The organism is Streptomyces sp. UNOB3_S3 (assembly GCF_020740895.1).
Classification (GTDB): Bacteria; Actinomycetota; Actinomycetes; order Streptomycetales; family Streptomycetaceae; genus Streptomyces.
On the sequence record NZ_JAILXP010000002.1, the window covers coordinates 1 to 54863 of the forward strand.

The following is a 54863-nucleotide window of genomic DNA, read 5'->3' on the forward strand; positions in this document are numbered from 1 at the left end:
ACCCCGTACACCCCCCGCTTCGCGCACCTGCCGCCCCAAGCCCGCGACTTCGCCGCCGCCGAAGCACGCCACGGCCTCGGCGGCGTCCTGGGGCACCTGCACGGCGTCCGCTACGTCAACCACCCGCTGGCGGTGACGGCCGCCGACTTCAAGCCCGCCCAGCTCCAGGCTGCCGCCCAGCTCGGCCTCGCGGTGCCCGAGACCCTGATCACCAACGACACCGAGGCCGCGGCCAAGTTCGCCGCCGAGCACGGCCCGGTCATCTACAAGACCTTCCGCGGCCTGCCCCAGGATGAGGACGGGAACGCCGGTGCAATCTGGACCCAGCGCATCGACCCCGCCACCTTCGACGACTCCCTGGCGGTGACCGCGCACCTGTTCCAGGCCGAGATCCCTAAGACCAGCGACGCACGGGTCACCGTGGTCGGCCGCCGGGTCTTCGCCCAGCAGATCACGGCCCCCGACGGCGCGCTGGATTGGCGCCGAGGCGACTGGAAGACCCTGGAGCACACCCCCATCGCCGTTCCCACGGTTATTCAGGTTGCGCTGCACGCGTATCTGGGGGCTTTCGGTCTGGTCTTCGGCTGCTTCGACTTCGCTCTCACCGGGGCCGGCGACCGTGCGGAGGACTGGGTGTTCATCGAGTGCAACCCCAACGGGCAGTGGGCGTGGCTGCCCGACGCCGACGCCATCGCGGCGGCGTTCGCCGACATCCTCACCCCCGAAGGAGGCCGGGCATGACGACGATGCCCACCGACATCGACGCGGACGCCGCGCGGCTGCGCGGCGCGATGGCCAAGGTCCTGACCGAGGACGGCGTGCTCGCCGATCCGGCCTGGCGGCAGGCGGTAGAGACCGTGCCGCGGCACCGCTTCGTGCCCGGCTTCTACCTGCCTGCCGACACCCGCGACGAGCAGGGGCTGACCGTGTGGGAGCCGGTCACCGCGGAGACCGACTACGGTCGCTGGCTGGCCGCCGCGTACTGCGACACCACGCTGATCACCCAGTTCGACGGCGACGAACCCGACTGGAAGAACCCGCAGGCGCGGCGCGGCGGAGCCCCGACCTCCTCCTCCACGCTGCCGTCGCTGGCGGTGCGGATGTGGGCCGACGCCGACGTCCACGAAGGGCACGCGGTCCTGGAGGTAGGCACAGGCACTGGCTACTCCACCGCACTGGCCTGCGAACGGCTCGGCTCCTCCGGCGTCACCAGCATCGAGGTGGACGGCCGTCGGCTGGAGACGGCAGCGAGCGCGCTGCACGGCTGCGGGTACACGCCCGCCCTGGCGGTCGCAGACGGGTTGTACGGGTACTGGCCGCAGGCGCCCTTCGACCGGATCGTGGCCGCCTGCTCCTTCCGCGCCATCCCGCCCGCCCTCATCGCCCAGATGCGGCCCGGCGGGAAGATCCTGCTCACCCTCTCCGGCTGGCTCTACGGCTACGTCCGCGTCCTGCTCACCGTGCACGACGACGGCACCGCCGAAGGACCGCTGCTGCCCGGCACGGTCTCCTTCATGGCCGCGCGTACCCACGCGGCCCCGGCGTTCGGCAACCCGGCCCACTGGGCCGCGGGCCTGCCGGAGACGGGCCGTACGGCCCGGCATGCCCCGGAGCGGATCACAGCCGCGAGCGAGGAGACGTTCCACGTGCGGTTCCTCGCCCAGTGCGCCGTGCCGGACGCCCAGATGACCACCGTGGGCGAAGTCGTTCACCTGGTCGACGTGACGACCGGCTCAGCTGCCGCCCTCACCCCGCGCGACGGCCGGTGGGAGGTGCGCGAGGGCGGCCCGGTGCGGCTGTGGGAACGGATCGAGGCGGTGCTGGACGCCTACGACGAGGCGGGCCGACCGGGGCCGGAGACCTTCACGCTCCACGTGGGCGGCGGCAGGCAGCAGCTGCAGCACCCACAGCTGCCCGGCCTGCCGTTGCCAAGGCCCTGACAGTCGGTCAGGGACCGCAGTCTCCTGGTGCCCGGACGGGGAGCGTGACGGCCTCCGCCCGGGCACCAGATTGTGGAGTACGGGGCGCGGGCCATAGATCACCGCCCCCGGCAGCCAGAAGCAAGAAGTGACACCGCTGATGATCGGGATACGCAAAATCACCAAAGAGCCCGTCCGGCGTACGCGGATCCGGTGTGCTGGGGAGCAGCACACCGGTACTTCTTCTGGGGAGCAGTGATGACCGACATCCGTATGAGCCCTGACGTACGGGCCGCGCTGGGGCCGGACGGGGTCGCCAAGGCCGGGGCCGTCACCCTCAACAACGCGATCTGCCTCGGCTGCGAGAAGAAGATCCACCCCAGCGAGCCGGCCAATGTCGTCGTACGGATCGCGGGGCTCGGGCGGGCCACGGGCCGTGTCGCGCACGTACGGTACGCGCACGCCCACTGCCACGCCTCGGCCGTCGTGGAGATCCCCGACGCCCGCTCCCCCATGCCGCCGGCCGCGGCGGACGACGGCATGGCGATGCGGATGACCGCCGCCGTCGAACACGGCCGCTCCGTGCTGCCCACCCTCATCGCCGAACCCGAAGCGCCGGTCTACCTCAACACCGGAACCGGAGCGGGCTCCGAGCTCCTGGACGTCCTCGCCTCCCGGGTCCTTGCCCGCGGATTCTCGCCGGTCGGCCGGATGCGGCAGGCGCCCGCTCACGCGGACCGGTGGCTGGCCACCTACAGCACCCCTGCCGGGCCGGACCGCATCGCGCAGCTGACCGTCATGGAGCCCGACGGGACGCTCTTCTACACCGGCACCATCGCTCCCCCGCCGCAATGGACCGCCGGGGTCGAGCAGTACGGCTGGAGCGTGATCTATGTGGGGAAGATCGGACTCGCCGGGATCCCCGGCAGCGACCAGAAGGCCAAGAACCGCCTCATGCGGGAAGCCGCGGCCGCAGGGCGGTTCGTCGGTGCACGTATCGCCGTCCACCACCTCGGATCGTCAGCCTCGCGCCCTGCCGGTTGAGCCGCCGCCTGGTAAGTCAGCTCGGAGACCCACACGGGTTTCCCCGCCGGAATTCCCCCGTGTGGGTGACACCCTCGGGAACGCAGGTGCGGGAGGCTGCTTCTGACCGGTCTCACGGCAGGAGCAGCCTGAATGATCACCGTCCACATGAGCCCTGACGTCCAGGAAGTGCTGGGCCCGTTCGGGATGGAGCAGGCCCGTCAGGCAGCGCAGGGCGCGGACTGCGCTGCCTGCACGAAGCGGATCACCGGCAGGGCGAACGTGGTGGTGACGGGAACGAACGGCCCGCAGGTCCGGGTGTGGTTCACCCATCCCGGCTGCATGCGCTCGGCGGTGACGGAGCTCAAGACCGGCGCGCCGAAGAACCCCGCGGACGAGATGCGGGTGAGCACCCTGCCACCCAGCGGTTCCGGGCACGGGCTGGCGGTCCTGGCCGCGGAACTGGTGAGCCCGCAGTTCTTCGCCGACACACCCCAAGCCGAACTCACCGATGTGTTCGCGCCCCACCTCCAGCGCCGTGGCTTCGAGCTCGCCTGCGACATCGCCAGCCCGCCACCGCTGGTCAAGGAGTGGGGCGCCGTGCTCACCGCAGCGCCGGGCCTGCCGGCCGCGTCCAGCCTCCTGGCGGTCGTGGACCCGGAGGGCACTGTCTTCTTCACCGGGCCCGTCTTCACCCCCACCCGCTGGCGCCGCACAGCGCTGGAGGCCGGGGAATGCGCGCTCTACTACGGGCCCGCCGGCCTCGACCCCGCCTCCCGCGACTTCCCCGCCCAGCACCGGCTCCTGGAGACCGCCGCCCGGGACGGACAGCTGCTGGCCGCACGGATCCCCTGCACGGACGACGCGACCGTCCTGGAAGCCGCTGCCAGGCCGTGACGTCCTGCGGGCGGCTTCCAGACGAGTACGGGGGCGTCCGTGATCATCCGCAGCCGCTATGCGGCGAAGCCGACGCTGGTGCAGTACTCGTACTGACCCCACTGCGAGCCCAGGTCGACGATCGTGTCGTCCCAGGCCGCGTCGAGGCCCTGATGGTCACCGGCCGCCCACGCGCCGACGATCCTGTCCCAGCGACGCACGTTCATCGTCCGGTACTCCACCACCCGCCGCAGCGGCCGCGGCACCTGCGACTGGTCGAGCGGATGGATCTCCACCCGCGTCCCGCGACCCTCACGGTTCAGGCGCTTGAGGAGGTGCCGGGCGACGTTCTGCCGGCGCACCGCCCGGTAGGCCGCGTCGATGCGTTCCAGGTTGGCCTTCGACGGCTGGCGTTTGCCCTCCAGCCACGCCTTCAGCGTCCTGTCAGTGACCGTCAGCCCGGCCTCCTTCGCGGCCGCACGCGCGTGATCCGTACGGGTGAGGTAGTGCAAGCGTGCTATCAGGCCGCGCCTGGCAGTGACGGGGGTGGCGATGCCGCCCGCGAGCTCGTCGAGCTTGCGCGCCACCGCGTCGCTGCCCCTGATCCCCTGAGCACCGAACTTCCCGAAATCGAGGTTCTTCTCCGGCATTACTCCCGCTCCTCCCCCATGGTGTCGTCAGCGTCGGTTCCAGCGGTGTACGTGTCCTTCACCTTTACCTCGGTAACACCACGACCCTCCGGGAAGACACGGCGCCAGTCACCGATGACATGGAGCTCGTCGGTACCCATCGCCCGGACGACCGTCAGGCCCTCGTCATGGGCCTTGAGCGCCTTCAGCCACAGGTTGGAGAAGGCTTGCGAACGGATGATGTGCATCCAGTCCGGACGGTACAGCTCCCGGTTGTAGTTCGACTCCCCCATCGTCGAGACGAACTTGCTGTACATCGCCTTCACATACTCCAGCGTCACCTCGTCACCCTCGGCGATCGCGGTGTCCCGGGCGTCCTTCAACGCGATGCGGAACTTCTCCAAGAGGTTCTCCGTGGCACCGGAGGTGTAGGACTCATGGACCTCCGGAGGCGCACACAACCCGTACCTCGGGCCGGACAGGCGCAGCAGGAGGCGCAAGGTCGGCTCGGTCACCCACAGCGGTCCCGGCTCGTCCCGGTTCCCGATCGGGTTCGGCAGCACATCGTCGTGCTCCCACTCCGGCGGGGTGATCAGGTGGACGCCGGCGCGACGGCGGTCGTGGGGAAGGCCGGTGGAGTGCTCGAGCTGGCCAAGCGGCAGGTGGGTCTTGAGGGCGCTCAGGTAGGCGCCGTTGATGTCCAGCGCCGTCACCTCATGACGGCCGGGCGGCAACTCGGCCCGGGTCCACTTCGGGCGGGCCTCCCAGATCTGGTCCGCACCGCGGGAGGTCTGCTTCTTCAGGATGTCGGGAATCCACGGGTGGGCGATCACGTCATAGCGGGCACCCTTACGGGTCTCGTCCAGCAAGCGCATCGCGTCCGGGATCGCCCGCTTCAGCAACGCAGCCGTAGCTGCCTCGACGTCACCGTGGTGTTCGGCGAGCGCGGCCTGCACCGCCTCGCTGATCAAGTCCTTGGGCCCGGACGGCTCCTGGAACGCACGCCGGGCCGGGCCCTTGGCATGATCGGAGGAACGCGGCGTCGTACGCGATGTGCGCGCCGCCGGCTTCCCGGCGGAAGCGGCCTTGGGCTGTACGGGCGGCACGGCAGCGTTGGTGTGGCAGTCAGCCGGATCCAGGTGCTGGGCGAACCCCGCCACCCGGTGCGCGGCCGGACGCCCGCACAGCACACACGGCTCGGGCGTGGCGAGGGCCTCCACTTCATCGCCCTCACCGCCTTGTTCGGGCATCGCCGGGGAAGCCGGAGGAGCGTCGGTTGTGGCAGGGGTCTGGGCGACGGCCGTTTCGGTAGCAGACGGCGTCACCGGGGCGGTGTCGGTGGTGAACTTGGCGGCCAGCCCGTCCAGGAGGTACGCGTACTTGGCCCGGACGTCGCCGGCCGGGTCCCGGCCGCTCTCCCACCCGGCGACGGTGCTCGGGCTCACCCCGAGCGCCCTCGCCACCTGGGCCTTGGACAACCGGGCCCGCTCCCGCAAGTCCTGGCGGACCTGGGGGGCGGGGAGTTCGGCTTCCGGGCCGACGGCGGCGAGCAGCGAGTCGATCGCGTCGAAGTCGCTCATCGGGCCACCCCCTTCTCGGCGGCGTTGGCGCCGCGGCGCCGGGCGGCGGGCAGCGTCTCGCACGCTCGGGTCGGGCCTGCCAGCAGATCCAGCGCGGCGATCTCGTAGTGCCCGGCCAGGACATCGACGTCACGCAGGGTCCACGAAGTGGCCCCGGTCTGCCGGCGCGAGACCTGCGTCTGCGTCAGCCCGAGCACTGCGGCGAGCACCCGCTGCGAGTCCCCCGTCGCCTGCATCAACGCGGCCACCGACAGCCGGAGTGATTCCTCCAGACTCAATCCCATGGCCTCATCATACCTGAGGTGATGCAAATTACGCATTTAAATTGGCTAGTGGGACTCATGGATGCGCCTATGACCAAACTTAGAGTCGAGGGTACGGGCCCCGTTAAGGCATGCATCCCGCTCGGGCCCGGCGGGTCAGCGGTCTGAGGTCCGCCCGCCCGCCGGCCGACGGGCCGCACGCCGCGCATCCCGCTCCGCCTCGCGCGCCTCCTCCACCGCCCGGTCGGCCAGACACCCCGGACACACCAGATCCAGCACCCGGCGCCGCAGAGCCCGGCGCAGCCAGGCCCCAGGCGGCAGCGGAGCGCCGCGGGCATGACGGCGCACCTCACGCGCACTCGTTCCGAGGACCGTCGTGAGCAGCTGGACGTTGTTGTCGTGCCGGGCCAGGAGAAACACCACCTGCGCCTGGTGCCCGACGGGGAACCTCACGGCCGTCTCGGCCAGCTGCTCAGGGGTGAGATCGGCGCGGTGGCACTCGCAGCGCGGCACCTTGTTCTTCCGGACACCGCCCGGTGCATTCGTGTTCATGGCCCCAGAGCCTGCCAAGGCTGGCCTGTGGATAGAGGCCACCACCCACCGGCGGCTCGGCCGCATCACCGCTTCGAATGGCGCGTGCTTCGCGACCCTTGGGTGCCTTGCCCGCAAACGCCCCCGGATGGCCTGCGTTCGGGCTATACCGGAACAGAGCCGACCGCGCTGCCCCCTGCAGTGGAAGAAGCCCACCGCCTCATGACCGACACTGAGAACACCACCTCTGCAACCCGTACCGTCCGTGTGATTACGATCGTCGCCTTCGGTATCGGCGTCACTTTCACCAGCTTATGGGCCTTCATTTCCGTCTCCCAGCTCATGGGCCTCATCGCCGACCAGGACATCGACGCCCCGCTGCTTGTGGCCATCGCAGCCGTTGCCGGGCCCACCCTGTTCTCTGGGCCTTCATCGGTCTCGGCTACGGAATGAGCGCGTTCAGCTGGACTGCCGGAATCGCCAGCACCGACATCCTCGTCAGCCTCACCTACGCGTCCTTCACCGCCTCTTCCAACGGCAACGGCTTCACCTACTGGCTGTTCCTCACTGTGATCGTCGCCTGCAATCTCGGGACCTTCTGCGTGATTCCCTATGCCCTCGTCCGTGGCACCGTCGAGTGCCCTTGCCCCGTCGCGTACCCGCAGCTGTCGGCCCCCAGAGAATGCGCGCAGTGACCGAAAGCCCTCGCCACTCAGACCCCGGCACAATCGACGAGCGCTGGGGCCTGTTGCGAAAGTGTCGGATGCAACCATTCGTCGCTTGCGGAGGTTGGCCGTTGCCGGATGTCCACCCGAACGGTGATGGCGATGTCCATGTACAACCGGTTCACACGAGGAAGAATGACCGCCGACATCGGTAGACGTGCCGTTGCATCGTATGGACGGGAGCTCAACGATCAGCTGGGCAATCAGGTGACGTATGTCGTGGAACCGGGCAGGCCTTCGGTGTCGGGCCAGGTTCGGAGGCGGTTTACCCAGGTGTGGTGGTGACGAATACTGGCACAGCGCCGCTGACTTCAGCGAAGGTCACGGTCACTCTTCCCGCAGGCAGGGGACTGGGCTGGGGACTGGGCTGGGGAGTCCCGGGTATTCCGGACTATCAGTTGAACGTGCTGGACGTCGGCGAGTTCCGCGGGACGCTGTCGCCCATCGGCAATGCGCTCACGTTCGAGAACGTCGTCCTGAACCTTGCTCCCGGGGAGTCGCGGGTGATGTGGGTTGCCGTCTCTGCGAGGGCGGGTGAACCTGAAGGCTACACGGCCTTGACCTTCGATGTTGGCGGGATGCGCTCCTTCTCCGCCCCGATCCACATCAAGACTCCGCAGCTTTCCTCGGAATTCTGGCTCCTGCCCTGGGAGTCCGAGGTGCTGTTGAGTCGAGGCGGGGCCGTTGGGGAGGTTGGGGTGATCGCCGTGAACGTGACCGGTGAGCTGGTCGGGAAGCAGACGGTCGAGGTCACCCTGCCAACGGACACACGGCTGGTCTGGGGGCGGCCGGACCGCTCGGACCATCTGCCGGCTGTGATTACTGACAACTGCACCACTACCTATCCAGGCAGCCTCTCCGACGACAAACAGACTCTGACTTTTGACAACGTCGAACTGGTGCTTCCCGACCTTGGATCGCAGTCCGCACTGTGGGTTGCCGTCAGAGCGGCACGTGATGCCCCGCCGGTGGTCACGTCTCTGATGTTCTACGCCTGCGGCAAGGCTTGGGCGTCCGGCCCTGTACAGGTCGCTCCCGAGGCCGTCTGAGACCTGTTGCGTCCGTGCTGGTCACAGCCCACTCGTTGAGGACTGCGACCAGCACCGTCGCCTCGTAGCGGACGGCGAGCTTGTCGTATCTCGTGGCCACGGCCCGGTGGCGCTTGAGTGCGTGTTGGAGAACCTCGGCTCGGGACGGACGCCAGCCTCAGTAGCCATTGGTACAGCCGTTGGCGAAGCCGGAGAGCGTCCGTCGGTACTTCAACCGTGCCTGGGGGCGATCGCCGGGGTGGGGAGCCTCCTCGTGCGTCGACGTCCGTCGCTGAGCGGGCCACTGCGCCTGGCTTGATCTGTGCGAACGGATTGCCGAGAAGGTGCCAAAAGCTCCGTTTATGCCAATCACTCTCCTGAGGCCGCCGCACACAGGCGGACCGTTATTACAGCCCGTCTTCTGTGAGCCCCTGCGGTGTGGCGGGCCCATGTTCCGGTGACGAAGGAAGGGCAAGAAAGAGATGGCCTCTACACCCAGCCGGCCCTATGGAACTGTCGTGAGTGAGGCGGGAGTCAACGTACGGCAGTACCCCAGCACTGAGTCCTCCGTCGTCGATCGCCTGCCTTACGGCTTCAGGGTCGGCTTGCGATGCAAGGTGCGTGCCCAGATCATCGACGGCAATGAGATTTGGTACCTGCTGCGCGACCGGCCCGGGTGGGTGACGGCCCGGTACGTGGAAAACACCGGCACCGTGAGTTTCTGCGCGGACACCGCAGCGGGTGATGGGGGCTCCGTGGACACGGAGGAGTAGCGGCGCGGGGGGCTGTGGGGACCGCCGCATTCCAGCCTCGGCCGACCAAGATCAAGTGGTCAGGGCCGGCGGGTGTACCGATGATCCCCAGGGCCGGCGGCCTCGTCCTCGGCGAGGACGCCCGGCCTCGGCCGTTATCCGGCGAGGTGTTTCTTGTCCCAGCTGCGCGTGCGGGGCCGGCCGCCGCAGGCGAGTCGCCGGGTCATGACTGTGATCAGCGACCAGGTGAGGTGGGCTTCGGAGTGCTCCGGTAGACGCTCGTGATCCCTGACGTTCCGCCGGGCCCTCATCAGCCAGCCCAGGCTTCGTTCGACCTTCCAGCGGCGGGGGACGACGAAGCCCTTGGCGCCCTTGGGCCGGGCGACGGTGCGAAGCCGCAGGTCGAGGAAGTCCTCCGCCCAGCCGACGAGCTGGCCGGCATAGGCGGAGTCCGCCCAGATCTGGATGAGCTGGGGGTGCGTCAGGCGAAGACGCCAGAGCAATTCCCGCGCACCGTCACGATCACTCATGTTCGCGGGCGTCACCAGGATCATCACCGGCAGGCCGTGGGTGTCCACCGCGATATGTCTCTTCCGCCCGTTGATTTTCTTCCCCGCGTCATAGCCGCGGGTCGTCCTGCTGACCGTCTCGGCGGCCTTCACCGACTGGGAGTCGACGATCAACGTGACGGGGTAGGGGCAGCGGCCGATGCCCGTGCGGATCCGGCGGCGGAGCTGGTCACGGATGTAGGCGACCACCCCGGCGCGGGCCCACCGGCGGAAACGTAGTAGACCGTGGACCATGGCGGAAAGTCAGAGGGCAAAGCACGCCACTTCGCCCCGTTATCGACCAGGTACCGGATCGCATCCACGACGTCGCGCCGGGGCCACTTCTCCGGCCGGCCGCCGGTCTTCGTCCGGCAAGCCTCTACCGGCAAAAGGGGCTCGATCAACGCCCATTCGGCGACGGTGGTGTCGGAGGGGTAACGCCGGCGGCGTGCGGGAACAGGCATGCCGGCCACCTACGCCTTGGCGAGCTGGTCCAGGGTCGCCCTCACCCCGGTGAGCTGGGCGACGGCCAGGTTGGCCCACTCGTCGTCGGGGTGGCGGGCCAGGTGCGGCGCGAGCGTCCCCGTGATCACCCGGGTCAGCCGGCCGAGGATGAGGCGGAACTGCTTCTTCTCGTACTCGATCCAGTCCGACGGCTCGTCCGAGAACATGTAGCCGTCCGCGCGGCGCCAGATGATCGGGGTCAGGCGCTCGGCAGCTCCGATGTCACGCAGGTATTCAATGCCACGCGCGACCTTCGACGGCGTCAGCCGCGTTGCGGCGACCAGCTGGCGGGTGTGCAGTCCAGCCGGGCGGGCCTCCATCAACGCCGCCCGGACCAGGTCACCGTAGTGCTCGGCGACCGGCCGGGCCGTGCCGACCACTTCTCACTCACCCCTGAGGAGCTGGACCAGCTGATCGTCGAGGGTGAAGTTCCCCCGGTCCATCGCCGCCTCAAGCCAGTCCGCCGCCGAACGGACCTTCGTGATGCCGCGGCGAACGTGATCGCGCTCGTCGTCGCTGAACTCCTGCCCGCGCAGCCGCGGAACCAGCCGGCCGAGCGTGGCGACGAACTGGTGACACGAGCCGAGCAGGTCCAGGTACTCGACCGTATGCTATCTTCCGGACGGCTGGGACGCGCTCGCGGATCCGTTCGCGGGCAGCTTCGGAGTTGTCGAACTGGGCCCGGTTGACGACCGTCCTGGCGGTGTCGTCCCGCATCGCCTCCCGGGCGACCGACGGTCGCCGCAGCAGATCCCGCGTCACCTCGCGCGCGACCCTCTCGTCCCTCGTCAGCTCAGCGACCATCCGCAGCTTCTGGTCCGGGGCGACCTGCTCGGCCACCGCCGGACGCCGCAGCAGATCGGTGGCCACGAGCGCGGCCACCTCCTCGTCCCTGGTCAGGTCGGTGACGGCCGCGACCTTCTCCTCCACCGTCACCGGACGGTCCACCCGCTGCCCCACGAGCCGTTTCGCCGCATCCGGCGTCCACTGGCGCCAGGCGGTGCGCTGGTTGAACGGCGCATCCTCCATCGCCGCCCACCGCTCGGCGTCCTCCGCGATCGTGGCCAGGATCCGGTGCACGGTGAAGGAGACGTCTTCCCGGCGCTTGCCGGTCGGCCAGCGGTTGGCGGTGTAGCGCCAGTTCCACCGTGGGCCGGGCGACACCTACCTCGTCGGCGAACCATTGAAGCGACTCCTCAACGGTGAACAGGTCATCGGTGCCGTTGGGCATCGACCCGCCCACCGGCCTCACCGGCTCGATTTCCAACGCGATGTCACCCAGGTCGAACTGGGCCCGGGTGACCTGCTTGACCAGCTCCTTCGCCTTCGCGACGAGCTCCTCGAAACGCTCCAGCGTGACGTTCCCGATCCGCTCCGACACGGGTGATCACCACCTTGCCCCGGCCACCGGGCCCACCACCGGCCGTGGTGGGTAAATCGGATTACCCGGCACCGGTTCCCGGCCAGAGAGAACCCGCGCGCCATCACGAGCCAGAGGTGCAACACCCGCGCTCGAAGCACCCCACCGGCGCCCGCCAACCGCATGCAAAACCGACGAGACGCACGAGACCAGGGCAGCGTTCGCCTACGGCGTTTCCGTAACGCCATCGCGCGACGCCTGCCGCGCACGGCAAGCCCGCACCCGGCACCGCGACGAGCAGAACACCGCCGACCGCGGCATCCCCGACGGCAGCGGATCAGAGCACTCCCGGCAGTACCGAAATGGGTGGGCGACCACGAGCGAGTGAATCGCACAAGCCCCCTCCCGGCCCCCGCCCGGCAATCACGGCCCCATTGACCACAGACCGAACTTATGCGCTACGAAACGCCCCCGAGACCCCGTGACCGCACCCATCCGGGGGTCGTTTTTCCGATCACTCGTCCGATCCACACGTCAACGAGGAGGCGTAGTGCGTCACCGCCGCATCTGCCATACGAGCGATACGAGGGTGCCCTTGCTGTTCGAAACCCAGCCGTCCCAGGCCTTTGCCGCACCCCTCGCGGAGAGGCCGGCGTGAGCCACCGGATCCGCTAGCGGAGCGTGGTCGACGTGATGGTCCTGCTGCACCGCCCCGACGGCCGCGTGCTGCTGCTCCGCCGTGCCGGGGACGTGTATGCCAGTGGTCTCCTCGCTCCGCCCGGCGGGCACCTCGAGGACGGCGAGACCGTCGTCGAGGGGGCGCTGCGGGATGTCGGCGAAGAAGTCGGTGTCGGTATCACCCCGGCCGATCTGGAGTTCTGTCACCTCATTCACCACCGCTCCCCGGAGGGCGAGGCACGGCTGGGCGCGGTCTTCACCGCCCAGCCGTGGTCCGGGGAGCCGTACAACCGCGAGCCGGACAAATACTCCGGGCTGGTGTGGGCCACTCCGGCCCGCCCGCCGGCGGACTGCGTGCCCTACACCGCCGCCGTCCTGGACCGGTTCTGTGCAGGCGCCGTGTTCTTTGCCGACGGTCCCCTTGTCGTGGACGAGCGTGGTGATCCCGGCCCGGGCGAACGCCTCGGCCTCCTGCCGGTACTCCTCCCTGGGCCGGGTGCTCCGTCCTTGCTGAGGACGGTGCCGTGCGGGACGAGCCCGCCACCGCCCCGGAAGGTGACCTCTTGGCGGGCCAGCCCGTCCCCTGCGGCGTACGCCACTGGCGCGACCGGCGGGAGGAGGGCGCCGGCCAGCGCCCCGGCCAGGACGGCGATGACGGCGCGTATCAGTGATGCGGACGTAGCCGAAGGCAGCACGGCGTGCGTCCCCTTTCGTTGTCGGTGGGGCCGTTTCGTTGTCGGTCGGGCGGGGCCGTGTAGTCAGTCGGTCTCGGGAATTCCGAGCAGCCGGATGAGCACGGCCCGTTTCTCGGGCGCGTCCCCTCCCTCCGGGGACGCGTACCGGTAGAGCAGAGCGATGTACTCCTCGAAGAACGCGCGGAGCTGATCGGGGTCGACCCGGAGCGTGGCGCGTGCGAAGAGCGCCGCGTCGGCCCAGGGCCCCAGCGTGTCGCGCGCCTCCTCGAACCGCTGGGCGGAGGCGATCAGTTCGGCGATGTTCAGCCGGTGTATCTCGGTCAGTGCCTCACGCATTTCCGGCGTCTGCCGGCCGTACGGCGGGAACCGCCGGTCCCCCGGCACTGTCCGCCACCACCGCTCCCTCCCCTTCGCCGGCTCCGGGACCTCCTCGACGAAGCCGTGCTTGGCCAGCTGCCGCAAGCGGTAGCTGATCAGCCCCGTCCTCTCGCCCAATTCGCGTGCGAGCGCGGCCGAGTTGGCGGGTCCCCGGCGCAGGCATTGTTCGATCTTCTGCCGCATCGGGTGCGCGAGGGCGCGCAGCGCCTCGGCATCGGCGATCTCCTGGGCAGGCGGCTGTCCGGGCATACCGGAAGGCCACGAGTTGCAAAGAGAGTTTGCAAGGTGTATTTGCAACTCTGGAGCGCGAACCGCGCCACCACCCGCGCCCGTCATGCACCCGTCTGCCTCGCAGCGCTCGGCATCGCCTACCACGGGAGTACAAAATCATCACAGATAGAACAGATTGCCCAGATAGATCCATAGGACACCTGTCTGCAGACAGAGCAGCCGCGCCGTGATCGTGAGCGTCCCTCTCCCCCTCCCCGTCATGAGGGGGCGTCACGTTCGGAAAGAAGCAACGATGCATGATGCCGGGCAGTACGAACGCTACGCCGGTGGGTCCCCCGAGGCCGAGCGCATCCTCGTCGAGCGGCTCGTCCACGACCTCATGCGGGTGCAGATCAAGGTCAAGAAGCGCAGCGGAGCCGCAGATATTGCCCGGACCTTCCATGCGAAGGCGGCCCTCGGTGTCGAGAACGCCCGGCTGACGATCCACGACGACCTCCCCGGCGATCTGCGGGCCGGTTTCGTACAGCCCGGAGCGGAGTACCCCGTCACCGTCCGGTTGTCCAACGCGAGCGGGGCACGGCAACCCGACTACGCCCCTGACCTGCGAGGGGCGGCGCTGCGGATCCGGACCGGACCAGACGAGTCCCACGACCTCCTCATGACCAGCTTCCCGGTCTCCCACGCCCGCAACGCACACGAGTTCGTCGCGTTCGCGAAGGCCATGGCCGGGGCCGACTCGACGCCCCGCAAGGCATTCGCTCTGTTCGTCAAGCTGCCCCTAGCGGTAGGCAGGCCCACGGCCAGGCGTATGCGCCGCAACGTACGCGCCGGAACCCGGCACACGGTGCGCAGCCTCGCACACGAGACGTACTGGAGCCGTGGAGCCGTCCTCTGGGGCGACGCCGGGCCCGTGCGCTATCAGCTCCGCCCCGCCCCGGACGCACCTTCAGCAGCAACGCCTCCCCCTTCCCGTACCGACCCCGACCACCTGCAGCACGAGCTCGCCCAGCGCCTGCGCACGGCGGACATCGTCTTCGAGCTGTGCGTGCAACGCTATGTGGACGGTGAGCGCACGCCCATCGAGAACGGCGCGGCCGAGTGGAAGGAGTCCGCCGCGCCGGTGATCCCCGTGGCAACCCTGACCGTCCCGCGCCAGGACCTGGACGCCTCCCCGGCACGCGCCACCGCCACCCGGGTCGAACAGCTCGCCTTCAACCCGTGGAACACCACGGAGGACTTCCGCCCCTTGGGCAACCTCAACCGGGCCCGCAAAGCCGCCTACGAGGCCAGCAGCGCCCTGCGCCTGGGGTATCGCTTCGTCACCGAGGAACCCGGCCGCAACGCCGTGCTCGGCGTCCCGCTGCGCACGGGGTTCCGCGCCCTCAACCGGTTCGTGCCCTGGTACCGGTTGCCAACCCGGCTCGGCCTGCTCAACCTCGTCGCGCTCCGCCAGACCCTGCGCCGCGAGAACCTGATCGACACCGAAATCCACCAGGCTCCGCCGAAGACGCAGCCGGTGCCTCCGCCCGTCGAGGAACCGCTACGGGTGGAGCGCAGCTACGACGGTACGTACAACGACCTGTCCGCTCCGAAGATGGGCGCCGTCGGTGCCACGTTCGGACGCAACCTCACGCCGGTCTACCGCCCCGACCTGTTCGACAGCCCTAATCCCGTCACCGTCAGCAGACAGCTGCTCCACCGTGACTCCTTCATCCCCGCCCGGTCGCTGAACATCCTCGCCGCCGCGTGGATCCAGTTCCAAGTGCACGACTGGGTCAACCACCAACGCTACCCTGCCGGCACACGGAGCGTGGAAGTGCCGCTCCCACCCGGCATGACCTGGCGCAACTCCCCCGGCGGACCGGCCGAGAACGTCATGCGGTTCGCTGAGAACAAGGGTGTGCAGCCGACCGGCGGCCTCGCGCCGCCGGCTCTCTTCGGCAATGTCGCGTCCCACTGGTGGGACGGTTCGGAGGTCTACGGCGGTGACCAGCAGGCCGCGACGTCGCTGCGCGAGCCGGGCGGTGGCGCGGCACTGCGCCTGGACGACGGGCACCTGCCGCTCGGCCCCGATGGCATCCCGCTGACCGGATTCAGGGAGAGCTGGTGGCTAGGCCTCAGCGCCATGCACACCGTCTTCGCGCGCGAGCACAACACCGTGTGCGAAGCGCTGCGGCGGGAATACCCGCACATGGACCAGAACCAGGTGTATCACACGGCGCGCCTCATCGTCTCCGCCCTCATCGCCAAGATCCACACCGTGGAATGGACCCCCGCGATCCTGGCGACGGAGACGATCGAGATCTCCTTGCGGACCAACTGGCAGGGCCCCCCGAAGAACTGGCTCACCCAGCTGGGTCTCTGGATGTTCGAGGCGCACTCGCTCACCGGCATCCCCAAGACCCTGCCGGACCACCACGCCGCGCCGTACTCCCTCACCGAGGACTTCGTCACCGTCTACCGGATGCACCCGCTGATCCCGGACGACTTCGAGATCGTCGACCACAGGTTCGGGCACCGGATCGACACCTTGGACTTCAACGCCGTGCAGGGTGCCGCCGCGGAGCCCCTCATGCGCAAGACCGGGCTGGCGAACGCGCTGTACTCACTCGGAATCGCCCACCCCGGAGCCATCACCCTGCACAACTTCCCCCGCGCCCTGCAGGCCTTCGAACGGGACGGTGAGGTGATCGACCTGTCCGTGGTCGATCTGGTGCGCACCCGGCGCCGTGGCGTCCCTCGCTACAACGACTTCCGCAGCGGCCTGCACAAACCGCGCATCAAGCACTTCGAGGAGCTGTCCACCGAGCCGGAGACCCTCGCACGGCTGAAGGACGTCTACCGCACCGTCGACGACATCGACACCATGGTCGGTCTCTTCGCCGAGAACCCGCCCAAGGGATTCGGCTTCAGTGACACGGCCTTCCGCATCTTCATCGTGATGGCCAGCAGGCGGCTGCAGAGCGACCGCTTCCTGACCGTCGACTTCCGTCCCGAGGTGTACACGCCCCTCGGCATGGACTGGATCGAGCGCAACGGCATGGCGAGCGTGCTGTTGCGGCACTGCCCCGAGCTGGCGAGCTTCCTGCCCCACTCGGCCAACGCGTTCGCGCCGTGGCGCCCGGTCGAGCCCGCCCGGAACAACTCCCGGCCCGGCAGCGGCTGAGGAGGGCACGGACACCGGCCGCCGTCGGCGACTGCGGCCGGTGTCGGCTGCGGCTGCGGCTGCGGCTGCGGCTGCGGCTGCGGCTGCGGCTGCGGCTGCGGCTGCGGACGGCCTACCCCGTGGTGTGCCACCGCTGATCGTGCATTCGGTGGTCCTCGGTCAGCCCGTTGCGGAAGAAGCGCTCGTAGTAGTCGTTCTCGACGTGATGTGCCTGCAGCCAGACCCCTGGGGCGTGGATCGTGTCGCAGTGTGCGGGAAACCGCCCATGGGTCTCGTAGATGTAGGTGCAGATGTCTCGTGTGCACGCGATGACGTCGGCGGAGTAGTTGCTGGCCTGGTCCAGGTACTGGGACCCGAACTCGCCTCGGTAGATCCGTGCGAACAGCCCCTCGTCGGAGTAGATGCCCTTCGGCCCGAACTTGTCCGCCACTACGGCGTCGACCGCATCGGCCATCGAGGCGTAGTTCGGCGGGCACATCGCCTTGATCAGGTGCTCTCCGTCGTGGCGCAGGCCCACAGTGGTCGCTCGCAGGTCGGAGAAGCGGGGCAGGGGCACCTGCCATCGCAGGAGGTCCGCGGGTTTCCAGCGAGGGGTGGCCCAGTCGAAGCCGAGCATCGCACCGTAGGTCTTACGGAACTTGGGATCGCCCAGCATGATCGGCGGGGCGAGCGATGCGTGGATCCACGCGCCGAGGCCCATGGCGTCGGTGGTGAGCATGAGGTTCTGCAGCAGCAGGTCCGCCTCGATCTGTGTGCGCATCGCCCAGATGGCGCCGAGGGGGAGCTTGATGTCCTTGTTCAGGAATCCCGACCTCACCCATTTCTTCACGCCTGCGGGGCGGTAGAAGTTTCGGTCGTCGACGATGGTGGGCCGTGCTCCCTCGGGCTGGGTCAGCAGGTACATCATTCCGTTGATGTACTGCCGGGAGAGGTCGACCACCGGGAACAGGACGGTGGTGCCCGGCAGGTTCGACAGAAAACGGTTGGAGTCGAGGTAGGCCGGGAAATCGCGGTTCCCGTGCGGCACGTCGATGCGGTGGTCGAGCAGCCGCACCTTCGCCTCGGCCGCACGCGCGCACAGGGTCTCGGCGTCGAACACCGCCGGTGAGCCGTCGACAGGAGGAGGGAGTTTACGCAGGAAGTAGGTGCCGGTGTCGTTGATGAGGAAGAAGTGCGTGCCCTGGGCATTGTCGGGGCTGCCCGCGGTCCGGCCGGCCATGTTGAGGTTCGGCTTGGCCATGATCGGCTTGCCGTCGCGGGGGTCGGCGAACGGGCGGTCCGGCATGGTGAGGCCGGTGCATCCCGTCATGGCGATCAGGAGGGCCTCTTCGAGCTCTGTCAGGGGTGTGCGTGGCTGCGTGGAGGCCCAGCTCATCGAGCCGGCCTCGATCGAACTGCCGCGGCTGACCCGGTGGGTGCGGCGGTGCCAGACCGAGGTGAGCAGCGGCCGGGTCATGAGGGCGTCGAGGCCGGTGTGGCCGTATGTCTGCATGGGCCGGGTCCTCCCTGGTATGGAGCACGGATCGCGGGTCGCGGGTCGTTGACGGACGGGAGGCCGGGACGGTAACCGGGACAAAAGCCGGGACCGGACGGCCGGCTACGGGCTACGGGCTACGGACTACGGACTACGGACTACGGACTACGGAAGCGTGCTTCGACGGTCTCGACAAGACCGGTGATCACGCCGTCGGGCGAAGGACTGTAGTGCGGGACCGCCCATCGCGTGATCCTGGCGTCGATGAGGGTGGGCCGGCCGGAGGACAATGCCGCCCGGAATGCGTCCTCGAACTCCTCCAGCGTCTCCACCCGGTAGCCGTCGGCACCGCACGCACGCGCATAGGCGGCGAAGTCCGGGTTCTGGAACTCGACCAGCCCCGTCTCCCCGTACGTCGTGAGCTGGAAGAGCTTGATGAGCTTGAATTCCTGGTCGTCGAAGATGACCCAGATGACCGGGATCTCGTGCTCGACGGCGGTCATCAGCTCAAAACCGGACAGTGAGTAGCATCCGTCGCCGCAGCCGACGACGACCGTCCGTTCCGGGTGCGCCACCTTCAACCCGATGGCGCCGTTGACGTGTCCGGCCATCGGTCCGAACGAACCCGCCTTACGGAAGTTCTGTCCCTCTTCCAGCTCCACGTAATACCCAAGCCATCCCAGGTGAGCGCCCGCATCGGCGAGCAGAACACCGTTCGGCGGCAGCATCCGGCCGATCTTCTGCGCGAGCTGCCCGGGGTGGATCTGCCCGGTCAGGTGGGTGATGTGCCGGGCCTCGTAGTCCCGGCCGTCGACTTCGGCCGGCGGTACCTCGCCGACCTTCTTCTCCAGTGCTTCCACGAGGGCCGCCACCGCCAGGCGCGCGTCGGACAGGAGGGCGTAGTCGGGCTTGTATGCCTTGCGGAACTCGGGCTCGGAGATGTTCACATGGATGAGTAGTTTTTCCTGGAACAGGTCCTTGCGATAATTGAACGTGGCGTGCTGGTTAAGGGAATTCCCGACGCACAGCACGATCTCGGCCTCGCGGAACGCCTTCCAGGCGCTTGCGTGGCCACTGTCGGCGAAGACTCCCACCGCCAGCGGATGCCCCTCGGACACGATTCCCTTACCGTCCAGCGTGGTGATCAGCGGGATCTGGAACCGCTCGATCAAGCGCTTGATCTCCGGCCCGGCGCCGCTCCGCACGGCACCGAAGCCGACGAGCGTCACGACCTTCTTGCGCCTCACCAGAGCGTCCGCCAGAACCGCTGCGATCTCCTCCACCTGTACCGGGTCGGGCAGGACGGGTGCGACGTCGAGCCGGATGTCCCGGAAATTCGTAATCTCGACGCCCCGGTGCGTCAGGTCCTCGGGAACGTGGATGTGCACGGGGCCGGGCCTGCCCTCGAAGGCGATGTTGACCGCTTCTTCCAGCACGTCGCATGTGTCAGCGACATCGTTGAGCAGGAAGGACTTCTTCGTCGTGGCCGCGAACATGGCCCGGGAGTCGGGCGTACGGTTCAGACCCGAGGTCTCGTTGAGCGATCCCCACCCCTGCCATTGCCGCGACGCGTACCCCGAAACGGCCAGGACCGGGTAGGAGTCGGACATCGCCACGGCCAGACCGGAGAACAGGTTGAACGCACCCGGTCCCGCGGTGGCGAAACAGAAGCCCAGTCCGTTGGTGTACATCGCATAGCCACAGGCCATGAAGGACGCGGCCTGCTCGTGCCGTGTGATGACCGGCCGGATCCGCTTCGAGTGTTTGAGCGCCAGCATCAGACCGGCGGCGTTCTCACCTGCACCGCCGAAAGCAGCCTGCACACCGATGCCTTCCAGCCCCCTGACGATGGCCTCGTAAACCCTCATAGGCGCTCCTCGTCCATGTCCTGAAGACCTTGCCGGTCGCGCATCAAGCCTTACCGTGACCCACGGGAGCAATTTCTACCGTATGGGCGGCGGCATCCGCATGGATGCCGCAATTCACCCGCACGGCCCATAACGTATTGACCTTCCCTCGGAGAAAATACTCCGCCACCATCCAGGGAACCCATCATCCGCATTTTGTATTACCGCGGATATGTAACGGGCAAGGATATGCCAGCCGTGCGGGTGAGAGGTCCGTCGTCCACTCCGCTCCGCCGACAGGAGGGTCACGCCATGAGCGGGACGTCCGCTGCCCCCGGGAATTCCCCGGACCCTCTCCCCGACTGTGCCACCGATCCCATCACGTCGCTGGTGGCCGAGTTAGTGGACAAGCGGATGGGAGGCAGGATCGCCCAGGGGCAGGACCCGGTCCTGCGGCCGGTCTTCGTCAAGTTCCACGGTGTCGCCTGCGGCGTGCTCACCGTCGCCCCAGACCTCCCGCCTGATCTGAGCATCGGATTCCTCCGGGCCGCGAAGGAGCAGAAGGGCCTCGCGGCCTGGGTGCGCTTCTCCAGTGACGTGCTCCCGGACCGGCCGGACCTGCGCAGGCGCGGTGATCTGCAGTACCGGCTGGCCTCCGGCGAGGACGCCTTCGATCTGCTGCTGCAGTTCCGTACGGATCCGGACAGTATGCCGCTGGACCGTGCGCTGGGACGAATCTCTGAGCGCCCCGGTGAAGGTGGCGAGGCTGACCCTGCACCGGCAGGACGTCACGGCCTGCGGCCAGGAGGCCTACGGGGACAACTTCGCCTGCAACCCCTGGCACAGCCTGCCCGAGCACCAGCCGGTCGATAGCCTCGGAGAGGCCCGCAAGGTCGTCTACACCGCCTCCGCCTCCCGTCGCCGCGACGCGGACGGGGTTCCGGTGGTGGAGCCCGGCCCGGCGCGGCCGGCGTCCACCGAAGCGCCGAGCCGTGACACCCGGATCGTCCGGGCCGCGATCCACCCCGCGATCGGGGTGGCCCGGATTCGGCGACAGCGTCGAGGGGTTCTTCCTCGGCCCCGAGGTGGAGGACGCCCCTCCGCTGCCGACCGGCAACTACAAGGACGCGACCGGCGCCCTCAAGCGCCAGGCGGCCCACTTCCGCGTGTACGGCTACAACGCCGCCGGCGAAGTGGTCGCCGAGCTCACCTCGGACAGCGCCGACCTCAAGTGGACCGTGCACGTGGCCAACAAGAAGGCCGCCTAAGCGGCCTTGAGTATTTGAGCTGCGGTTGGCGATAGGGCGTGTCCGGTGGGTCCCGGAGCGGCTACCCCTGAGATGGGCTCAGGGCTGCGTCAGGGTGGGCTCGGGACTGTCCCGGATGAGTAGATGATCTTCGCTCGGGAGACTTCAGGAAGTTCATTCCTCACCTGATCGGAGTCCCTATGCGTCACTCTTCGGCCCTGGCCCTGGCTGCTGCCACCGTGTCACTGTCCCTGGCGGCGGGCGCGTCCGCACAGGCCACGCCGGTCACGCATACACCCGCGAAACTGAATGCGGCGCTGCGCGAGGCGGTGGTGGTCCACCCGGGTGACGGCATGGCCGGTGCCGTCGCCCAGGTGTACAAATCCGGGCATACCTGGCGGGGTGCGTCCGGTGACGTCGTGACCGGCAAGCGAGTCACGCCCGACGCGCACTTCCGGATCGGCAGCATCGCCAAGCCAATGGAAGCGGTCATCCTGCTCCAGCTCTCCGCCGAGGGTCGGGTGAACCTCGACGAAGCCGTGCAGCACTACCTGCCCGGCCTGCTGCCGGAGACCTTCGACGCCATCACCGTACGGCAGTTGCTCAACCACACCAGCGGCCTGCCCCAGGACTTCGACGGCGCGCCCGCACCATCCCAGGACGAGGTCGTCGAAGGCCGCTTCGGCTTCTACACCTTCGACCAGATCGTCCAGCAGACGCTGCGGCCCGAGGGCCGCAACTGGCCGGGCCCGCGGTTCGCACCTGGGACCAAGCAGGAGTACAACTCCCTCGGCTACCGCATCGCCGGCGAGCTCATCGAGAAACTCACCGGCCACTCCTTCCAGCACGAGGTGACCACCCGCATCCTGGTGCCCCTGAAGATGAAGGAGACCTCCGCCCCGGTCCGTACCACGCGGATACCGGGCCCGTACGTGCCCGGATACATGCCGACCAGCAAGGGTGAGCAGGTCGATGTCAATGAACAAGGCGGCCTCCCGTCCAGCATGATCTCCACGACCGCCGACCTCGACCGTTTCATGACCGCTCTTCTCAGCGGCCGCCTTCTGGGCCCAGCCCAGGCCGCCGAACTGTTCGCCCTCCCGCGCGACGCGAACGGCAAGCCGCTACCCTACGCGGACGGCTCCCACTGCAACACCGGCTCCGAGAAGGGCTCTGCCTGCTTCAGCACGGTCCTGATGTCCGTTCCGCTCCCGGACAGCTCGGTGATGTGGGGCAAGACGGGAGGCGACCTCGGCTACCGCAGCGCGGCCTTCGCCACACCTGACCTGAACCGCCGCGTCGTCTACGGCTACGGCACGGCTGCCCTCGACAGCGGCGGCACGCCCGGCATAGCCACCCGCCTCATCGCGGCAATCAGCACCAACTGACCGACGCGGAACTGTCTTGGAGCGGTATGGATACCGTCCGGTGCGTCACCAGCAGCACGCCCTACCGGACACGCCCTAACGCAGTTGCTCGCCGTGCCAGGGCCCGGTCGACGGCGGTGTGCAGTTCCTGGCTGGTGGTGTAGGCGCGGACGGGCATGTCCTGGTACTTCACCGAGCGCCATAACCGTTCGATGCAGTTCAACTCCGGTGTTCTAGGAGGGAGGTAGAACAGATGCACTCCGATGGCCGCGAGTTCTGTGCGCCGTCCTTTGAAGACCTTGCCGTGGTGGATGGAGGCGTTGTCCAGCACGACGGTGCACGGCCGGTGGCGCTGCCAGCCGGGCGGTGGTCCGGCAAGCTGTTCCGCGCCGCCGGGCAGGCGGGCGATGCGGGTGCAGACGAAGTCGAGCACCATCGCCGCGTCGATCCGGTGCTCGATGGCCGTCCACAGCAGGTCTCGTTCCGGGCCCGTGTCGTTCAGCGCGCCGAGCACGTTGACGCGGCGGTTGTTGGTGTCCTCGCGCTTGACGACGACCCGTACTCCAGTGGGGGCCCAGGTGTATGCGGTGGGCAGGGTCGGGGAGAAACCGGATTCGTCCAGGTAGTACAGGTTCTCCGCACCGGCTTGGGACCTCAGCCGCACAGCCGCAGGCCCTCCAGCCGCTCCCGCGCGGCGGCCTGGAGGGCCGGGTCAGACTTGTGCCGGACGCGTCGATCACCTGCCGGTGATCCCGCCACCGCCCACCCCGCCGAGGAGTCCGGTCCGGCAGCAGCGGCTCGATCCGCGCCCACTGCGCGTCAGTCAGCGACACGCCAGACCAACAATCGGATGATCCGAAGGAAACGGCCTAGGCGCGGCCGAGCTGGAGGCCGTCTGCAGAGACACGGGACGATCTCCGTGCAGGCCGACGGGGTCAGTGTGGGCGTCCAGCTCGACGAGCAGCGACGGGTTGACGATGCGGACGATGGCTTCGATGTCGTCGCGGTTCGCGGCCGGCCACAGTGTGGCGCGTGCAGAGCGGTACTTCGCCGCGAGGCGCTCCCGCTTGCCGACGGGAAGCTGCGCGGTGCGGTCGGGGTGGGAGTTGTGCGCGTTGTCCGCGATCTTCACGAGTGTGGCCTGGGGGTCGGCGGTGATACGGCGGATCTTCTCGTCGTATGCCATCCCGGCCCGGTTGGTCACCGTCTCGACGATCTCGACGACCCGGGCCGGCACCCCCGTCCTCCGCAGACGCTCGGCGGTCCAGTCCGTGTCTTCCAGGAGGTCGTGCAGCAGGCCCGCCATGACGAGCTCGTCGCCGAAGGGGCTGAGCCCGGCGGCCACTGCCCGGACGTGCTCGATGTACGGCACCCCGATCTTGTCGGTCTGCCCGGCATGCGCGCCATCGGCCAGAATCTCGATCTCACGGACAGAGGTCACCTTCGCTCCTTCACCAGTTCTTCCCCTCATCGTCTCCTGTCTCGCGGTGACGGCCAAGGAGTGTTCACGAGTACCGCTGGCCAGGCGGGACAGGAGCGGTTGAGGACCGCTTCCCAGTTGACCGAGGTCGTTTCCCGCCGATGGGGCGGCCACTCGATATGGAGTGGAGTCAGGGTGGCTGCGCACGGCAGAGTGGGACGGGTGAGTGAACTGTGGGCGCATTCCCTGACGTGGGCAGATGTGGATCCGGCTCGATACCGGTTCGAGATGGGCGACGATGCGGCGGAGGAGTTGGCGGGCCTTGTCGCGCCCTTGCTGCCGAGCGCTGACGTCGCTCGGGAGGATCGCTGGCGTTCGCTGGATCCATCACCGAGTTCCTGGTGGAGCGGTACGGTCGGTGGGCCTGTGGATGGAACTGGTCGGTCGGCGAGGGTGATGTCGACGGAGGCGTCGTCGAGGTGTGGTGCTGTTCGTCCCACTCCGTGACTACCCCGGATGCCACTGCCCCGCTGGTTGTTGAGGCCCTTCGGGAATGGCGTGGCTGGCTGGAGGACCTGGCGGAGCGGTTCGCGGCCTTGGTTCCACCGGAGAACACCCCGGCGTCTTCGACGGACCGCTGGTACTGGGAGCGGGCATGTACACGCCTGGTCACCGTGGTGGCCGACCGCACCCAGGCCGAGAGCAGCTGGTACGGGCACTGTATGCAGGTCCTCCAATGGTTCCTCGCCTCCAACGGCATCGACGAGGGCCAGGCCCAGCAAATCGTCAAGAATGCGGTTGGCGGCCGGTTCGACAGCTGGATCGCACCTGACGCTCCAGTGGTCGACGCGGTGAGCTCGCGGTTCGCCACAGGCATGGGCGATTTCAGATGACGCCTGGTCCCCGCCAGCCGAAGGACGCCCTTGCCGATTGGCTGCTCATCCGGACGGAGATCTCCTGGCCATCCTGGCACGGCACACGCCCCGCCTCTGGAACACCGGCCCGCGATGGCTTCCGGGAGTTCTTCATGGCAACGCGAGGCGGCCGCGACGCCGAGGGAACCACGCGGGTCCTGACCGCCCTCGACCTGGCCGTCGATGACGCGGAGCATGGCAGGCAGCTGACCTTCGCCCTCATGGCGAAGTGGCAGCGGCCGCGCTGAGTCACGACCTCGTCCGTTTCCGCACGATGCCGGCCTTCGCGAAGGGCGGACGGGAGCGCTACGGCCTCGCACCCGATACACGGGCGCGATTCGAGCGCTGTCTGTCCGAGAGCACTCAACCGGATCTGCCCCTCCCCGCACGCGCCGCCCGAACCTACCTCGACATCCTCTTCTTCCATCCGTTTCAGGACGGCAACGCCCGCGCGGCCTTGCTGGCGCTGGCCTTCGTCCTGGCACGCGAAGGCGTCCCCCTCGACCAGGTACACCCGCTGCATACCACCCGCTGGGCCGACGACACCGAAGGCGCGACCGATCTGGCAGTACTGCTCGCAATCCTGATCACCGCGACGGAGCGCCGTATGTCCCACGGGAGACAACCATGAACGAACGCGACATCCTGCTCAACGAGCTCGCACAGGATCTGCGCCCGATGCCAGAGGGCATCGGGTGGTTCGACGGCCTCGGCCCGGAGGAGCAGTCCGAGGTGCTGCTGTTCCTGCGCCACCACCGCGTCCAGGCGCGCACCGTCGCCGAGAATGCACCGGAGAACATCCGCCGGGCGGGGCTGCACCCGTTCGCCTGCCAGGGCTACTGCTTCGCCCTCACACGCTTCGGCACCCCTGCCGACGCCGCGCTCCTGACGAGAACCTCCGTCGACGCTGAGGCCGTGCGCGATGTTCTGGCCGGGCATCCCCTCCCGTCCTGAGGGACCGACGCGAGCCTGCTCCGTCCGCAGTCAGCCGGGGCCCGCCGCTGACCACCCCTGCCCTTGCTGCCAGCCTAGGGTGACGCCATGAGCAACACATTCAGCGGCGGAGACTACGACCTCAACCTCAACAACAACGCCACAGCCGTCTTCATCGACCTGCTGATACTGGCAGTCTCCGACCTCGTCCGGGCCCCTTGGGACTTCCGGTTCGCCGCCCTCCTTACGCTCCAGGACCAGAACATCATGGGCCGCGGAATGGTCGGATTCGATCTCGAGGACATCGACTGGGGCGCCACTCCCCGGGAACGCGCCCGGAACAAGGAGTTCGTGCTCCGCACCGTCGGACTCGCCCTGAGCCGGCACCGCTGGGAGGAACTGCGCTACGAACCCGCCCGCGCCCCGGGCTACCTGCGCGATTTCCATTCCATGGTGCAGGCTTTCGAGCCACCGGACCGCCCGGGCACTGCCACGGATTTCCCAGGACCGCACGAGGCGGCCATGGCCTCGTGCGTACAGCACCGCGTGCTCAATGCCCTGCCACACTGGGACGCCTGCATCTTCTGCACGCAATAGCGCGCCGTCCCGCATCCTGTTCCCACGCAGGCAACGCCCGGAGATCCCTGCGTAGCTCTCCAGCACGGCGAGGGCCGAGCCGCCGCAACCCGACGACGCAGGCCCGGCCGTCCCCGTCCTCCTGTGGCTAGCGGGCCGATGCGGTCGGCATCTGGCCGTGCAGCGCCTGCTTGATCCGCTCAAGCGTCATGGCGGTGATGGGCTTGATCCTGTCGGAGGGAACGTTTGCCCCCTGCTTCCAGGTGTACTTGATGCGAGCGACCACCGAGCCCTGCCGGACGTTCATACCGCGGCCCTGCCACCCTTGGCTCGGCGGGATCTCGAAGTCGTCGGCCTCGTCGCCCGGCGCGATCTTCCCTTCGTCCGCGGTCCCCTTGCCGGCAAACAACGCCGACGCCTGCTCGGGCGTGCGGAAGGACATCAGCCGCACCGACAACTCCTGGTCCCGCCCGTTGGTGTACGCGGCAATGCCGAGGGCGACCGCCTGCGAGCACCACTGCGGCGGCCACTCCTCGGACTGGCAGATGGCCGGATCCCCGGAGTCCCAGGCTTTCCGGTTACGGGACTGGTCCAGCTCGGCCGGGACGCTGAACTGATCCGGCAGCGCGGGCTCGAGCCGTTTGGCGTCCAGGATCATCTCGGCGAGCTCAGGTGCAGCGGTCCGCTTGGCGGGCCCTTCGGCCGGGAACGTCCCGGACCCTCCGTCCGAGCCGCAGCCGGTGGTCATCGTGACAGCCGCGAGCACCATGGTCAGGGAGGCGACCACAACCCGGGCGCGCACCCTTTGCCTGTACGTGTACATGATCACCACGATACGGGCACGGCGCCCAGCCTCGTCCGCTCCCCTTCGCCCCGCCGGTAACTCCCGCCGATGGTATACGGCGCCGTCTGGAGGATGAGCAGCGCGGGAGGCAGGGCGACCTCCGTCGCGATGACGGTGAGCGCGATCAGGTGCCAGAGGCGGATGTCCCGGTCGGTGAGGTTTCCCATGTGGCGGAGGACAATTTTGGGGATGGTGTGCTGGCGCCGGTGGGGGAGCTGGTCTTTGACCTGTGTGTAGGTGTGTATCCATTGGGCGAGGTAGAGGCCGCTGCGGAACTGGGTGGAGCGGTACTTCTGCCAGGCGCTGTTCCAGTAGATGTCGGTGGTGAGCAGTACGAGGAGGCACTGTGGCCAGGTGTTCGCTGTGCTCAGGCCGTGCTCGATGCGCAGGCCGTGGCCGAGGTCACCGGCGAGCAGGAGGCAGGTGCAGTCAGCAGGGCGTAGCGGATGGAGTTGGGGCTTTTGAGGTAGTAGAGGAGTTCCATGGTGGCCCCGGCCAGGACCAGTACGAGCGCGAGGCGGGTGCCGGGCCGGTAGGCGCGAGCGAGGAGTCGGGCCCGGCCGGGGCCGAAGCGGTGTTCGGATATGTAGAGGGTGAGCGAGCCGGCGGTGAATCGGTTCCAGCCTCCTTGGCCGAAGGCGAGGGTGAACCGCGCCGTGCACACCACGCCGAAGATGATGCGGAATGCCTGGAGGCGGGCGGGGTCGGTGGGGTGCTGGAAGCCGGAGGCGAGGGCGTCAAGAAACCACGACACGGCTGTTCCTGACCTCGAGGGGCTGCTCGCCGGTGGCGGACAGGACGCGGCCGTGCCCGTCGATCCGGTCGTAGGTGCCGGTGCGGATGAGGTAGATGGTGATGGTCTGGAGGCCGGCCGGACCGGGGAGGAAGCTGCCCGGGGTGAGGCGCGCGTAGACGTTGACCGGTTCGGTCCGGCCGTGCTTGGTGCCGGTGAGCGAGACGATGGTGAAGGTGCCGCAGCAGAACATGGCCCAGCCCAGCCGGCTGCCGGGCGGACGGGTGAAGCCGGGGTAGCCATCCACACCACCAGGGCGGCGGTGATGGCGAGCTGGAGCGCGGACAGCACTGTGGATGCGTGCATGACAGGAAGCCTCCGGGGACGGGAGGAGTGATGGGGTGCGCGCCGGCGACCGGGCGCGGGGTCAGCGCTCGGGCTTGGGGGGCCGCTGCATGAGCGCGGCGACGGCCTCGTCGAGGGTGACCTTTTCGCGCAGCAGCGCGGCGACGACTTCCGTGATCGGCATCTCGACCTGGCGGTCGCGGGCGAGGCCGAGGATGGCCTGCGCGCTCTTGACGCCTTCGGTGGTCTGCCGGGTGACAGCGGTTGCCTGGGCGACGGTCATGCCGGCGCCGAGGTGGGTGCCGAAGGTGCGGTTGCGGGAGAGCGGGGAGGAGCAGGTGGCCACCAGGTCGCCCAGGCCGGCGAGTCCGGCGAGGGTGGCCGGGTGGGCGCCCAGGGCGGTGGCCAGGCGGGTGGTCTCCGCCAGGCCGCGGGTGATGAGCATGGCCGCGGTGTTGTGGCCCAGGCCCATGCCGGTGGCGATACCGACGGCGAGCGCGATGACGTTCTTCACCGCGCCGCCCAGCTCGCAGCCGATGACATCCGTGCTGGTGTAGGGGCGGAAGTACGAGGTGTTGCAGGCGGTTTGGAGGCGGCGGGCGGCCTCCTGGTCGGGGCAGGCGATAGTGGCGGCCGCGGGCCGGCCGGTGACGATCTCCCGGGCGAGGTTCGGGCCCGAGAGCACCGCGATGCGGCTTGCCGGTACGCCTGTGGCTTCGGCGATGACCTCGCTGGCGCGCTTGCCGGTGTCCTGCTCGATGCCCTTCATCAGGGACACGATCACGGTGCGCGGGCCGATGTGCGGCGCCCAGGCGGCGAGGTTGTCGCGCAGGGTCTGGGCGGGGATGGAGAGCACGAGGTAGTCCGCGCCGTCCAGCGCGGTCGCCGGATCGGTCGTCGCCGTCAGGTTCGGCGGCAGGTCGATGTCCGGGAAGTAGGCGGGGTTGCGGTGGCGGGTGGTGATCGCGTCGGCGATCTCGCCCCGGCGGGCGTGCAGGACGACGTCGCTGCCGGCGTCGGCCGGGACCTTGGCGAACGCGGTACCCCAGGACCCGGCCGAGAACACCGCCGCACGGACGGCACGGTGCTGGCTCAACTCGAGGTCCCTTCGCTGGACGCGGGGCCGTCGACACGGCGGCCGGGTGCGGGCATCCTATCGACCGTGCCGGGGGCCGCGGGGTCATCCCCGACCAGGCCCGGCACCTGGCCGACGCCGTCGAAACCACCACCCACCTCTGCTGATCTGGCTCCGTCCATCGTGCCGACCGCCAGAATCCACACCTGTGACGTGCTGTCCCGGGGCCATCAGGCCCAGGGGAGGCGCAGAGCGGAGTCCTATCAATGGCCGGGCGTATAGGGGGCTACGCGCTCATCGGCGATACGCAGACCACAGCCCTTGTCTGCCGGACGGCGACCGGGATCTGTACCCGGCCATACGGCCGTAGCTGTGCCGACACCGCATGAGGCGCGAGCCCGGCTGTTCCCTCGCGCCCGCAGGCGTCAACCCGTGATGATGGGCCTGACCCAGCCGGGGATCCGAATGCGATCGTGTGCGCGAACGACACAATCCCTCACAAGGGTGAGCCGCCTCATGCGGGCGACCTCGAACACGCCATCATCCCTCGAAGCCCAGGCGAGCCTTGAGATGCGCGCAATCATCGAACATTCGTTCCCGACTTCGCCCTCCCATGCCCGTGACGGGCTTCTGGTCAGCAGCGTTGTTCCGGACGCCCACCCTCGACCGCTCCCCCATGGAGGTCTCGTGTTCCCGCACTTGACACCGCCACCCTGCTCAACGCGTTCGAATTCGCCCCCGTTGACAACCGGCCAGGGGCGCAGGCGCGGTTGACGGTTTCTTCGCCTGCGCATTCGACGCTGAACGGGTGGACTTCGAGGCGGCGAGCGTGGCCCTGAAAGAGCGCCGCGCCCGTGGTCGTGCCGTCGCGAGTGGCCCGGTGAACGGGTCGCATCACGTCGAGGTAGCCGCGCGGACGCCGGGGCGCGATCGTGCCGGAGGAGAGGGGAGAGCATGTCGTTTCTGCCGAACATCGTCGGCGCGCACCTGTTATTCGAACACAGAGGCCATGTTCTGTTGGGGTTGCGGCCGCCGGACGCGCTGTTCGCAGCGAATGTCTGGCACGTTCCAGCGGGGCATGTGGAGCGGGAGAGCGTTCGAGCCTGTGCGGTGCGGGAAGCCGGCGAGGAGCTCGGCGTCACCGTCATCGAGCCCGACCTCGAGCTTGTACACACCGTGCACCTGCTCGACACCGACGACGCCGAGGCCGTGCCGCGGTTGCAGCTGTTCTTCCGCGTTCACCGGTGGCACGGCGAGCCACGGCTGATGGAGCCGGACCGGTGTGTGGAGTGGCGGTGGTGGCCGCTGCACGCGCTTCCTGACCCGACGGTGGAGTACACGGTCGCGGCGCTGGAGGGCATCGCGAACGGCTGGCCGTACACGGACGTGGCTTGGCGCCCCCGGCGGCAATGCCCCGGCGCCGTCGGCGGCCCACCGGGCCTGGACGAGTGATGCCCTGGCGCTGATCGGCACTTGGCTCGACCACCCACAAGGACCCTTGCTGGAGGCTGCTGTGTCCCAATACCTTCCATCCCCCGCTTCGCCCGCCCGGACCGTGGCCCAGGAGGCCGAGGCCGCGCAGGCGCGACAGGCCATGGTGCGTCGTCCGGAAGAACAGGAGGTCATATCCGACTCGCTGCTGCGGAAGGCACTGCTGGAAGTGCGGCGGGAGGTGCTGCTGCCGCAGGCCTACGTGCGGCGGGATGCCGGGTATCCCGAGCCGGTGGTGCTGGAGTTGCTGGACGGTGCGCACCCGGACGACCGGCGGGAGTGGCTCGAGCTCATCTACAGCGGCGCCTCCGTGCTCGCTCAGCGCGACGGAGAAGCACTCGAGGGCCAGGTGCGCGGGCGGATGCGGGGCGGGCGCATCACGTCGGCGGCGTTCTGGCTGGCGCTGGCTCACCTGGTGCCGGGGCTGGTCCGGGACTTCTCCGCTGAGCGCCTGACCCTGATCGCGCCGAAGGAGGACTCCTGGGCCATCGTCGGCCCCGACGGGGACGTCGAGGAGGTGGGCCAAAGGCCGGTGTGGGACAAGGTGTGTGAGGTGTACGCGCGCTGGGAGCGCGCCGGGCGACCGGAGAGGTACCGGCTGGAGTTCGTCTCCGATGGCCGGCAGTACATCACCGCCGGCGCAGGCACGGCCGAGCTCGCCTGGGAGCTGCCCACGCTGGCTGGGTCCATCAACGAGATTGAGGGGGAGCGCGGTGAGTGACACGCACACCGACGGGTCGCAGAACCATCACGGGGCGAAAGTCCCCGGTCCCCGTCCGAGCCACGGCCCGTTGTTGCCGCTGCCTCCGCAGAGGGCTGCGGCGGCGCCGGATGGCGGGGAGGTCGGTGACGAGCTGAAGAACGCGTACTGGATGCAGTGGGAGGGGGAAGCCGCCCGGACCAGTGTGTGGCGGATTCTCGGCCGGCTGCCGGCGATCAGCCGCAGAATACTCGCCCTGGCCTACCGGGCCGACGCGCGGGCCACGGTCATGGTCGTGGTGTTCCAGGTCGCCTCATCGCTGATGAGCGCCTTCGGACTGCTGGCCTCGGTGAGCGCGCTCTCCGCCCTCTTCGCCCAGGGCGCGACCTCCGAGCGCATCCACCACGCCCTTCCCTCCCTCGCGCTGGTCGCCGGACTGATGGCGGCGCAGGGCCTGCTCGACTTCGGTGTCGCCCGCGGGCAAGCGGCTCTCACGCCGAAGGTCCGGCGCGCGGTGGAGCAGGAGCTCTTGCGGCTGAGCTGCCATGTGCGGCTGGAAGCGGTGGATGACGCCGCGTTCGCCGACGAGGCGAACAAGGCCAACGATCGCGGCCTGTACTACATGCGCCAGTCCGTACCGCAGATGGTCCAGCTCGCACACGCTGTCCTCGGCCTGGCCGGGGCCGCCGGCGTCCTGGCCATCCTGCACCCGCTGTTACTCCCTCTTCTGGTGCTCTCGGTGATTCCTCAGGGGTACGCGGCGGTGCGCTCTGCTCGGGCACAGTTCCTCTCCCACAGCCGGTACAGCACGCTCCAGCGCCGTATCCGGCTGTTCACCTGGCTCCTTCTCGACCGGGACTCCGCTCCGGAAGTGCGTGCGTCCACGGCGCAGCAGGCGTTGCTGGAGGAGCACGAGCGCTTCGCACGGCGGATCGAGACGGAGGATGCGCGGCTGGGGCGGCAGGAGGCGAACGTCGCGTTGTGGGGACGCGCGGTGGGCGGTCTGGCGGTCGGTGCCACATATGCGGCACTGGGGTGGATGACGGCGACGGGGTGGATGCCGCTGGCGGCGGGCGGCGGGGCGTTCCTGGCGATCCGCTCCAGCCGGGGCACGCTGGTGAGCGTCGTGCTGGCCATGCATCAGATCTACGAGCATGCTCTGTGGATCGACGACCTGGAGCGGCATCTGGAGCGCTGCCGCGCCCTGCAGCCGCACCGCACGGGCCGGTGCCTCGCGGACGGGGTGAAGACCATCACCGTCACCGACGTCCACTACACCTACCCCGAGGCCGACCGGGCCGCGCTGCGCGGTGTGTCGATGACGCTGACGGCCGGTTCCACGGTGGCGTTCGTCGGCGCGAACGGGTCGGGCAAGTCGACCATGGCCAAGCTCTTGGCGGGGCTGTACGCCCCCACGCAAGGCAGCATCTGCTGGGACGGGGTGGAGGTGCGGGAGGTCGACGCCGAGAGCATCCAGGCTCAGGTCGCCATGGTGCTCCAGGACCCGGTGGCCTGGCCGCTGTCGGCTTTGGCGAATGTCACGATCGGCGCGGGGACCATCACGGAGGCCGACCCGCAGCGGGCCCTCGCCGCCGTGACCGAATCGGGCGCGGACAAAGTCATCGCCGGCCTGCCCCAGCAGTGGGCCACCCCGCTGTCCAAGCGCTTCAAAAACGGGCAGGAACTCTCCGGTGGCAACTGGGCGAAAGTCGCTGTGGCCAGGGGCCTGTACCAGGATGCCGCCGTTCTTCTGCTGGACGAGCCGACGTCCAGCATGGATGCCCGTGCCGAGCATGCTGTCTACGAGGCCGTCCTCCACGGCGGCCACGGCGAGCGCCGCCGGGACCGCATCACCGTCCTGATCTCCCACCGCCTCAGCAGCGTGACCAGCTGCGACATGATCTACGTCTTCCGCGACGGGCGCATCATCGAATCCGGCACCCACCAGGACCTGATGAACCACACCACCGACGACGGCCAACCCGGCGAGTATCGCGAGATGTTCACTCTTCAGGCTTCGGCCTACCAGGCAGCGGCCTCGCCGGAAGAGGCGGATGGGTGACGGCCGTGCCGTCCACGGCCCCGGGCGGGTGGCGGGCCCACGCCAGCGTTGCCGCGGCTCCCTGGCGCGATCGCTATTACCGGATCTTCCTGGCCGCGCGGGTGCTCTCGGCTGCCGGGTCCGCCATCGCGCCGGTCGCCCTGGCGTTCGCCGCCCTGGACGTCGGCGGCACAGCGGCCGCGCTGGGCGAGGTCCTGGCGGCCGGGTGCCTGCCGCAGCTCCTGGTCGCGCTGATCGGCGGCGTCGCCACCGACCGATACCCGCGCGCCCCGGTCCTGCCGGCCGGGAACATCGCCCTCGCGGCCTTGCAAATCGTCGCCTCCGTGCTGCTTCTGACCGGTCACGCCGGGGTCCCCGCCCTTGCCGGGCTGTCGGCGGCGAGTGGGATGGTCACCGCGTTCCTCGACCCGGCCACGAAGAAGACTCTGCCCTCCCTGGTGGCGCCTGGGCTGCTCCAGCAGGCGAACGCGCTCGCGCAGACGGCGTTCAACGGCATCAAGGTCCTCGTCCCCGTCGTCGGCGGGCCGCTCATCGCGCTCACCGGGCCGGGCTACGCGGTGGCCTTCGACGCGGTGACGTTCCTCGTCGCCGCCGTCCTCCTGGCCCAGCTGCCCGAGACCTCAACGTCGGCCACGACCGAACCGGCCACGGCGTGGGCCGGGTTCCAGGACGGATGGCGGGCCTTCCGTGCGCACGGGTGGCTGATGCTGTGGTCGTTCCAGGGCTGCGTCACCGTGCCGCTGTGGCTGGTCGGCTACGTCCTCCTCGGCCCCGCCTATGCCAAGGCTCACCTCGGCGGGCCCGCCGGGTACGGGCTGATGGCCACCGGGTGGACCGCCGGGCTCGTCCTCGGCGCCCTCGCCTGCATGCTGTGGTCCCCGCGCCGGCTCTGCCCGGTCGCCGCGGCCGTCTCGGCGGCCATGGCCATGCCGATGGCCGCCATGGCAGCGGCCGCGCCTCTGCCCGTCCTGCTCACCGCGATCGTCACGGCCGGGGCCGCTCTGAACATCTCCGCCGTCTCGTTCAACACTCTGCTCCCTCGCATCGTCGAGCAGCACCGCCTCGGCCGCGTCCTGTCCCTGAACACGGCCGTCCAACTGGTCTTCCTGCCGCCCGCCTACCTCCTGGCCGGCCAGACCGCGGTTCGGTTCGGCCTGAACATCACTTTCACCGGCATCGCCGTGGTCCTGCTGCTGTGCGCCGCGCTACCCCCGTGCCGCGCGGACTTCCGCGCGCTCACCCTCGACCCCCACACGCCACCACCGAAGGAGATCCCCGTGCTCCATCCCTCGTTGCCGCCCGGCACCGCGACGACGCCTCCGGCCGCTGGGGAGGAAGCGTGAAGACCACAACCGTCGTGCGGGTGGGCAGCCGCAACAGCCCCATGGCTCGCTGGCAGACCGACTGGTGCGTGGAACTGCTGTCCAAGGCCCACCCCGGCATCTGCTTCGAGATCACCACGATGGCCTCACAGGGCGACCGCTACCACGGTCCCCTCTCCCGCATCGGCGGGAAAGGCTCGTTCGTCAAAGCCCTGGACCGCGCCTTGCTGGACGGGGAGGTGGACGTCACCGTCTCCTGTGTGAAGGACCTGCCCAGCCCGCACGACCGGCAGCCGGGTGTAAGCATCGGCGCGGCCCTCGAGCGCGGCGACGTCCGCGACGCCCTCGTCCTCCCCTCCGGCAGGCCGCCCATCGCTCTCACCGACCTGCCGCACGGAGCCCGGGTAGGGACCAGTGCCCCGCGCCGCATCGCCCAGCTCCGTCAGCGCCACCCGCGCCTGGAGCCCGTGCTCGTCCGCGGCAACGCCGACACCCGAATCGCCCGCCTGGACGACGGCAGCAACGGACTCGACGCGCTGCTCGTCGCCTACGCCGGCCTGCACTGCCTCGGCCAGACCCACCGCGCGACGCAGATCCTCGACCCGGCGCTGTGGCTGCCGGCCTCCGGCGCCGGCATGGTCGTCGCCGAATACCGCACCGACGACACCATGATCCGCGACCTCCTCGCACCGATCACGCACCCGGCCACCGCCACCGCGCTCGCCGCCGAACGTGCCACCCTGGCGGCACTGCGCGGCAACTGCATGACCGCGGCCTCCGTCCACGCCATCCTCACCGGCGACACGGTGACCGTCCACGCCGCGGTGTTCGCCCCGGACGGCCACACCGCCATCCAGACCCAGGCCACCGGGGCGGTGCACCAGGCCGACGCCGTGGGCCGCCGCGCCGCCGAGCAGCTCCTGCACGACGGCGCAGCCGCGCTCCTGCACGCTCTCCCGCGCATGCCCTGACCGCGCCACCCTGTCGGACAAACCACCCACCGGCTCGAAGGGACGTCGCTCATGGCTCTGCTCAACCAGGACTCCGACGAGAACCCCAGCCCAGGGCGGCCCAGGATGACGGATGCCCAGTACGTGGGCAGTCGCAACGCGCTGTGGAGTCGCGTATCGGCTCTGTTCACCGACAGTCGCGGCCGCGTGGTCCTTGAGGACGTCGACTACCGTGCCGCACGTCTGTTTCCAGGCGGAGCCATCGACGCCGGCGAATCGCCCTCCCTCGCTGTCGCGCGCGAGGCCCGCGAGGAGCTCGGCCTCGCCCGCAGCTTCTCCCGGGCCCTGGCCATCGACTGGGTGCCTCCCAGCGCCCCTGGCTACCCGCAGGGGTTTCCCGGCGAGGTGATCTACGTGTTCGACGGCGGGACCCTGACCGAGGACGACTTCACCCGGATACGTCTGCCGGAGCAGGAAGTCACCGGCGTCCGCTGCGTCGAACCCGCGCTCCTCCCCCACCACATGAACCCCGGCAACGCCCGGCGCACCCTGGCCGCCCTCCGCGCCGCCCGGGAGAAACTCGGCCTTCCGGCTCCAGCCCGGCAATCGCTCACCGAACTCCTGCCCTGGCGGCCCGCCCAAGGCTCCGCGGTCCGGTAACCGCACATGGCCGGAAGAGCGCCGCCGCGCCCGTGCTGCGCAACTGCCCGGACACGGTTCACGTCGATTCCCCGACGAGAAGCACGTCCGTGAGGAGAAGCTGCGGTGGACCTTGCCGAGATGCAGCAGCGAGCAGTGGAGATCCACGGTCTGTATGACGAGCTGAACCGCCGCGAGCGGCGCGTCTGGCGGCGAGACGAGTTCCTCGTCGGCTTCATGGGGGATGTCGGCGACCTCGCCAAACTGATCATGGCCGAGGAGGGGGCGCGGCAGGCCCCGGGAGGGCGCGCGGCGCTGGAACACGAGCTGGCCGATTGCCTGTGGTCGGTGCTGATTCTCGCCTACCTGTACGACGTCGACCTGGCCGGTGCCTCCCGGCGCACGATGACTGAGCTGGAGGAGTCGATTGCGGCACAACTGGCTGACCCCGGTGAGCCGACGTAATCCTCTGGCCCCGGCGCTGCTGAAGACGGCAGCCCGCCGCACGGATCACCTGGCAGGCGCCTTCGGTCAGCTCGCACGAGGCGGTCGGGCTTCGAGCTCAACGAGGGCACCAGCGAGAGGAGAAGTCTTGTGACGGATCAAGGACGGATCAGGATCGCGGCAAGCGGCCTGGTGGTACGGGACGAGCACGTGCTCCTGGTGCGGGGGGACTGGCCGCGCCCGGGGACCTGGTGGCTGCCCGGCGGCGGCCAGCAGGCCGGGGAGACCCTGGCGGCCTGTGCGGAGCGGGAGGTGTTCGAGGAGACGGGCGTGCGGGTGAAGGCTGAGGGCCTGGTGGTGGTGCGCGAGTACATCCAGGGCAACCACCCGGAGGGGCACCGGATGCTGTCCGGTGCGGGGCACCGGGTCGACGCGATGTTTCGGTGCCGCATTCTCCAGGAGCCGCAGGCTCGGCGGGCCCGCCCAGGACTCCGTACAGCTCGGCATCGAGTGGGTCGCGCTGGACAAGATCGCCGGGCTGCGCACGCTGCCTCCGTGTCTGCCGACCGTCATCACGGACGCCTTCGCCGCCGCCCCAGGCCGGGGCACGGTCTACCTGGGCGACGCCTATGCATGAACCATCACCACAGCCCGGCCGTGGGCCTGTGCGGGAGCCGATGGACCTCGGCGCCTACGCCCAGCGCACCCGCACGGAGCCGTGCTTCATCTGCGCACTCCTCTCCGGGGACCCGGGCTACGAGCACCACGTGATCGCAGAGGACGGTGAGCATGTCGCCTTCCTCGACCGGTGGCCGACCCTTCCCGGGAAGGTCCTCGTCGCACCCACACAGCACGTCGAGCATATCGTCCGGGACCTGGACGAGCCCGCGTACGTGCGGCTGATGCTGTTCGTCCGTCGCGTGGCCCTCGCCGTGGAAGAGATCTGCCGGCCGGAGCGGACGTACGTCTACTCGCTGGGCAGCCAGCAGGGCAACGCTCACCTTCACTGGCACATCGCGGGGCTCCCTCCGGGCGTCCCGTATGAGAAGCAGCAGTTCCATGCCCTGATGGCCGAAAACGGCGTGATCAAAGCGCCGTCGGAGGAAATGGTCGCCCTGTCTGTGCGGCTGCGCCAAGCCCTGGCGCCATTGGGCCGTGAACTACACGAAGGAGACGACGTTGACCACAGCGGAGACCACCGGCTGGCGCGGCGACCGGATCTGCAGTGTGCTGCGGGGTGAGAACCCCACGGTGTTGCGGCGCCTGGAGGCCGGCTTCGCGGTGATCGGGGACACGCAGTTCCTCCCCGGCTACTCGGTCCTCCTGGTCGACGACCCTGGCGTGCAGCGCCTTACCGACCTTCCGAGGCGGCGTCGGCGGAGGTTCCTGGAGGGCATGGACCGCCTCGGTGAAGCCGTGGAGCTTGCCTGCCGCAGCGCCGATGCGGCGTTCCGCCGGGTGAACCTGGAGATTCTCGGTAACGCGGACCCTTACCTGCACGCCCATATCTGGCCGCGGTACTACTGGGAGCCTGCCGAACTCGTCCGCCGGCCCGTATGGCTGTACCCACACAGGCACTGGACGGACCAGCAGCATGCTCTTGGTCCGCAGCACGAGGCCCTGCGGTCCGCCATCGGGACGGAGCTCGACCGCCTGGCGGGTACGACGAGCGAAGGGCGCCGGTGACCGATGTGACGAAGGTGGGCCTGTTCGACCTCGACGACAGCCTCGTGGACCGTGCCGGCACGTACGCGCGATGGGCGACGGAGTTCTCCAGGGAACGCGGGGTGCCCCTCGGCTGGCCGCTGGAGACAGACCCGATGTACTCCTCCCGCAGGGTCGCCTTCTTCGAACTGATGAAGGACACCTTCAACATGTCCGGGACCGTCGACGAGCTGCATGCCGAGTACCGGCGCCGCATGCGGATCTTCCGCCATGCCCTCGCGGCTCTCGACGCCGAGCCGAGCCCGCGGGCCGTCATGGTCGGTGATTCCCTCACGGCGGACGTGGGCGGGGCACTCGCGGCCGGGCTGTCGGCCGTGTGGGGCTCGCACAGCCGCCCGCCGCCAGCGGGTGGGCCGTGGCCGCACCGGACGGTCGTCACCATCTGCGATGCCCTCGAACTGCTGTTGAAGGAGAGCTGCCCGTGAACGGACTCGTCGGTGCAGCGGATACCCGGCTGATGGTGCTGCGCGGCAACTCCGGCTCGGGCAAGACCACCGCTGCGCGTGCCGTCCGCGAGTGCTACGGCAGCGGTCTGGCGATCGTGAGCCAGGACACCGTCCGCCGGGAGATTCTGTGCGAGGCAGACGGCCCGGTTCGGGCAACGCCCGGGCTGATCGACGTCATCGCCCGCCAGTGCCTGGACGAAAGCTTCCACGTGATCCTCGAAGGGATGACCAGGCCAGCACCGCTGCAACGACTGCCCCAGGTCTACCCAGAGAGGAGCGGCCCTCCATGGTGCCTAGGGCCTGTCCAGCGGATCATGCCGGGCCGGCCCGTCGGCGCTGAATCGCTGTAGCGACCCGCCGGACAAGGAGCTGGGTGGAGCAGATTGGGTCCGTCGATAAATACCTCGACATCGGTCGCGGTGATCGGGGACGCTTCGCGCGATGACCAGAATCGACGACACCCCATCCGCGTGGGACGAGCGCACCCAGCTCACCACGTTTCTCGACTACGCACGTGACACCGCCCTCGCCAAGTGCGATGGCGTCTCCGCGGAGAACGCGCGCAAGGCGCTCCTGCCGGGCTCACCGCTGATGACCATGAGCGGAGTGATCAACCACCTCCGCTGGGTCGAGTACTACTGGTTCCAAGTGGTCTTCCTCGGCGAGGAAGACCGGGGCCCCTGGACCGAGGAGGACCCCGACCGCGAGATGCGTATCGCCGTCGACTTCCCGCTCACGCAGTTGCTCGACGAATACGCCGAACAGAGCGCCCGATACCGCGAACTGGTCGCCGGGAGCGCCCTGGACAAGCAGGCCCAGCGGTCCGTCCGCAACGGCCTCCACGTCGACCTGCGCTGGATCCTCCTCCACCTCACCGAGGAGACGGCCCGCCACAACGGCCACCTGGACATCCTGCGCGAGATGCTCGACGGCACGACCGGCAACTAGATCCGGCGGAGATCATGGGCGGATCCAGAGTCGAGTGGAGGCGACGGTGACGGTGCCGTGGAAGATGTAGCCGCGCTTGCCGAACCTCGTGGCCACGGCCCGGGAGTTCTTCAACGCGTTGATCGTCCGCTCAACTTCCTTCCTTCGCTTGCAGATCGTCCTGTCGAAGCCTGCGGGTCGGCCGCCCTTACTGCCCCTTCGTTGGCGGTTGGCCCGCTGGTTCTTCGGTTCGGGGATGGTGTGCTTGATCTGGCGTCGTCGCAGGTAGCGGCGGTTGCGGCGGGAGGAGTACGCCTTGTCGCCGCCGAGATGGTCGGGCCGCGTGCGCGGGTGTCCGCCACCGAGGCGGCCGACACGGATGCGTTCCAAGACCGGGATGAGCTGCGGAGCGTCGCCCCACTGGCCCGGAGTGATCAGCAGGGCCAGGGGGCGACGTCCACCCTCACCGGCGAGGTGGATCTTGCAGGTCAGGCCGCCCCGGGAGCGTCCCAGTCCCTCGTCGAGGCGGTGCTGCAGGGGCGTGCGTCTTTCCCTGGCACTCGTGGCGGATTCTTACGAGCCCCAGCAGCGTGCTGATGGGCCTGGCAGGAGGTCGAATCGACGCTCACCATTGACCAGTAGATCCGGCCTTCAGCGTCGGCGTCGGCCAGGACGGCTGCGAAGATCTCCTCCCAGGTGCCGTCCACCGACCAACGTCTGTGCCGTTCGTACACCGTCTTCCATGGACCGAAACGCGCAGGTAGATCCCGCCATGGCACCCCAGTGCGCAGTCGGTACAGGATCCCGTTGATGACCCTGCGGTGGCCGGCCCAACGGCTGCCTCGCTGCCCGGACTTCGGCAGATGCGGATTCAGCCGGGCCCACTCCTCATGCGTTAAGTCTCCCCGCCCCATGCTCATGCCAACGACCCGAAGTCACGACGGTCACATGATCCGCTGGACAGCCCACCCGGTCGTTCCGGTACGTGCTCGGCTGGGGGACGAGGTGGTCCAAGCAGCCGTTAAAAACGGTGTGCGGCAAGTGGTCTCCCTGGCCGCGGGCCTGGAGTCCCGGGTCCTGCGGCTGGAGCTTCCCACGGATCTGGTCTACATGGAGGTCGACCTTCCCGCCCTGCTGGAAGCCAGGAGTCAGCGGCTGGCGCAGGCCGGGGCGGCGGCCCTCTGGCCCGGACGCTGTGGGTCGTGGAAGGGCTGCTGCCCTACCTCGATGCCGACGCCTGTCACACGCTGCTGCGCACCGTTCGAGGCATGTCGGCCCCCGGCAGCCGGCTGTGGTGCGACCACGTGCACCCCGATGTGTTCGCCGCAGCGCATTACGCGCCGGTCCTCAGGAGTCTGGACGAGCTCGGAGTGCTGTGGGCCAGTGGCTGGACGGATCCCGTGACGCGGCTCGCAGCCGACGGCTGGCAGGCCCGTGCCTGGACGGTCAAGGACCTGGCACGCCCCGAGCCCGGCAGTCCACCGGCCGCCTGGATGCCCCCGGTCCCCGCCAGGGCGAACACCTCCGACTCCGGATACCACTGGCTGATCTGGGCGTACACCGCTTGAGAGTGCCCTCGGCCCCCATACGAGGGAGACGCAATGCCCCTGTCTACCACCAACGCGGCAACCTTCGGAACGGAAGTATCCTCCGAGCACCGTGAGTTACTCGCCGGGCTGATCGCCACCCCCAAACGTCTCGCCACCAAATGGCTCTACGACACCTGCGGCAGCGCGCTCTACACGGCCATCGCCCAGCAGCCCGAGTACTACATCGATGAGGCCGAACGGGAGATCGTCGCCCAGCACGGCGGGGACATCGCGGCCCGGGCCCGTCCACGTACTCTGGTCGACCTCGGCGCGGGCTCCGCCGGAAAGACCCGGCTGCTGCTCGACGCCCTGAGCGCGGTTGGATCGCTGGACCGGTACGTTCCCGTCGACGTCAGCGACACCAGCTTTCGGGACATGACGCGGAATCTGCGTGCCGTCTATCCCGAGTTGGACATCCAGCCGCGCACCGCCGACTTCAGCTCACCGCTCGGCCTGGACCCGCAGACCGCTTCCGTCCTGTTCGCTTTTTTCGGGGCCACCTACGGAAACTTCCGTCCCGCCGAACGACAGCGGTTCCTGGCCGCACTCCGGAGCCAGATGCGCCGGGGCGACGGACTTCTCCTGGGCACTGACCTGGTGAAGGACGAGGCGACCCTGAAGGCCGCCTACGACGACCGCGCCGGAGTCACCGCCGCGTTCGTCAGGAACGGCCTGACGGTCCTCAACCGGGAACTCGGTGCGAACTTCCGCCTCCGCGACTTCGACCACGATGTCACCTGGAACCCGTACCTGAGTCGCATCGAGAACGCGCTGCGGGCCCGCCGCTCCCACACTGTCACACTCGCCTTGCTGGACCGTGCTGTCCCCTTCGCGACCGGAGAGCGTCTACATGTAGGTATATCGGTCAAGTTCCGTCAGAAGGACGTCCGCTCCGAACTGGCACAGGCGGGCCTGCGACTGGATCGGTGGTGGACCGACAGCGCGAGCCGATATGCCGTATCACTGGCGATGACCGCCTGAGCAGGGAATAGTGCGGCCGATGGCCCAGAGACGCCGGGTGGTGACCATGTTGTGGCGCACCACCCGGTAGTCAGGGGTGAACATCTCGACAATAGCGGGCGAAGCCCTCCCGATCCTCTCGCTCCTCCTTGTTCGCACCGTAAGCGTTGAGGTGCTTTCAGGGCATGGTCGACCATTTGTCCGAGACCGTGGGGTCCGCCGTCGGGGCGCCCTGGTGGGGCCGATGGGCCCGATGGCCGGGTTGGGAGTCAACGCGGCCTGCATCGCGCTAGGTTCGCTGCTCGTCTGCGTGGCGTTGCCACGCGGAATGGGACGACCGGACGGGCGCACTGCAGGGAGGGGAAGGGGCGCCGGTGATGCGGAAGGCGGGTTCACGACCAATCTCGCAGGCCTACGCCCGGAATGGCGTGAGATGGGCCGCCACCGCGGCAGCGGGCGAGCTGGCCGGTCCATCAGCCACCACCCCGGCAGACACTGCCCAAAGCGCCTGGGCTGGCGCCACACCACGGTCCCGTGCCGCATCCGGGCTGGGCCCCTGACCGAGGGGGCTTCTCGTACGGTCCGGGATCCAGGGCCGATTGTCAGTGGTGGGTGAGACGGTGGGAGCACCAAGTCGGAAAGAGGGGGACACCGTCATGTCCGGGAACCAGAACTACATCAATCACGTCGCTCTTGTGCTGGATGCCAGTTCGTCCATGTCGCACCTGAGCCGCAAGGTCGTCGAAGTCGCCGATCAGCAGATCGCGTATCTCGCCCGCCGGTCGAGGGAGCTGGACCAGGAAACCCGCGTCACGGTGTACGTCTTCGCAGACAAGGTGGAGTGCGTCATCTACGACAAGGACGTGCTGCGGATGCCGTCGCTGAAGCAGCTGTACCGGGTCGGCGGGATGACGGCCCTGCTGGCGGCCGCGCTGAAGTCGCAGCGGGAGCTCGCGCAGACGGCTCAGCTGTACGGCGACCACAGCTTCCTGACGTTCGTCCTCACCGACGGGCAGGAGAACGCGAGCCATCGCCGCCCGGACGCCCCTGCCGGGGATCCGCGGGAACTGGTCGAGGCCGTGGCCGAGATGATCCGAGCGCAGAAGGACAACTGGACGCTGGCCGTCCTGGTGCCGGACCAGATGGGCAAGCACGAGGCCATGCGGTTCGGTTTCCCGAAGGACAACATCGCCATCTGGGACGCCACCAGCACACAAGGCCTTGAGGAGGCCGGGCACGTCATTCAGGAGGCCACCGAGAAATTCATGGTGGGCCGCACCCGCGGTATCCGGGGATCGCGTGCGGTGTTCTCCACCGGTGCGGAGGCGGTCAACAAGGACACCATCAAGGCGGCCGGCCTCACCCCGGTGAACCCGTCGGAGTACGAGCTGATTCCGGTGGCTCGTGACGCGGCGATCCGGGACTGGGTCGTCGAGTCCGGGCACACCTACCGCACCGGTGGCGCGTTCTACCAGCTGAGCAAGCCCGAGAAGATCCAGGCACGGAAGCAGATCGCCGTACTGGAGAAGAAGACCGACCAGGTCTACACAGGGCCCCAGGCCCGGGCCCTGCTCGGCCTGCCCGACATGGAAATCCGCATCAAGCCCGACCACAACGACGACTTCACCATCTTCGTGCAGAGCACCAGCGTCAACCGCAAACTCACTGCCAACACACGACTGCTGCTGATGCACTGACGCCCTAAAGCCTCGCCAGATCACGAAGACGTCATCGCGGCGGTGGGTGGCACCATGGCGGGCACCGTCCGGGGACCATCCCCGCGTGCGCGGGGAACAGGCTCCATGGCCGACGTGGCGTGCTGACTCTCCCGGCGGCCCCCCAGCGTTTCGGGATGGCGGGGTGGCGCCCGGGTACGCGAACCACGTCGGCAGGGCCCGGACAAGCAGCAGGTCACACCGCCGCGGGCGCCGAATCCATCGCCGCCTTCCTCGACGGCGTACGCCTCGGCGAGGGCGGACTGCATCGGCACCGGTGTACAGGGGGCAGTTGGCCGGGCCCTGCGGCCCTTCGAGGGTACATGTGGACAGACGCCCCCACGGGGGGGTGGAACCAGTAGCCGAACCACGCCCGGCTACCGCTCGCACAGCTTCATCAGCCATACTGCCCGCCGTGGAGAACCGCATCGGCCAGAACAGCCCGCCCGTGCACGCCGCCGGAACCGACCCGGCGTCCGTCCCCGGTCTGACCCCGCCACGCCCCGCCGAGGCGCAGGAGCGTCCGGCGGTACCAGCGGACGCCGTACCGGACACCAGCACCGCGCCAGAACCGGAGACGGAAGCGGACACGGAGGTGAAGGCGGACACGGAGGCGGCTGTCTCCGACAGCGAACGGCGGCCGGTGACCGGTGGCCCGGTCTTCGAGGTATCCGACCGGCGCGGCTCGATCACCGTCGACAGCACCGGCGTGACATTCCGGCTGGACAGTGAAACGGCCGAGTTCGACTGGGTAGAGATCGGCGCGGTGGAAACGAGTACCCCCTGGTTCGGCCGCCGACTCACCGTCACCGTGCACACCACCAGCCGCCGCAGCTACAACGCCACCATCGAGGCACCCCATCGGGGTCAGCCCAAACAATGGGCAACGGAACTGGACACCGCGCTCGATTCCTACTTCGAGGACGCCCCGACCACCGACTGACCGGCCACCGAAGGATTCAGTGTCCGCGCTGTCCTCGCAGACATGCTGCCGGGCGTCGAGTACTCACAGAGCGGGTGAGGCGATGAGGAAGGACCCGGCTTCTCCCTCGGCACCCCGGTCGACAGGGCGGACACCGCGTCGACATGGCCGAGCTGCCGCACCCGCTCGACCCAGCCCTCGCCGTAGGTTGTGGCGAGGGCACCGAGGCTGCGCAGGTAGTCCTGGTTCGCGGCGCCGGCGGTGCTGATCACCGTGATGCCACGGTCGCGGGCGATCTGCAGCACCGCCGATCCGACTCCCCCGGATGCGCCGCTGGCCAGCAGTGTCTGCCCGGGCCGCACACCGACCTGGCGGATGAGACGCAGTGCGGTCTCCACCACGGGGGGATACCCGGCCGCCTCTTCGAACGTCAGCCCCTCGGGCATGCAGGCCCAGGCCGACAGCACGGCGAACTCGGCATAAGTGCTCGAGCCTCTGCCGAACACGTGGTCGCCGACCTCGACTCCTTCGACGCCCTCACCGACCTCGTCCACCACCCCGGAGGCGCCCTGCCCGACGCCAGCGGGCAACTCGATCGGGTGGGTCTTCTGGAACTGGCCTTCACGATTTCTCCAGTCCACGGGGTTCACGCCCGCCGCGCGTACAGCAATGCGTATCTGGCCGGGGCCCGGATGGGGCTCCTCGGCGTCTATGAGGAATCGATGAGACTGCGTCATGCGGAGACGCCGGCAACGGCCATCGCCGCCGATCCCGGCCTGTCGCGGAGCACTACGGTCTGCCGGACGATCGCGAGGTTCGCGATCGACGCCTATTCGCTGGCTCGCGAGGCGGCCGAGCCGCAGGCCGCAGTGGACGAGATCTTCCGGATGATCGAGGCGGCCTGGGCCATCACCTGCCCCTCCACGAACGTCACCGGTCCGGCCGGAGCGTAGTCACCGCTCGACACCGCTCAGCGCTGATTCACCGCATCCCCACGACGACTTCCCTGCGCCTGGGGGACCGGGGCGCCGGCCTGATCGGGGGGCGGGGGTGCGAAGGTCAGTGCCCCAGCGCGGCCTTGGCCGCCACGATGACGAGGCCGAGCAGCAGGTTGATGACGCCTTCCCCGGCCGCCATCCGGCGCGACGCGCCCGCCCGGATCGCACCGAGAGTCGCCCAGGCGACCTGCTGGGCCACCGCCACGGCCAGGGCCAGCCAGGCCGTGCCGGTCCGGTCCACGCCGATCAGCGGACTGACCGCCACCGCCACCGCGGGGAGCACCGCAGCCTCCACAATGGACCACTCGCGCCCCGCGGCCCGCCGCATCTCCCGGTGGTCAAGGGGCCTGCCGATGACCCGCTCACCGGCGACCCGCGCGTACACATGCGCCGCCCAGAACACCACACCCGTGACCAGCAGCAGCACGATCAGCTGAAGCCGCGGGAAACCACCGACACTACCGGCCGTGGCCACCACGGACGCCGCGAGCAGAGAGCCATACACCGCGCCCCCGTAGTCCGTCCGACCAGAATGGCGCCGTTTCTCCTGCGCGGGTTGCCCGGTCGGGGCCGGAGAAGTGGTCACCGGCCCACCATGATGGACTGAATCGGAAAATTCCGGTCGGCGGCGCCGGGCGTACAGGTGACCCGGCCGGGCCGTCACCGCCGCAGGCCGTCACCGCCACACCGGAGCTGGTCGGTGCGACGACCGGCAGCAGAGTTCCCCGAGTCACCCAGCAGGTAGGGGCAGCGCCGGCCACGGGGACCGTAAGGCCGGCGGGTACTACGGCCCCGACGACAACGGGCACGGCACGCCGTCACCAGTCGACGTGCCCGGCTATCCACTCGGTCAGGCCGTCTTCGTCGTCCGCGGAGGGCAGTTCGGGGCCACAGGAGAGGGGGGTGCAGGACAGTTGCAGGTGGGTGAGGTATCCGTAGGGGCCGTTGTCGGCTGCCGGTCCGAGGATCAGGGCGTGGGTGAGGGTGCGCCAGATGCGGTGCGTGAGTGCGGGCCCGGTCACCAGGGCCTCGGAGGACGACACCGTCCGCTCGGGGGGTGCGCCGAGGTGGGCGGTCACCATCTGCGCGGCCTGCGCGAGTACGGCTTCACAGTCCTGGTCGGTGCAGGGCCTGCGGCCGCTCCAGCCCGGCTGCTCCTGCCAGCGGTCCATGAGGCCGTACAGCCAGGGCCCGTTGGCCATGCTCTCGTCGTGCGGGTTGACGGGGTAGAGCTCTCCGAACACGAGGAACGTCCGCGCGTCGGGGTCCCCGAAGGGGCTGACACTGTCGCAACACAGCACATACTGGTCCGCGGTGCGGAAGGACTCGCAGACCAGACCGTCCTCCCAGGACCACCCCCGCCGCTGTACTTCGTCATCGACCGCGTCGAAGCCGTCGGCGACGAGAGGCACAGCCGGCAGGCCGACGAGTTCGGCGACGGCCCCGGTCGTCAGTGGCCGGTGGGCAAGGGCATGTACGGGAAACGGCATGCGCAACACCTTAAAGGCGGTGCTGTCGTCACCCGTCCACGAGCCCCGCTCTGCCGACGTCTTGCGTGATGGCCGGCCCAGACGCCCTGCCAGCCGTCGTCGAGCGCAGTGGGCGAGGGTTTGCCGTGGCCACCGGTGGCTTCGTCTTCGCGAGGGCCGACGATGGCACTACCTCAGGAGCCATCCGCGGGTAAGCTCCATCACTTCCGCACGGCTGCGTGCACCGTGGTCGGCGGCGATGAAGTGCTGTCCCACCCGCAACGAAAAGGCGAGCATGCAGCGGGCCTCGATATCGTCCTCGTCACGGCAGATGGACGCGAACAGGCAGCGCAGATAGTCCATGCGCCGGTTGTCGACCCGCTGCAGGCGCCGCGCAACGGCCTCGTCACGCCGGGCCCAGTCACGGATGGCGAGTTCGGTGGTGATGCCTGTCACCGGCCCCTCGTCCACCGAGGCGATCGCGAACAACCGCTCCAGCCTGGCCCTGGCGTCCCCTCCGCTGCTCTCGACCTGTTCGATCACGTTGTCGGCGACCTCGCGCTCCCACGTGTCGAGCATCTCGCCGAGCAGGACGTCCCGGTTGCGGAAGTAGCCGTAGAAACCGCCCTTGCTGACGCCGAGCGCCTGGGCCAGCGACTCGATCCGGACGGCCTCGGGGCCGCCAGCGGTGAGCGCCCGCAGTCCCTCCTCGATCCACTTGCCGCGAGGTGTGCGGGCCGTGGCCATGTTGTGTCTCCCTTCACACTCCCCCTGTCTATACGGTGTCGTATAGACAGGGCTAGCCTCACATCTATACGGCATCGTATGGAAAGGGGCCGGCTCATGGGACTCCCCAGGACCGCGCACACCTCCCGCCCCTGGCGGATCCACGAGATCGCCGGTGACTTCCGTGTCGAGGACGTATGGGCACTCCCGACACCCGGCGGTCCCGACGACTTCCCGCACCTGGTGCGCCAGATCGCGAACGTGGCGGGAGGCGGGGCCGCCGTCTCCTCCCCCGTGTACCGCCTGCTCTTCGCGATTCGCTGGAAGCTCGGGGAACTGTTCGGATGGGACAAGGAAGACACCGGGACGGGCGCCCGGGTACAGACGCTGCGGGACCGACTGCCGGCGGACCTTCGTGAGGGTCCCCAGGACGCCGGCACTCGTTCCGGTCCGTTCACCCCCCTCTACCAACTGCACGACGAGTGGGCGGCCGAAATGGCCAACCGGACCGTGCACGCGGTGATGCACATCGGATGGGTACCGGACCGGGCAGGCGGCCATCGCGGCCAGATGGCTGTCCTGGTGAAGCCGAACGGGCTGCTCGGTGCCGTCTACATGGCCGCCATCAAGCCCTTCCGCTACCTCGGGGTGTACCCGGCACTGCTTCGGGCCATCGGACGTACCTGGGAGGCGAACGCCGGCGAAAGGAGCGCGGGATAGTCGCGTTCGCAGCGCGAACCGGTTGCCTCTCGGCCCGGTTACGGGTCGTTCTCACCCGGCGGGTCCGCGGCGGTGAACAGGGTGCCTGTGACTCCAGCGGGGGTGCGTTCGCGACGGCGGTCGAGTCCTCGGCAGTGCTGGGCCAAGCCACCGCGCCGCGAAGCACCGGCTCGCGGTCACCTTGGTCGGAGCGAAAGGGCCACGCCAGGACGCGGCTGCTGCCCGTCAGCCCGGCGCGACAACGATCACGACCGGGCACCGCGCCGGACACGATGGCCCTGGGGCCTCGCCGCCAATCGACAATAGGCTCACGCCTGCACAGCCTTCCACACGATGGCGGATGCGTAGAGTGACGCCCATGAATCCGTCCACCGACCAGTCGTCGCTCGATCTGCTCGACGCCTACTTGGAGACTCTCTCGGACCACCTCCGTGACGGGCACAGCCACGGCCACGGCCACGACCACAGCTACGGCCACGGCCACGGCCACGGCGCGGACGCTCTCCCCTTCCCAGAGCGCGCCGTCCCCGTCGGCCCCGGCGTCGGCGGAGAAGACGAGGAACTCCTCGCCTGGGTCCTGGGCCGGTTCAGCGGCATCCGCCGCGAGCCGAAGGACACCTTCCTGCTCGAGGCCAGCAGCCTGCTCCAGGAGTTCCGCAGCCGTCGCAACCTCTGGAACGCGGCGGCACTGCGGCTACTCGACGACCCCTACACCTTCGTGGCCACCGGTCCGCGCCAGCACGAGGACTGGGCGCACGACGTGCTCGCCCTGATGCACCGGTCGGTACCCGACCCTCGCGGCTGGCTACGACTCGACCGCGACCGCACCAACCCCGTACGCCACAGCGTGCCCGCCTACCCCTTCGATCCCCCGGCCGCATCACGGTTTTCCGACCGTCTGTACCGTCTCGAGAGGGAGGCGGCGGTCGCCGCGCTCGCCGTCATGGCCGAGGAATGGCAGGCGGAACCCGCCCCCGTCCGTTCACGTCCGGACCGCGACGCGGTGCTGGCCGATGCCCGCATGTTGCTCGACCGGTACGGCCCCGCAGCGCGTTACTGGACCAACGCCACGGCGGCCGCGTCCGACCCGGCCCCGGACTTCCTCACACCGGGCCTCTCCGCCCAGCGCTCCCACGGCTTCCTCACCGGCGAGTACGTCAACGGCATCGACCTGCTCGACGACCTGGGACTGATCGCGGTGAGCGAGAACGAGGTAGGTGTCTTCTGGAGCATCGGCGCCTACTAGCCGTTCACGGAGACGGAGCAGGGAGGGCTCTCCCACCACTGGCCGGAGCATGTCCCCCGCCACCATCCATGCGGTGCGAGTTGTGTGGCCTCGCCCCATCGTTCCCCGCCCGGAGGGCTCCTAGGGTGCCGCCATGAGCGACCACATCCCCATCGCGTCCCCGCCCGCCCGTGGCCTCACCGACCGTACCGCCATCGTCACCGGCGCCGCAGGAGGCATCGGCGCCGCCTGCGTCATGCGGCTCGGCTCGGCCGGCGCCCAGGTACGCGCGCTGGACCGGGACGTGACCGGGCTCGCCGAACTCGCCCTCAAGGCACGCGAGGCGGGGCTGGACGTCGAGACCGTACCGCTCGACCTGGGCGACCTCGACGCGGCCGAGGAGGCGGCCGTCGGGGCCGACATCCTCGTCAACAACGCCGGTATCCAGCTCGTTCGCCCGATCGAGGACTTCCCGCCCGACGCGTTCCACCGGATCCTCAGCGTCATGCTGGAGGCCCCGTTCCGCCTGTTGCGCGGCGCGCTGCCGCACATGTACGGGCAGGGCTGGGGCCGGATCGTGAACATATCCTCCGTCCACGGTCTGCGGGCGTCGCCCTACAAGTCAGCCTACGTCGCGGCCAAGCACGGGTTGGAGGGGCTGTCGAAGACGGCAGCGCTGGAGGGCGCCCGGCACGGCGTCACCTCCAATTGTGTGAGCCCGGGCTATGTCCGCACCCCTCTGATCGAACGTCAGCTAGCCGACCAGGCGGAGGCCCACGGTCTGCCTCCCGAGCGCGTCCTGACCGATGTCATGCTGGCGGGGCAGGCGCTCAAGCGTCTCGTCGAACCCGAGGAGGTCGCCGAGGCCGTCGCGTACCTGTGTGGGCCGCACGCCTCGTTCATCACCGGGTCGACCCTGACGATGGACGGCGGATGGACCGCTCGTTGAGGCGGACCCGCGACGATTCCGTCATGCCTGACGATCAGATCCACGACCAGATCCACGATCAGACCCACGACCAGGTGCGGGAGCGGACTCGCGAGCACGCCGGAGGCGGTCCTCCGGCCCGCCCCGACGGCTCCGCCGGCTGCCCGGCCGACTGCGCCTCCGCCGTCTATCTGGAGCTGCTCGCCAGTCGGGCCCCCGCCGACGCCTACGAGCGGCCTGTTCTGCGCGCCCGCGCCGGCGGGGCACCGCCGGGCGTGCTCGCCGCCGCTGAGCACGCCCGGCTCCTGGCACTGCGCGTACGGGCAGAGCTGGAGGACCGCAGGCGGCGCGAGGCCGAGCTCTCGGCCCTGTTCGCCACCGCCCACGACCTGGCGGGACTGCGGGACATCGACGAGGTGTTGCAGGCCATCGTCCGGCGCGCCCGTTCACTGCTGGGCACCGACGCCGCGTACCTCACCCTCAACGACGCGGCCGCCGGGGACACCTTCATGCGCGTCACCGACGGGTCGGTGTCCGCCCGCTTCCAGGCTCTGCGGCTCGGCATGGGGGAAGGTCTCGGCGGTCTGGTCGCGCAGACTGCGCGCCCGTATGCCAGCGACGACTACCTGCAGGACCCCCGCTTCCGGCATACCGCGGCGATCGACTCCGGCGTGCGGGACGAAGGGCTCGTCGCCATCCTCGGGGTCCCGCTGCGGCTGGGCAGTCGCGTCATCGGCGTGCTCTTCGCCGCCGACCGCCGCTCCCGTGTCTTCGACCAGCAGCAGATCGCTCTGCTGTCGTCCTTCGCGGCCCACGCCGCGATCGCCATCGACACGGCAGGCCTCCTCGCGGAGACGCGCTCGGCGCTGGCCGAGCTGGAAGCGGCCAACGCGATCGTTCGCGAGCGCAGTGCCGCCGTCGAACGGGCCGCCGAGATCCACGACCGGCTCACCGAGCTCGTCCTGCGCGGCGGCGGAGTGCCCGACGTCCTGGAGACCGTCGCCGAGGTCCTCGGGGGGAAGGCCGAGTTCCTCGCTCCGGCCACCGGAACCGGGCCGTCGGCCGCCGTCGAACGCTCCCGCGCCGAGGGGCGGGCGGTCCGGCACGGCGACGACTGGGTCGCCGCGGTGTCCGCCGGCGACGAGCTGCTGGGCGCGATCCGGTTACGCGAACGTCCCGCACTCGACTCCGCCGACCGGCGGACCCTCGAACGCGCCGCCATGGTCACCGCGCTGCTGCGCCTGGCCCGGCGCTCGGCGAGCGAGGCCGAACAGCGCGTACGGGGCGAGCTCCTGGACGACCTGCTCGACGCGCCCGGCCGGGCACCTCGCCTCCTGCGCGAGCGCGCCGCCCGCCTGCGCGCCGACCTCGACACACCCCACGTCGTCCTCGCCGCCCGCATCGCCGACGAGTCCGCCGGCGCCCCCGCCGACCGGCAGCGACTGTGGGCCGCGGCCGCCCATCTGGCCGCTACGGAGCACGGCCTGGCGGTGGCCCGCGACGGCGGGGTCGTGCTGCTCCTGCCCTACGGACTCGAGGACGGCGGTGGAGGTGGCGGTGGCGGCGAGGTGGGCGACGTCGCCCGTCGCCTGGGGGAAGCCGTCCACTCCCCCGTCACCGTCGGCGCCTCGTCGCCCGTCCCCGCACCCGCGGCCCGCCCCGAGGCGGTCGCCGCCGCCTACTCCGAGGCCCGCCGCTGCCTGGAGGTGCTCCACGCCCGCGGCCGGGGCGGCGAGGGCGCGGCCGCCGACGAGTTCGGCTTCGTGGGCCTTCTGCTGACCGGCACCGGTGGTGGCGGACAGGCGGCCGGCCTGTTTGTCAGCCGGACGATCGGGCCGGTCGTCGCCTACGACGCGCGGCGCGGCACCGATCTCGTCGTCACGCTCGACGCCTACTTCCGCTGCGGCATGAGCCCGGCCCGCACCAAGGACGCCCTGCACATACACGTCAACACGGTCGCGCAGCGGCTCGATCGGGTCGGCCGCCTCCTCGGCGCGGACTGGCAGTCGCCCGCCCGTGCCCTGGAGATCCAGCTCGCGCTGCGTCTGCACCGGATGTCACCGGCGCTCGGGGGAGGGTGAAGACGCTCCGCGCCCGTTCCGGCCGGTCTGGTCGTGCTGGTCGGTCTGGTCGTGCTGGGGGGTCGGGGTGTTCTCGTCGTGCTCCTCGTGCTCGTCCTGGCCGTCGGAGAGGTCGCGGTGCCGCGTCTCCCGGGCGCAGCCGACCGCCACCACGGTCAGGGCCGCGACGGCCATCACGTACAGGGCGACCGGGGTTCCGTTGCCGTACTCGGCGAGCAGGGCGGTGGCGATCAGGGGGGCCGGCGCGCCTGCGGCCACGGACGAGAACTGCGCCCCGATCGAGGCCCCCGAGTATCGCACCCGGGTCGTGAACATCTCGGAGAAGAAGGCCGCCTGGGGCGCGTACATGGCTCCGTGGAACACGAGCCCGACCGTCACGGCGACGACCAGTGCCCAGGACGTCCCCGTGCCGGCGAGGGCGAAGAACGGGTACGCCCACGCCCCGATGCCCACCGCGCCCAGCAGATACACGGGCCGCCGCCCGACGCGGTCCGAGAGGGCGCCCCAGGCGGGGATGGTGGCGAAGTGGACGGCGGAACCGATCAGCACGGCGTTGAGCGCGGTCTGCTTGGGCTGGTGGGTGTGCTCGGTCGCGTAGACCAGGACGAAGGCGGTGATGACGTAGTAGCTGATGTTCTCGGCCATGCGCGCGCCCATGGCCACCAGGACGTCCCGCCACTGGTCCCGCAGCACGGCGACGACCGGCATCCGCTCACGCGCGCTGCCGTCCTGTTGCCGGGTCCGGGCCCGTTCCCGCGCGGCCTTGAACACGGGGGACTCGTCCACGGACAGCCGGATCCACAGGCCCAGCATCACCAGTACGCCGGACAGCAGGAACGGAATCCGCCAGCCCCACGCCGTGAATTCCTCGTCCGGCAGCAGGGTCGTCAGCGCGGACAGCACGCCTGTCGCCAGCAGCTGCCCGGCCGGCGCGCCGGTCTGCGGCCACGAGGCCCAGAACCCCCGCCGCGGCGGATCCCCGTGTTCCGCCACCAGCAGCACCGCCCCGCCCCACTCGCCTCCCAGTGCGAACCCTTGCACGAGGCGTAGCGTGGTGAGCAGGACGGGGGCGAGCGATCCGGCGGTGGCGTGCGTCGGCAGCGCCCCGATGGCGCATGTCGCACCGCCCATCATCAGGAGGCTGGTCACCAGCAGCCGCTTCC

59 protein-coding genes and 8 pseudogenes (1 of these 67 running past the window's edge) are annotated in these 54863 nt (G+C 69.4%); 43 read left to right on the forward strand and 24 right to left on the reverse strand.

Annotated elements, in window-relative coordinates:
- From K6I33_RS00280 to K6I33_RS00295, 4 genes are all read left to right on the forward strand, one after another.
- A partial coding sequence (locus K6I33_RS00280; RefSeq protein ID WP_229346951.1) for a hypothetical protein occupies nt 1-741 on the forward strand: 741 nt, incomplete at its 5' end.
- A 5-nt stretch (nt 742-746) separates the two neighbouring features.
- Nucleotides 747-1940 (forward strand): ATP-grasp peptide maturase system methyltransferase, encoded by a 1194-nt coding sequence (gene tgmC, locus K6I33_RS00285; RefSeq protein ID WP_229347149.1) that lies wholly within the window; start codon nt 747-749, stop codon nt 1938-1940.
- A 237-nt stretch (nt 1941-2177) separates the two neighbouring features.
- Nucleotides 2178-2963, forward strand: coding sequence for a hypothetical protein (locus K6I33_RS00290; RefSeq protein WP_229346953.1), 786 nt, complete (start codon nt 2178-2180; stop codon nt 2961-2963).
- Between the two features lie 132 nt (nt 2964-3095).
- Nucleotides 3096-3839, forward strand: a complete 744-nt coding sequence (locus K6I33_RS00295) for a hypothetical protein (RefSeq protein ID WP_229346955.1) — start codon at nt 3096-3098, stop codon at nt 3837-3839.
- Nucleotides 3840-3895: 56 nt separating this feature from the next.
- Here K6I33_RS00295 and K6I33_RS00300 read toward each other — a convergent pair whose 3' ends face one another.
- The 4 genes from K6I33_RS00300 to K6I33_RS00315 all read right to left on the reverse strand — a co-directional run bounded on the left by K6I33_RS00300 (nt 3896) and on the right by K6I33_RS00315 (nt 6842).
- A complete protein-coding gene (locus tag K6I33_RS00300) occupies nt 3896-4468 on the reverse strand; it encodes a transcriptional regulator (RefSeq protein ID WP_229346957.1) in 573 nt (190 codons plus the stop codon).
- Nucleotides 4468-6027, reverse strand: coding sequence for a helix-turn-helix domain-containing protein (locus K6I33_RS00305; RefSeq protein WP_229346959.1), 1560 nt, complete (start codon nt 6025-6027; stop codon nt 4468-4470). The genes K6I33_RS00300 and K6I33_RS00305 overlap by 1 nt, the downstream gene beginning before the upstream one ends.
- Nucleotides 6024-6311, reverse strand: a complete 288-nt coding sequence (locus K6I33_RS00310) for a helix-turn-helix domain-containing protein (protein WP_229346961.1) — start codon at nt 6309-6311, stop codon at nt 6024-6026. Before K6I33_RS00310 ends, K6I33_RS00305 begins: the two co-directional genes overlap by 4 nt.
- Nucleotides 6312-6446: 135 nt before the next feature.
- Nucleotides 6447-6842 (reverse strand): hypothetical protein, encoded by a 396-nt coding sequence (locus tag K6I33_RS00315; protein WP_229346963.1) that lies wholly within the window; start codon nt 6840-6842, stop codon nt 6447-6449.
- Nucleotides 6843-7043: 201 nt separating this feature from the next.
- Here K6I33_RS00315 and K6I33_RS00320 point away from each other — a divergent pair, with 201 nt between their 5' ends.
- The 4 genes from K6I33_RS00320 to K6I33_RS00335 all read left to right on the forward strand — a co-directional run bounded on the left by K6I33_RS00320 (nt 7044) and on the right by K6I33_RS00335 (nt 9347).
- Nucleotides 7044-7274 carry a hypothetical protein gene (locus K6I33_RS00320; RefSeq protein ID WP_229346965.1) on the forward strand — a complete coding sequence of 77 codons (231 nt, stop codon included), beginning with the start codon at nt 7044-7046 and terminating at the stop codon, nt 7272-7274.
- Nucleotides 7271-7516, forward strand: a complete 246-nt coding sequence (locus K6I33_RS00325) for a hypothetical protein (protein WP_229346967.1) — start codon at nt 7271-7273, stop codon at nt 7514-7516. Before K6I33_RS00320 ends, K6I33_RS00325 begins: the two co-directional genes overlap by 4 nt.
- Before the next feature lie 311 nt (nt 7517-7827).
- A complete protein-coding gene (locus K6I33_RS00330) occupies nt 7828-8595 on the forward strand; it encodes a hypothetical protein (RefSeq protein WP_229346972.1) in 768 nt (255 codons plus the stop codon).
- 497 nt (nt 8596-9092) lie between these two features.
- Entirely contained in the window at nt 9093-9347 is a 255-nt protein-coding gene (locus K6I33_RS00335) for an SH3 domain-containing protein (RefSeq protein WP_229346980.1), read from the forward strand.
- Between the two features lie 134 nt (nt 9348-9481).
- On the opposite strand, the pseudogene K6I33_RS00340 reads toward K6I33_RS00335, so the two are convergent.
- The 3 genes and pseudogenes from K6I33_RS00340 to K6I33_RS36190 form a co-directional block, all read right to left on the reverse strand.
- Nucleotides 9482-10338, reverse strand: a pseudogene (locus K6I33_RS00340) (IS5 family transposase).
- 9 nt (nt 10339-10347) lie between these two features.
- A complete protein-coding gene (locus K6I33_RS00345; RefSeq protein WP_229346982.1) occupies nt 10348-10758 on the reverse strand; it encodes a hypothetical protein in 411 nt (136 codons plus the stop codon).
- A 3-nt stretch (nt 10759-10761) separates the two neighbouring features.
- Nucleotides 10762-11542: pseudogene (locus tag K6I33_RS36190) on the reverse strand (DUF6192 family protein).
- An 889-nt stretch (nt 11543-12431) separates the two neighbouring features.
- Between K6I33_RS36190 and K6I33_RS36195 the strand changes: the two are divergent.
- Both K6I33_RS36195 and K6I33_RS36200 read left to right on the forward strand, forming a co-directional pair.
- Nucleotides 12432-12698, forward strand: a pseudogene (locus K6I33_RS36195) (NUDIX domain-containing protein); the annotation flags it as partial.
- A 242-nt stretch (nt 12699-12940) separates the two neighbouring features.
- Entirely contained in the window at nt 12941-13087 is a 147-nt protein-coding gene (locus tag K6I33_RS36200) for a hypothetical protein (protein WP_229347156.1), read from the forward strand.
- Nucleotides 13088-13174: 87 nt separating this feature from the next.
- Here the strand turns inward: K6I33_RS36200 and K6I33_RS00365 are convergent, their stop codons facing one another.
- Entirely contained in the window at nt 13175-13738 is a 564-nt protein-coding gene (locus K6I33_RS00365) for a helix-turn-helix domain-containing protein (protein ID WP_229346984.1), read from the reverse strand.
- A gap of 274 nt (nt 13739-14012) precedes the next feature.
- On the opposite strand from K6I33_RS00365, the gene K6I33_RS00370 reads away from it, so the two are divergent.
- Complete coding sequence (locus tag K6I33_RS00370) at nt 14013-16886, forward strand: peroxidase family protein (protein ID WP_229346986.1); 2874 nt, start codon at nt 14013-14015, stop codon at nt 16884-16886.
- A complete protein-coding gene (locus K6I33_RS00375) occupies nt 16835-17023 on the forward strand; it encodes a hypothetical protein (RefSeq protein ID WP_229346988.1) in 189 nt (62 codons plus the stop codon). The genes K6I33_RS00370 and K6I33_RS00375 overlap by 52 nt, the downstream gene beginning before the upstream one ends.
- On the opposite strand, the gene K6I33_RS00380 is transcribed toward K6I33_RS00375, so the two are convergent.
- Entirely contained in the window at nt 16999-18378 is a 1380-nt protein-coding gene (locus tag K6I33_RS00380) for a hypothetical protein (protein WP_229346989.1), read from the reverse strand. The genes K6I33_RS00375 and K6I33_RS00380 overlap by 25 nt on opposite strands.
- Nucleotides 18379-18518: 140 nt before the next feature.
- A complete protein-coding gene (locus tag K6I33_RS00385) occupies nt 18519-20228 on the reverse strand; it encodes a thiamine pyrophosphate-binding protein (protein WP_229346991.1) in 1710 nt (569 codons plus the stop codon).
- A gap of 291 nt (nt 20229-20519) precedes the next feature.
- Between K6I33_RS00385 and K6I33_RS00390 the strand changes: the two genes are divergently transcribed.
- The 3 genes from K6I33_RS00390 (at nt 20520) to K6I33_RS00400 (ending at nt 22842) form a co-directional block, all read left to right on the forward strand.
- The gene (locus K6I33_RS00390) at nt 20520-21080 is read left to right on the forward strand and encodes a hypothetical protein (protein ID WP_229346993.1); all 561 of its coding nucleotides are present in this window, start codon (nt 20520-20522) and stop codon (nt 21078-21080) included.
- Nucleotides 21081-21199: 119 nt separating this feature from the next.
- Nucleotides 21200-21475 (forward strand): LodA/GoxA family CTQ-dependent oxidase, encoded by a 276-nt coding sequence (locus K6I33_RS36205; protein WP_229347002.1) that lies wholly within the window; start codon nt 21200-21202, stop codon nt 21473-21475.
- 179 nt (nt 21476-21654) lie between these two features.
- On the forward strand, nt 21655-22842 hold the full coding sequence (locus tag K6I33_RS00400) for a serine hydrolase (protein ID WP_229347005.1): 1188 nt from the start codon (nt 21655-21657) through the stop codon (nt 22840-22842).
- Nucleotides 22843-22903: 61 nt separating this feature from the next.
- Here K6I33_RS00400 and K6I33_RS00405 read toward each other — a convergent pair whose 3' ends face one another.
- The 3 genes and pseudogenes from K6I33_RS00405 to K6I33_RS00415 all read right to left on the reverse strand — a co-directional run.
- On the reverse strand, nt 22904-23485 hold the full coding sequence (locus K6I33_RS00405) for a transposase (RefSeq protein ID WP_229347007.1): 582 nt from the start codon (nt 23483-23485) through the stop codon (nt 22904-22906).
- 67 nt (nt 23486-23552) lie between these two features.
- A pseudogene (locus K6I33_RS00410) lies at nt 23553-23654 on the reverse strand (transposase); the annotation flags it as partial.
- Between the two features lie 116 nt (nt 23655-23770).
- Nucleotides 23771-24292 (reverse strand): annotated as a pseudogene (locus K6I33_RS00415) (HD domain-containing protein); the annotation flags it as partial.
- A 452-nt stretch (nt 24293-24744) separates the two neighbouring features.
- On the opposite strand from K6I33_RS00415, the gene K6I33_RS00420 reads away from it, so the two are divergent.
- The 5 genes from K6I33_RS00420 to K6I33_RS00435 all read left to right on the forward strand — a co-directional run bounded on the left by K6I33_RS00420 (nt 24745) and on the right by K6I33_RS00435 (nt 26685).
- Nucleotides 24745-25134, forward strand: coding sequence for a hypothetical protein (locus K6I33_RS00420; RefSeq protein WP_229347009.1), 390 nt, complete (start codon nt 24745-24747; stop codon nt 25132-25134).
- A gap of 134 nt (nt 25135-25268) precedes the next feature.
- Nucleotides 25269-25403 (forward strand): hypothetical protein, encoded by a 135-nt coding sequence (locus tag K6I33_RS35890; RefSeq protein WP_275126596.1) that lies wholly within the window; start codon nt 25269-25271, stop codon nt 25401-25403.
- Nucleotides 25385-25786 carry a Fic family protein gene (locus K6I33_RS00425; RefSeq protein ID WP_229347018.1) on the forward strand — a complete coding sequence of 134 codons (402 nt, stop codon included), beginning with the start codon at nt 25385-25387 and terminating at the stop codon, nt 25784-25786. The genes K6I33_RS35890 and K6I33_RS00425 overlap by 19 nt, the downstream gene beginning before the upstream one ends.
- Nucleotides 25783-26109 (forward strand): DUF5958 family protein, encoded by a 327-nt coding sequence (locus tag K6I33_RS00430; RefSeq protein WP_229347021.1) that lies wholly within the window; start codon nt 25783-25785, stop codon nt 26107-26109. The genes K6I33_RS00425 and K6I33_RS00430 overlap by 4 nt, the downstream gene beginning before the upstream one ends.
- 87 nt (nt 26110-26196) lie before the next feature.
- Entirely contained in the window at nt 26197-26685 is a 489-nt protein-coding gene (locus K6I33_RS00435) for a hypothetical protein (RefSeq protein WP_229347023.1), read from the forward strand.
- Nucleotides 26686-26812: 127 nt separating this feature from the next.
- Here the strand turns inward: K6I33_RS00435 and K6I33_RS00440 are convergent, their stop codons facing one another.
- From K6I33_RS00440 to K6I33_RS00460, 5 genes are all read right to left on the reverse strand, one after another.
- Nucleotides 26813-27493, reverse strand: a complete 681-nt coding sequence (locus tag K6I33_RS00440) for a hypothetical protein (protein ID WP_229347032.1) — start codon at nt 27491-27493, stop codon at nt 26813-26815.
- Nucleotides 27490-27675, reverse strand: coding sequence for a hypothetical protein (locus tag K6I33_RS00445; RefSeq protein ID WP_229347034.1), 186 nt, complete (start codon nt 27673-27675; stop codon nt 27490-27492). Before K6I33_RS00445 ends, K6I33_RS00440 begins: the two co-directional genes overlap by 4 nt.
- 200 nt (nt 27676-27875) lie before the next feature.
- Nucleotides 27876-28262, reverse strand: coding sequence for a hypothetical protein (locus K6I33_RS00450; protein WP_229347036.1), 387 nt, complete (start codon nt 28260-28262; stop codon nt 27876-27878).
- Complete coding sequence (locus K6I33_RS00455; RefSeq protein WP_229347042.1) at nt 28246-28548, reverse strand: hypothetical protein; 303 nt, start codon at nt 28546-28548, stop codon at nt 28246-28248. Before K6I33_RS00455 ends, K6I33_RS00450 begins: the two co-directional genes overlap by 17 nt.
- Nucleotides 28549-28668: 120 nt before the next feature.
- Nucleotides 28669-29682 (reverse strand): NAD(P)H-dependent glycerol-3-phosphate dehydrogenase, encoded by a 1014-nt coding sequence (locus K6I33_RS00460; protein ID WP_229347044.1) that lies wholly within the window; start codon nt 29680-29682, stop codon nt 28669-28671.
- A gap of 933 nt (nt 29683-30615) precedes the next feature.
- Here K6I33_RS00460 and K6I33_RS00465 point away from each other — a divergent pair.
- The 13 genes from K6I33_RS00465 (at nt 30616) to K6I33_RS00525 (ending at nt 40388) form a co-directional block, all read left to right on the forward strand.
- Nucleotides 30616-31113, forward strand: coding sequence for an NUDIX domain-containing protein (locus K6I33_RS00465; protein WP_229347046.1), 498 nt, complete (start codon nt 30616-30618; stop codon nt 31111-31113).
- A gap of 61 nt (nt 31114-31174) precedes the next feature.
- On the forward strand, nt 31175-31873 hold the full coding sequence (locus K6I33_RS00470; protein WP_229347048.1) for a hypothetical protein: 699 nt from the start codon (nt 31175-31177) through the stop codon (nt 31871-31873).
- Nucleotides 31866-33914 carry an ABC transporter ATP-binding protein gene (locus K6I33_RS00475; protein ID WP_229347050.1) on the forward strand — a complete coding sequence of 683 codons (2049 nt, stop codon included), beginning with the start codon at nt 31866-31868 and terminating at the stop codon, nt 33912-33914. The genes K6I33_RS00470 and K6I33_RS00475 overlap by 8 nt, the downstream gene beginning before the upstream one ends.
- Nucleotides 33911-35257 carry an MFS transporter gene (locus tag K6I33_RS00480; RefSeq protein WP_229347052.1) on the forward strand — a complete coding sequence of 449 codons (1347 nt, stop codon included), beginning with the start codon at nt 33911-33913 and terminating at the stop codon, nt 35255-35257. Before K6I33_RS00475 ends, K6I33_RS00480 begins: the two co-directional genes overlap by 4 nt.
- Nucleotides 35254-36207 (forward strand): hydroxymethylbilane synthase, encoded by a 954-nt coding sequence (gene hemC / locus K6I33_RS00485; RefSeq protein ID WP_229347063.1) that lies wholly within the window; start codon nt 35254-35256, stop codon nt 36205-36207. The genes K6I33_RS00480 and hemC overlap by 4 nt, the downstream gene beginning before the upstream one ends.
- A 51-nt stretch (nt 36208-36258) precedes the next feature.
- Nucleotides 36259-36846, forward strand: coding sequence for an NUDIX hydrolase (locus K6I33_RS00490; protein ID WP_229347065.1), 588 nt, complete (start codon nt 36259-36261; stop codon nt 36844-36846).
- Between the two features lie 105 nt (nt 36847-36951).
- Nucleotides 36952-37290 (forward strand): nucleotide pyrophosphohydrolase, encoded by a 339-nt coding sequence (locus tag K6I33_RS00495; protein ID WP_229347067.1) that lies wholly within the window; start codon nt 36952-36954, stop codon nt 37288-37290.
- A 198-nt stretch (nt 37291-37488) separates the two neighbouring features.
- Nucleotides 37489-38040 (forward strand): NUDIX domain-containing protein, encoded by a 552-nt coding sequence (locus K6I33_RS36510; protein WP_374282800.1) that lies wholly within the window; start codon nt 37489-37491, stop codon nt 38038-38040.
- The gene (locus tag K6I33_RS00505; protein WP_229347078.1) at nt 37947-38510 is read left to right on the forward strand and encodes an HIT family protein; all 564 of its coding nucleotides are present in this window, start codon (nt 37947-37949) and stop codon (nt 38508-38510) included. Before K6I33_RS36510 ends, K6I33_RS00505 begins: the two co-directional genes overlap by 94 nt.
- Complete coding sequence (locus K6I33_RS00510; protein WP_229347079.1) at nt 38449-38955, forward strand: diadenosine tetraphosphate hydrolase; 507 nt, start codon at nt 38449-38451, stop codon at nt 38953-38955. Before K6I33_RS00505 ends, K6I33_RS00510 begins: the two co-directional genes overlap by 62 nt.
- The gene (locus tag K6I33_RS36210) at nt 38952-39419 is read left to right on the forward strand and encodes an HAD family hydrolase (protein WP_229347081.1); all 468 of its coding nucleotides are present in this window, start codon (nt 38952-38954) and stop codon (nt 39417-39419) included. The genes K6I33_RS00510 and K6I33_RS36210 overlap by 4 nt, the downstream gene beginning before the upstream one ends.
- Nucleotides 39416-39790 carry a hypothetical protein gene (locus K6I33_RS00520; protein ID WP_229347084.1) on the forward strand — a complete coding sequence of 125 codons (375 nt, stop codon included), beginning with the start codon at nt 39416-39418 and terminating at the stop codon, nt 39788-39790. Before K6I33_RS36210 ends, K6I33_RS00520 begins: the two co-directional genes overlap by 4 nt.
- A gap of 91 nt (nt 39791-39881) precedes the next feature.
- Entirely contained in the window at nt 39882-40388 is a 507-nt protein-coding gene (locus K6I33_RS00525; RefSeq protein ID WP_229347087.1) for a DinB family protein, read from the forward strand.
- 12 nt (nt 40389-40400) lie between these two features.
- Here the strand turns inward: K6I33_RS00525 and K6I33_RS00530 are convergent.
- Nucleotides 40401-41281, reverse strand: a protein-coding gene (locus K6I33_RS00530; protein ID WP_229347151.1) for an IS5 family transposase whose coding sequence is annotated in 2 segments (ribosomal slippage) — nt 40401-40918 and nt 40918-41281 — 882 coding nt in all. Because the reading frame shifts where the segments join, the coding sequence is not laid out codon by codon here.
- Between the two features lie 34 nt (nt 41282-41315).
- On the opposite strand from K6I33_RS00530, the pseudogene K6I33_RS36515 reads away from it, so the two are divergent.
- The 5 genes and pseudogenes from K6I33_RS36515 to K6I33_RS00555 form a co-directional block, all read left to right on the forward strand.
- Nucleotides 41316-41531: pseudogene (locus K6I33_RS36515) on the forward strand (class I SAM-dependent methyltransferase); the annotation flags it as partial.
- Nucleotides 41532-41569: 38 nt separating this feature from the next.
- Nucleotides 41570-41935, forward strand: coding sequence for a hypothetical protein (locus K6I33_RS00535; protein WP_229347089.1), 366 nt, complete (start codon nt 41570-41572; stop codon nt 41933-41935).
- Nucleotides 41936-41968: 33 nt separating this feature from the next.
- Complete coding sequence (gene egtD, locus K6I33_RS00540; protein ID WP_229347097.1) at nt 41969-42937, forward strand: L-histidine N(alpha)-methyltransferase; 969 nt, start codon at nt 41969-41971, stop codon at nt 42935-42937.
- 635 nt (nt 42938-43572) lie between these two features.
- On the forward strand, nt 43573-44613 hold the full coding sequence (locus K6I33_RS00550; RefSeq protein ID WP_229347099.1) for a vWA domain-containing protein: 1041 nt from the start codon (nt 43573-43575) through the stop codon (nt 44611-44613).
- Between the two features lie 433 nt (nt 44614-45046).
- Complete coding sequence (locus K6I33_RS00555) at nt 45047-45574, forward strand: hypothetical protein (protein ID WP_229347101.1); 528 nt, start codon at nt 45047-45049, stop codon at nt 45572-45574.
- A gap of 101 nt (nt 45575-45675) precedes the next feature.
- On the opposite strand, the pseudogene K6I33_RS00560 reads toward K6I33_RS00555, so the two are convergent.
- A pseudogene (locus tag K6I33_RS00560) lies at nt 45676-46290 on the reverse strand (alcohol dehydrogenase catalytic domain-containing protein); the annotation flags it as partial.
- Here K6I33_RS00560 and K6I33_RS00565 point away from each other — a divergent pair.
- Nucleotides 46264-46506 (forward strand): annotated as a pseudogene (locus tag K6I33_RS00565) (TetR/AcrR family transcriptional regulator); the annotation flags it as partial. The pseudogenes K6I33_RS00560 and K6I33_RS00565 overlap by 27 nt on opposite strands.
- A gap of 106 nt (nt 46507-46612) precedes the next feature.
- Here the strand turns inward: K6I33_RS00565 and K6I33_RS00570 are convergent.
- The 3 genes from K6I33_RS00570 to K6I33_RS00580 all read right to left on the reverse strand — a co-directional run bounded on the left by K6I33_RS00570 (nt 46613) and on the right by K6I33_RS00580 (nt 48767).
- Entirely contained in the window at nt 46613-47137 is a 525-nt protein-coding gene (locus tag K6I33_RS00570; RefSeq protein WP_374282792.1) for a hypothetical protein, read from the reverse strand.
- A gap of 232 nt (nt 47138-47369) precedes the next feature.
- Nucleotides 47370-48041, reverse strand: a complete 672-nt coding sequence (locus tag K6I33_RS00575) for a hypothetical protein (RefSeq protein ID WP_229347105.1) — start codon at nt 48039-48041, stop codon at nt 47370-47372.
- Between the two features lie 168 nt (nt 48042-48209).
- On the reverse strand, nt 48210-48767 hold the full coding sequence (locus K6I33_RS00580; RefSeq protein WP_229347109.1) for a TetR/AcrR family transcriptional regulator: 558 nt from the start codon (nt 48765-48767) through the stop codon (nt 48210-48212).
- A 96-nt stretch (nt 48768-48863) separates the two neighbouring features.
- On the opposite strand from K6I33_RS00580, the gene K6I33_RS00585 reads away from it, so the two are divergent.
- From K6I33_RS00585 to K6I33_RS00600, 4 genes are all read left to right on the forward strand, one after another.
- Nucleotides 48864-49466 carry a DUF2867 domain-containing protein gene (locus K6I33_RS00585; protein WP_229347118.1) on the forward strand — a complete coding sequence of 201 codons (603 nt, stop codon included), beginning with the start codon at nt 48864-48866 and terminating at the stop codon, nt 49464-49466.
- Nucleotides 49467-49824: 358 nt separating this feature from the next.
- The gene (locus tag K6I33_RS00590; protein ID WP_229347120.1) at nt 49825-50712 is read left to right on the forward strand and encodes a hypothetical protein; all 888 of its coding nucleotides are present in this window, start codon (nt 49825-49827) and stop codon (nt 50710-50712) included.
- Nucleotides 50713-50845: 133 nt separating this feature from the next.
- Complete coding sequence (locus K6I33_RS00595) at nt 50846-51640, forward strand: 3-hydroxybutyrate dehydrogenase (protein ID WP_229347130.1); 795 nt, start codon at nt 50846-50848, stop codon at nt 51638-51640.
- A gap of 23 nt (nt 51641-51663) precedes the next feature.
- The gene (locus tag K6I33_RS00600) at nt 51664-53700 is read left to right on the forward strand and encodes a GAF domain-containing protein (protein WP_229347139.1); all 2037 of its coding nucleotides are present in this window, start codon (nt 51664-51666) and stop codon (nt 53698-53700) included.
- Here the strand turns inward: K6I33_RS00600 and K6I33_RS00605 are convergent.
- Nucleotides 53677-54863, reverse strand: partial view of an MFS transporter gene (locus K6I33_RS00605; RefSeq protein ID WP_374282803.1) — the 3' portion only. Its footprint extends 265 nt past the window's final position; only the last 1187 of its 1452 coding nucleotides appear in the window; its start codon lies beyond the right edge, outside the window; the stop codon is at nt 53677-53679. The genes K6I33_RS00600 and K6I33_RS00605 overlap by 24 nt on opposite strands.

Bases quoted from the DNA above. Each gene is read 5' to 3' on its own strand.
- K6I33_RS00445 (WP_229347034.1), bottom strand. From the start codon at position 27,675: ATGGGAAACCTCACCGACCGGGACATCCGCCTCTGGCACCTGATCGCG.
- K6I33_RS00295 (WP_229346955.1), top strand. From the start codon at position 3,096: ATGATCACCGTCCACATGAGCCCTGACGTCCAGGAAGTGCTGGGCCCG.
- tgmC (WP_229347149.1), top strand. From the start codon at position 747: ATGCCCACCGACATCGACGCGGACGCCGCGCGGCTGCGCGGCGCGATG.
- K6I33_RS00585 (WP_229347118.1), top strand. From the start codon at position 48,864: ATGGGACTCCCCAGGACCGCGCACACCTCCCGCCCCTGGCGGATCCAC.
- K6I33_RS00365 (WP_229346984.1), bottom strand. From the start codon at position 13,738: ATGCCCGGACAGCCGCCTGCCCAGGAGATCGCCGATGCCGAGGCGCTG.
- K6I33_RS00380 (WP_229346989.1), bottom strand. From the start codon at position 18,378: ATGCAGACATACGGCCACACCGGCCTCGACGCCCTCATGACCCGGCCG.
- K6I33_RS00430 (WP_229347021.1), top strand. From the start codon at position 25,783: ATGAACGAACGCGACATCCTGCTCAACGAGCTCGCACAGGATCTGCGC.
- K6I33_RS00290 (WP_229346953.1), top strand. From the start codon at position 2,178: ATGACCGACATCCGTATGAGCCCTGACGTACGGGCCGCGCTGGGGCCG.
- K6I33_RS00305 (WP_229346959.1), bottom strand. From the start codon at position 6,027: ATGAGCGACTTCGACGCGATCGACTCGCTGCTCGCCGCCGTCGGCCCG.
- K6I33_RS00435 (WP_229347023.1), top strand. From the start codon at position 26,197: ATGAGCAACACATTCAGCGGCGGAGACTACGACCTCAACCTCAACAAC.
- egtD (WP_229347097.1), top strand. From the start codon at position 41,969: ATGCCCCTGTCTACCACCAACGCGGCAACCTTCGGAACGGAAGTATCC.
- K6I33_RS00385 (WP_229346991.1), bottom strand. From the start codon at position 20,228: ATGAGGGTTTACGAGGCCATCGTCAGGGGGCTGGAAGGCATCGGTGTG.
- K6I33_RS00390 (WP_229346993.1), top strand. From the start codon at position 20,520: ATGAGCGGGACGTCCGCTGCCCCCGGGAATTCCCCGGACCCTCTCCCC.
- K6I33_RS00370 (WP_229346986.1), top strand. From the start codon at position 14,013: ATGCATGATGCCGGGCAGTACGAACGCTACGCCGGTGGGTCCCCCGAG.
- K6I33_RS00490 (WP_229347065.1), top strand. From the start codon at position 36,259: ATGGCTCTGCTCAACCAGGACTCCGACGAGAACCCCAGCCCAGGGCGG.
- K6I33_RS00575 (WP_229347105.1), bottom strand. From the start codon at position 48,041: ATGCCGTTTCCCGTACATGCCCTTGCCCACCGGCCACTGACGACCGGG.
- K6I33_RS00595 (WP_229347130.1), top strand. From the start codon at position 50,846: ATGAGCGACCACATCCCCATCGCGTCCCCGCCCGCCCGTGGCCTCACC.
- K6I33_RS00320 (WP_229346965.1), top strand. From the start codon at position 7,044: ATGACCGACACTGAGAACACCACCTCTGCAACCCGTACCGTCCGTGTG.
- K6I33_RS00315 (WP_229346963.1), bottom strand. From the start codon at position 6,842: ATGAACACGAATGCACCGGGCGGTGTCCGGAAGAACAAGGTGCCGCGC.
- K6I33_RS35890 (WP_275126596.1), top strand. From the start codon at position 25,269: ATGGCAACGCGAGGCGGCCGCGACGCCGAGGGAACCACGCGGGTCCTG.
- K6I33_RS00525 (WP_229347087.1), top strand. From the start codon at position 39,882: ATGACCAGAATCGACGACACCCCATCCGCGTGGGACGAGCGCACCCAG.
- K6I33_RS00300 (WP_229346957.1), bottom strand. From the start codon at position 4,468: ATGCCGGAGAAGAACCTCGATTTCGGGAAGTTCGGTGCTCAGGGGATC.
- K6I33_RS00325 (WP_229346967.1), top strand. From the start codon at position 7,271: ATGAGCGCGTTCAGCTGGACTGCCGGAATCGCCAGCACCGACATCCTC.
- K6I33_RS00310 (WP_229346961.1), bottom strand. From the start codon at position 6,311: ATGGGATTGAGTCTGGAGGAATCACTCCGGCTGTCGGTGGCCGCGTTG.
- K6I33_RS00550 (WP_229347099.1), top strand. From the start codon at position 43,573: ATGTCCGGGAACCAGAACTACATCAATCACGTCGCTCTTGTGCTGGAT.
- K6I33_RS00505 (WP_229347078.1), top strand. From the start codon at position 37,947: ATGGACCTCGGCGCCTACGCCCAGCGCACCCGCACGGAGCCGTGCTTC.
- K6I33_RS00580 (WP_229347109.1), bottom strand. From the start codon at position 48,767: ATGGCCACGGCCCGCACACCTCGCGGCAAGTGGATCGAGGAGGGACTG.
- K6I33_RS00600 (WP_229347139.1), top strand. From the start codon at position 51,664: ATGCCTGACGATCAGATCCACGACCAGATCCACGATCAGACCCACGAC.
- K6I33_RS00400 (WP_229347005.1), top strand. From the start codon at position 21,655: ATGCGTCACTCTTCGGCCCTGGCCCTGGCTGCTGCCACCGTGTCACTG.
- K6I33_RS00590 (WP_229347120.1), top strand. From the start codon at position 49,825: ATGAATCCGTCCACCGACCAGTCGTCGCTCGATCTGCTCGACGCCTAC.
- K6I33_RS00465 (WP_229347046.1), top strand. From the start codon at position 30,616: ATGTCGTTTCTGCCGAACATCGTCGGCGCGCACCTGTTATTCGAACAC.